Here is a 57671-nt window from a genome sequence, read left to right as displayed (position 1 = left end):
GCGCCCACCGTAGCGGTCCAGGCGTAAATCAGCGCCGAATGCAGGCCCGTGAAGATTTGCGGCAGCGCACCCGGGATGGCGATGATCCAGGCAAAGTCGAACCAGCCGAAGGTCAGGACGTCGGCAAGCTCGCGATAGCTCCGCGGAATGCCGGACACTCCCTGCCAGGTGTTGATCAGGGCCGGCTGAAACGCCGCGAGCGCGATGAAGACGACCTTGCCGGCCTCGCCGCCGCCGAACCACATCGAGATGAGGGGAACCCAAGCGAACAGGGCGATCTGACGGTGTACCAGCAGCACCGGCCCGAGCAGGCGTTCAATGATGCGGGAAAACCCGATCGCCAAACCAAGCGTGATCCCGGCCACACTGCCACAGGCAAAACCAATCAGGTCGCGCTCCAGGCTCGCCAGTAGATTGAAGCCAAGGCCGCCGTCGCCAAACTCTGCAATGCCACGGGCCACCACCGCTTCGAGCGGCGGCACAAAACGCGAGTCAGCAAGGCCGGCGTGCGCGAGCAACTCCCAAATCGCGAGCAGCGTAATCGGTAAGACAAGCGGTCGCAGATGTCGGCCGATAAAGCGGAAGGGCGGCGGGGCGATAGGAACGCCCTGCGACAGCCGCTCCAGACCCATAATCGTGATCAGGCTCATCGTGGGGTCTCCGGACGCCAGCGTTGCAGATGGTTTTCGGCAAGCGTGAGCAGGCCATGGATCACCAATCCTATGAGGCCGACGGCGATCATGGCCGAAAGAACGAGTTCCAATTGAAAGAGCTGACGGCCATAGGCCATCAGGTATCCGAGTCCTTCGAACGATGCGATGAGCTCTACCGCAACCAGGGTCTGCCAGCCGTTTGCAAGGCCTTCGCGCAGCCCGGTGAAGATTGACGGCACGGCGGAAGGCAGCACGATCATCGTAAGTTTCGACCAGCGGCTGAACGAAAGGACGCGGCCAAGCTCCACATAGGCTTCCGGAACGTCGCGCACGCCTTGGCAGGTGTTCAGTACGACTGGAATGAAGGCTGACCAGCCGATGACGATGATCTTCAGGCCTTCGTCGATCCCGACTATCAGGATGATGATCGGCATCCAGCCGAGGGTCGGGACCTGGCTGAGGGCCAGGAACAGCGGATCGACGAAGTCGCGAAGGGTCTTTGACACGCCAACCGCGGTGCCGAACACCAGGCCCGCCAGCGCACCCGCAGCAAATCCCTCCGCAACGCGCTCAAGGCTGGTGACCGTGCTGGAAAGCAGCGAGCCGTCCTGGATGCCATCCAACAAAGTGTCGAGCACGACCCAGGGCGGCGGCAGGATCTGCTCCGGCAATTGGCCCAGGAGAGCGGCGACGGTCCAAACCGTCAGAAGCCCTAGCGGCACCACGAGGCCGAGAACCAGGATGCCGGCGGCCGGGAGAATGCGCCGGCGAGTGGGGGCAGCACCGGCGGTGCTGTCCCCATGGCCGGTCTGGGCCGCGGCTTGGCCGCCGCTCATCTTAGTTGCTCGCCGCTTTGGTGTGTTCGACTTCGCCCTCGGTCGCTTTCTGGCCTTTCGCGTCGAAGGTGGACCAGTAGTTCTCGAGCTTCAGGTCTACCAGGGCCTGCTTGAGGTACTTGGTCTCGAACCAGCTGTCGATGTCGACGTCCTTCTTGATCAGGCCGTAGGCTTTGGCGCGCGCGGCCTGATCTTTGTAGCGCGCGATAATGAAGTCATCGACGACAGGCGACAGGCGGTGGGCCAGGCGCTCGTCTTTGAAATCGGCCTCGAAGCTTTCGACCGGCAGGCCAGCTTTCGACCAGAGCTCGAAGACTGCCTGGCGATTAGCCTCATCCGAGCCGAAGCGCGCGCCCTTGACAAAGGCGCGCACGACCTTGGCGGTGAACTCTGGGTGGGCCTTCTCGAACTCCGCGGTGACGAGGAGTCCCGCGTTGCGCCCGAGGGTCGGGTCGTCGTTCTTGGTCGAGTAGATGATCTTGACCGCGCCGCGTTTGGCGAGGTCCAGATATTCCGAGCCGCCGAAGGAAGCCTCGACATTGCCCGAGATGAGCGCGGCCGTGGCGGAATTCGAGTCGAGACTGACGAAGCGGATATCTTTTTCGGCGAGGCCGTGCTTTTCGAGAACGCGGTCGGTGGCGATCTGCAAATTGGTGCCGCGGAACTGCGCCACCTTATGGCCCTTCAGGTCCTCCACCGTCTTGAGCTGCGAATCCGGGGGTACGGCGAGATAAAGCGCATCATGGCTTCCGGCCGACGCCAGATATTTCGTCTGCAGGCCGCGCGAGCGGCCGACGATCGAAGGCAGATCGCCGAGGCCGGCAGCGAAATCAAGTTGGCCGGCGGCGAGCGACTCGTTGAGAGCCGGGCCGGCGCCGCGGAAGAACGTCCATGTGATCTTTGTGTCGGGCACGTCCTTGAACTCGGCCTCGACAAGCTTCTGCACATTGGCCACCGCGATATAGTCGCCATAGGCATAGGGCCGGTCGTCGATGCCAGTTCCGGGATAACCGATGCGGATGAGGGTCTCGGCCGACGCGGGACCGGTGGCGAGAAGGCCGCCGATCAGGGCTGCGATATGCGCGATTTTCATGAGTGAGGATCCTGGCTGGAGGGGAGGGTCAGGCGGCGCGGGTGAAGGCGTCGCGAACTAGCTTCTTACGGGTGACGCTGTGGCGGCCATCGACGCTCACCGGTACGTCGCCGTCGAGAGTGGTGCGGCGTACGACACGGGCCCTGTCGCCATAGTCATTGACGGCGTAATGCTGGGTGGCACGGTTGTCCCAAATGGCGACGTCGTTCGCTCGCCAGCGCCAGCGCACCGTGTTTTCGATGCGCAGGACATGAGACTGGAGGAGGGCGTAGAGCTGCTCGGAATCGCTCTTCGAATAGCCGACGAAACGCTGCACGAAGGAGCCGAGTATGAGTGAGCGCTCGCCGGTTTCCGGATGGACGCGCACCACGGGATGGTCGGTCTCGTAGACGGTGGAAGCAAAGACCTCTTCATAGTGGCGGCGATCGGCCTCGCTCGCATGCGGGCGCTGTGCGGCATAGTCATAGGCATTGCTGTGGGTTGCCCACAGCTGTTCGGCGGTCGCCTTGAGTGCCGGTGGCAGGCTGTCGTAGGCGGCCACTGTGTTGGACCAAACCGTATCACCGCCGACCTCGGGAATAGTCACACCGCGCAGGATCGAGATTTTGGGATAGGCATCGACGAAGGTAACGTCTGTGTGCCAGGCATCGGCGCGGCCACCGCGCGACGAGTCAAGTTCAAGGATCGAGGTCGTGCCATTGCGTACATGCTCGGTTGGATGTGGAACAAGATTGCCGAGGCGCTTGGAAAAACGCTCCTGCTCGGTATCGGTGAGCTGATCCTGGTCGCGAAAGAAGATCACCTTGTGCTGCAGCAGGGCTGCATTGATGGCTGCTATCGCCTCGACGGAAAGGTCGCCCGAGAGCTTGATGTCGGCGATCTCGGCGCCAATCCGCGCAGCGACCGGTTTGATCGTAAGCGCGGATAAGGTAGGGCGAGGTTGGGTTGATGTGGTCATGAGGGACTGCTCCTTGGTTGGGCCGCCGGCGTGGCTCGGCCCTTTGCCGGTTGGTTGATCGGGACTTCGGTTATTCGGCCGCCTGGCTGCCGGGCTCGCGGTGAGGGGCCCGATGAGCGGGGTGCTTCAGCCCGAGGTTCTCGCGAAGGGTGCAGCCCTCATATTCGGTGCGGAACAGGCCGCGCCGGCGCAGCTCCGGGATGACCAGCTCAATGAAATCGTCGAGCCCGCCGGGCACGGTCGGCGGCATGATGTTGAAGCCGTCGGCGCCGCCCTTGTTAAAGCGCTCTTCGAGTTCGTTCGCGATGGTCTCGGCCGTCCCGACGAGCTGCCAATGACCGCGCGCCCCGGCAATAGTCTCGTAGAGCTGACGGATGGTGAGATTTTCTCGCCGCGCGAGATCGATGATCAATTGCTGGCGGCTCTTGCCGCGCTCCGTCTCGCTCAGGTCCGGCAGCGGCCCGTCGAGCGGATAGGCGGAAAGATCGACACCACCGGAGAGATTCGACAGCAGCTCCAGCCCGACGTCGGGATGGATCAGCGACTGGATCTGCTCGAATTTTTCGCGGGCCTCGGCTTCGCTTCGCCCGACCACTGGAAAGACGCCCGGCATGATCTTTAAATCATCGGGATGGCGGCCATACTTCTCAAGCCGTCCCTTGAGGTCGGCATAGAAGCTCTGCGCCTCCGGGAGCGTCCGCTGGGCGGTGAAGACGACCTCCGCGGTGCGGGCCGCCAACTCCTTGCCCGCCTCGGAAGAGCCGGCCTGGACGACGACCGGATGACCCTGCGGCGAGCGCGAGACCGTCAGCGGTCCGCGCACCCGGAAATGCCGTCCGCGGTACCCCAGGATATGCAGTTTATCCCGGTCGAAGAAGAGGCCGCTATCCTTGTCGCGCAGGAAGGCGTCATCCTCCCAGCTGTTCCATAGGCCGAGCACGACATCAGCGAATTCTTCCGCCCGTGCGTAGCGGTCCTGATGCGCGAACTGGCTGATATTGCCAAAATTCTCCAATTCGAGCGGATTGGACGAGGTCACGAGGTTCCAGCCGGCCCTGCCGGCGCTGATCTGATCGAGCGAGGCGAATTTGCGGGCCAGGTTGAACGGCTCATTGAATGTGGTGGAGGCTGTTGCCACCAGACCGATGCGCTCCGTTACCACGGCAAGCGCCGACAGGAGCGTCAGAGGCTCGAAGCCGACGGCCCATTCGTCGGTCCGGGAGAGGGATTTGAGATCATCCGTATGGGCCGCGACCCCATCCGCCAGGAAGATCAGGTCGAACTTCGCGCGTTCTGCCGCCTTGGCAAATGCGATGCGCTGTCTGAGGTTCGTCGTCGCATCCGCAGCGGTGCCCGGGTGGCGCCATGCCGCCACATGGTGGCCAGCTGGATACATAAAGGCGCCAAGCCGCAGCTTCCCAACCTTGCTCACCTTCAGTCTCCTTTTCAGCAACGATGACAATTCACGAGGAGCACGGCGCTTTACCGGAGCGGACGATCGGCGCGGATTCGGCGGCGTGGCTGACAAGTTGCCGGCGCCGTCCTTTTCGGCCGAACAATGCCTAGGCGGCCAGGCTGACGTTGCCCGTCTCTGCGACCAGCCGACACGCTTCGAATATGGCTTGTTCCGTGCGGTTGCGGATGGCTTCGGATATGATGACGCCATCGGCGAAGTCCCGGTCGGAGGCGTAGATGCCTGTCGGGATGGTCAATGCCTCGAAGAAGCCGAAGAGCGGCCGAAGCTGATGTTCCACGACGAGGGAATGACGTTCTCCGCCGCCAGTCGCCGCAAGGATAATTGGCTTTCCTTTAAGCGAGGGTGGCTCCAGCAGATCGAAGAAATGCTTGAACAGTCCAGTGTAGCTGCCTTTGAACGTCGGCGAGCCGACCACCAGGACAGCGGCGCTCAACAATTGCTCGACGATGTTTCGGGCCGAAGGGTCAAGGTCGCCAAGCCGCTTGGAGTGCGCAAAGGAAGGGCCTAAATCCTGGATGTCGAAAGTAGCTGAGGACGCGCCAATCTTCTTCGCTACTTGTCCGACTATGTGGTCAACAAACCCCCTTGTCTTTGAAGGGCGAGTAAGATTACCCGATATTCCTAACACGAACTTGCTCGACATTTGCCGGCCCCTTCATAACGGTCTGTATCACCAAACTCTATCGACTTAGCCGAATTAAGAGAGGGAGCAGATTTCAAAAAGAAGCCGACAATCGGATGGAGTTTGCGGAACGTCGGCTATGATGGGGTCATTCGATGCTGACCGGAAGCATCGGGTTGGCCCCTGCCGCTCAACCAATTTGACACTTTACGCAGGCACATGTTCAGCGTGATTGGCATAAGCGTGCGAGCAGATCGGATCTGATCAGGAGGCCGTTACGCGGCCCGGCCTCTCTTTGTTGTTCTTCGGCGGGCAGACCACATGGTGGCGACGCGGCGGCACGCTCCCGGCGATCGTGCTGGGGAAAACGAGTAGCCGTGCGGCATGGAATGACGGCTGTGCTGCATCCGCCGCCAAGCCGGCCAACGTTTCCTGGAAATTCCATCCAGCAGGTTTTGGAGATCTGGTCGTTCAACCGCCTACTGGCCGTTCCTTCGGAACGGAGGCTGACGCGACTCAGAAAGAGGCGTACGAGGGTGCTTTTTGCGCTGCAGCCACGCCTGCACGCGCCCGAAGGCAGCGACGGTAGATCCGCATCCGAGCGATTGGTAGTGGATCAAAAGCTGGAAGTAGATCTCATTCCGATTGGATTGAACCAGTGCCCATCGGCGCGAAGAAGCACGTCCACCTGAATCTGTGATAGGCCTCGAACTGCATATGGGGAGTGATCGTTCGATAAAACGTCATCAGACGCTCGCAGATATGGTATCGATCATCAGGCGAGGTCTGGACACGTTCTCTGGGGATAAACCACTCTGCTTCCTGGGGCCCATTCAAGTAAGCGGGGCGCGGCAGCCTGACGAAATAGCCGTCTTTAGCCATCCTGACGTCGTTGGAATCGATCGGGTGGCAATCCTTGTTTCCGCAGCAGTTATAGTGAAGAACGGGATCAGTCTTGCCCGTATACCAATCATGGGCGTCTGCATCGCCAGGCAGCACAAGCCACGCCAATGCGATGTGTCTTAGCAACTGCTTCATGGAACTGGCCCCTCACCAATTGCCTATAGCATATGAGTAGTAGCTAATCCTACAAGGTCTCTCCGACGTGCGAAAAATGTGCCTGACCAGAACGGCGGCCTCCGTTGGCGCATGAATGCCTGGCGTGTGGATAATCAGCGCTGGCGTCTTGCCGATTGCGCCGGCCGGCGCGCACTCTCGCAGCCATGGTGGCGGAGCATGTTGAATTGGCGTTGTTTGAGCAGTCACTCGGCAACATCGAGGGCGGCCTCAATCGACCGTTCGGTGATCGTGTAGCTGACGCCGCGGAAAAAACCGCAGGGTCGGTTCTGTTCGATGTTCGCATCGACGGCGATACCTGCGTCGAGCGGATGGCTGCGATCGGATATGGCGTGACCAGCACAGCAATAATCGTGATGGGGAGGAACGGACAACTCAGATGCGCGTCGATAAACGGAGACACCACCCCTTTGGTGGCAGAATTGGCTGCCTGGAATGCGTCTCCGCTAAGTGAGCAAGCGAGGGTTGACTGCCGCGGAACGGCCAGCATCCTGCTGGCGAAGCTCCGGAGCTCAGGTCATTTCGGCCGGCTCTAGACGGTTCAGCTCTGCTCTTACCTGGCGGCCAAATTCCCCGCGGCTCAGATGCGACGTGATGGTGGTATTGAAACCCGCCTTTGGCAAGCAAATCACTGGTGATCCGATGCCCAGGTACCTCCGCCAACCCTATTTGGAAGGTTGCATGTCAAGCCATAATTCCAGCGTCAGAGGTGGGTTAGATCGCAGCTTTGTATCCGCGCGAGAATCGTCTTCTCTGTCTCGCTGTCGAGAGGCTTACTCGCCAAATGTTGGATGTCTTGTGTTTCGAATGTCTGACGAAATCCGTCGAATAGGCCATGACGCGGCCGCCATTCAAAGCTCTTCATCAGGAATTGGACATCGACGCAGCAGGGATAATCCCGGAATGGAAAATACTGACGCGGCATATAGTCATCAGCTTGATCTCTGGCGAGAATACCGGGATCAGCGAAGCCGGCAGCAGTTGCGACTAAATTGACCCACTCCCTCAAACTCACGCGTTCCTCACTTGCGACATTGAATACCTGCGCGCCGCGCGCTGCTGACGCCGAAGCGTGGACCATAATGTCAGCGAGATCCTCGGCATGCAGAAACTGGATCCGCGTTTCACCGTTTTTGGGGATTACGACCGGCCGCCGCTGTAGGCAGCGCGCCCATATGAACGATTCCCGGTCGTTGTCATTGCCTGGCCCATACAGATAAGGGGGACGAAAAATTGTAACCGGGAGCTGTTCTGCCTGGTCTGTGAGAAATGCGTCAGCGGCGGCCTTTTCGAAACCATAGTCCGCCCATATTGCTGCTCCACCAATAGGGTCGCCCTCGGCAGGGCATCTACCTGGTGTCTCTTTGTAGACAGCCGCGCTGCTAAGGTGAATCCAGCGCTGTGTCACGCCAGAAAAGGCATCCCAGGCGGTTTTTGTGCTTTGGAGATTATAAGAAGACGTATCGATGACGACGTCAAACCCGGGCACCTGTTGAGAGATCTGAAAGAGCTGATCACCGTCGGTACGGTCCGCCGTCAATTGTTCCGCGCCTACCGTGACTTTATTCCCACGGTTTAGCACGCTGACGTGAAATTGGTCGTGGAGCAGTGCGGGAACCAAATGGCCCCCGACAAAACCAGAGCCTCCAATCACCAAAGCGCGCTTTGTCATCAAAGGTCTCTCGATGGCGTTGATTGTGGACCCGCGGCTGCGTCGCTTCGATTGAGGATAGGCCGATCAGCGAGGCGGGCTAAGGAACTTCAAATTCAAAAATTAGCACGCGGCGATAGTTCCGTGCTGGTCTATTCCAGGCTCAGCGTTTTTCCTTCGTTTGTCATGCAACAGTTCGGCACGGCGGCTTCAATCGTGGCGCAGTCGACCTACCGCGGCAGAGGAACATCTTTTTAACACCGCTTCCTGCGGCGAGGCGGTGCGTGCGATGCATCCGGAACCGGAGCTTCCTCAACCGTTGCGGGCTCAGGAAGCGATATGTCGGGCATGATCATGTTGTTGGCGTCGGATACTACTCCAGCGGTGGTGAACACCGGCTGAGAAACATCTTTGCCAGGATCAATCGGCTGCGGCGCTGCCTCAGCGACCGCACCTTTCGTGTTGGCTTTGGCGACATCGTTCGCGATAGCGGCCAGGTCGATGCCCGCCCATATCGCCTCTGGTCGCTTCAGGAGGCCCCGCTTCTGTTTGATCTCGACGACAAAGGGTCGCTGCTGCTTCATGTGCTCTCGGCGGACCTGGGGGATTGCGAACGTCGTCTAAGCCCATCGCGTGCCTTCGTCCACCCGCCCTCACGTATTTTCCACATCCAGCACGCACGCTGATGGTGTCCGCTTTCGGCACCGCTGTAGAAACCAGATCCTGCCGGATGGAACTGGTCTTCGCTTTCTGTGGCGGACACAGGATATTGGGAACCACGCGTGCGAGACCGCCTGTTGTAGATCTGCGTCGCTGACCATCGAATCCCGGTGGTTCTTCCGCGCCGCCCCACACCATTTGAGCGCCAATATTAAAATCGCTGGTGCCCTGATGTGCCGGTCAGGCCTCAATGACGGGGAAGTGGGAGGATTGCGCGTTTGCGGGGAAAGCTTGTCGGCCGCTCAATCGAAAGCGTCATTTGAGGCGCTGCCTCTCCTGCGTGCAACTGGAGGACACGCTCGTCCAGTTCCTTGTCTACTTCCGTGAGACGATGGTTGAGGCGAAGGTAGTCCGTCCAGGTCGGCGTGCGGAATGTCTCCGTCCATTGCATAGGCTTCTGAAGGTTACGCTGGAGCGTCCAGTTGCGAGCACCGACGCGGCTGTGGACATGCCTGCGCTGCCGCATGAGGTCGAGGAAGGCCTCGACATTTTTCTCGGTTATCAGGTATTCGACCTTGACCACGATCGGGCCGCTTCTCGGCTTCAAATTGAGAGCGACAGCGGGAGCGTCGAATGCCTCCAAGGGATCGGGTTCGGAATCGTGGCGTTCGCGCAGCGGAAACAGAACGCCGGCTACAGCGACGAGCAAAAGCGCACCGGCAGAACCCTCAAGCGCCCAGGTCAATGAATGGTTCTCGGCGACAGTGCCCCACACCCAACTGCCGGCCGCGATGCCGCCGTCTATCAAGGCGTAGTAGATTGAAATCGTGCGCCCCACGACCCAGCGCGGGCTCGCCAGCTGCACGCTCACGCCAACTCCGGACCAGGCGGTGACCCAGCCCGCGCCGCCCAAGGCGAGCGCAATTGCGGCTACGGCAATCGAAGAGGTCAGGGCAAGGGAAAGAGAGCATGCCGCGCAGGCGATGCAGGAGAGCCTCATCAGCCGTTCTTGCGACAAGCTCCGTCTGAATGTGCTGTTGGAGATGCCGGCGAAGACGGCGCCTGTCCCGAAGCCGGCCATCAGCGTGCCATAGGCGAGTGGTCCTCCGCCCAGCTGGTCACGGACAACCAGCGGCAGCAGCGCGAGAATGGCGATGCTCGCCAGCCCAAACAGGGTCCCGCGAGCGATCGCCGCCTTGATTTCGGAAGACATCGCCGTGAAGCGCAGCCCGTCATAGATCGCCGTCCTCATCGACTCGCGTGGAAGCGGTGAGGAGCGAACCTTCCACTTGCAGCGCCATATGGTAGCAAGAGGGACCAGATAGGTGAGGGTGGTCACGGTAAAAGCTGCCAAAAGCCCAAAGGAGGCTACCACGATGCCGCCGAGCGCCGGGCCGACGGTTCGGACGGTGTTGAAACCGACGGAGAGCAGGGTCACGGCAGCCGGAATATCGCGTCGATCAACGATATCGCCAACCGAAGCCTGCCAGGCGGGATCGTTGAGAGCGCCACCGCATGCGATGAGAAAGCTGAAGCCGAGGATCATCCACGGACTGACAAAGCCCAGCGCCACAACCGCGGTCAGCATCGCAGACGCTATCACCATAAGGCATCTGCCGGCGAACATGACCCGGCGACGGCTGAAATTATCGGCGAGGGCTCCGGCGAAGACGGACAAAATGAAAGCGGGCAGGTTCGATGAAGCCTGCACCAGCGCAACCATCAGATCGGAAGTAGAGATCGTCGCCATCAGCCAGCTGATGGCGACAGTCTGCATCAACCAGCCGAGAGAAGAGACCTGCGTGGCGAGCCAGATCGAACGAAAGGTCGGCTGCGTGAGGGGCGCAAACGTCGTCGGCGCAGCCAAATCTTCAACTGATCCAGCCACTCTACTCATTTTTTGCGAGCCTTTGCTTTCCGTTATCGGCCGTCTCGCATGTAATCTCGACTGAACCGTGGCGGCTGGCAAAATTGAGAGAAACTCTTTTGCCTCCGACGAATGCGGCCACAGGTATTTTGCAGACGAGACCCAGACCCGAGCCGGCTCACCTTGCCTTCGAAGACATCACCTGGGTGGAGCCCAGATTCGTGCTTGTCGTTGACTCAGCATGCTTCATCCGAGCGTCACTACGCCACGCTGACCGCTTTCGTCATCGAAAGGCAAGCAGCGATCGCCGATCTTGCGGTCGACAATGTTTTGTAAGCTGATCGGCAGCAACCGTCGCAAGGCCGAAATCAGCCGAAAGGAGCGCCGCCTGAAAAGGCTGACGTTCTCGATGGGGTGGCACGCGATCATCTCAAGCTCGGCTGCGCGGCGCTTCTGTCTGCCCGTGAAAGCAACACCAGTTTCGCATCCGCGATCGCAACTTCCCTTGGCTGGGACGGGTTGATCGCCAGCATGGCGGGAGCCAATTCTGTCGTGCGCCCTGATCGCAGCGACGAGTTCGACGAGCTCGTTGAGCGGCAAAATCATTGCGCAAGCTGGGCAGGCTCATGTTCGGCGTGTTCTCTTTCCGGTCGTTTCGTCCCGATGATCCGGTTCTGCGGGCAGTTGACCATCTGCGTGCGCTCTACACGGCCGGAAACTGCCCGCGCAGGTGCCGCTCGCGTTCATGACCCGCAAATGGCGGCTGCGTGTACGCCCGGATGGTATCAACATCGATCTGCGCGCCTGGGAAGTTGCGGTGCTCGTTCACCTGCGGGAGCGCCCTGCCGGCCGCGACATATGGGTCGATGGCAGTCGGAGCGTGGCGTAGTTTGGAGGATTACCTATTTTGGAGGATTACCTATAAGGAGGCGATGAATCTTGGCTGTAACGTCACCTCCCTAGGCACGATCGGGTGATGACGTCTAGCTATTAGCCAGGCACAACCAGTCTGTGGTCCAAAAACTCCGTGCAGAAGGCTTGACGGTAGTCGATCCTGTTTTCCCAGAATTTGCCAAGGGCGGCAGCGGCATCCATTGCCTGACCATGCCGCCAAACGGGTATCCGTCGCGGCATGACTATCCTGCACGGCTATGGGGAACCCATCCTGCAAGGTGTTCGCTCACGACCGGGCTGGCGCTAGCCAGCGCTTCCCACTCTCCAGTTCCGTCAAACACCTTATCTCGGTGTCCACGAAACCGGCAGCAGGCCACCCTGCCAAAATTTGCAACGCAACCATCAGGCGGCCCTGCTTTCGTTCAAAGCCTTCTCAAAGGCATCCTTGATCGGCTTGGACATGTCCTCGCTAGCCCTCATCATCACAAGCTGGAAACCCTTGGCCTGCTCGGCAAACTTTTCCACCTGTTCGCGAAGGAAAGCGGTCTGTAATTCGATGAACTCAGACAGCGACTTCACGGCAACCAACGCTTCAAGGTGCGTGAACCCGGCTTCGGTATTGGCGCCCAGAGCGGCAATCATCTTCAGGGACACCTCGTTGCCGGTGGTCGTGGCTGTTTCAAAGGTCGACTCGAAAGCCCTTTGTGTCGTTTCGGCGTCCGAACTCAATTTGGAAAGTGCCTGCTTCGACTGCTCAAGGCCATGGTCGACAACAGCGCGAACTTGCTCGGTAGCCGCGGACGGGTCGAAGGCGGGGGATTCGAAGTTTTCGCTCGTTTCGGTCTTGCCAGGGAGCTTGGACATTTTTCCATTCCTTTTCCAGGGAGGGCCTCAGAACAAAGCCGTCTCCTGAAGGTACGAAACCGTCGCAACGGATTTATGAAGCCCACATGAAAATTGCGAGAGCGGGCTACGCCCGGCGTTGCCCAAATCGGGGTCGCCAATGAAGGGCTGCCAGCAGGCGCAGGGCCTTCTCGTTACGGCACGCGAAGATCGGGAGCTTCCAAAAGAAAGTCTTGGACTATTGGCGCTTCCTTCCGTTGACATCGCTAGGTGTTACGTTGTCTCGGGCGCGCGACCGATACAGCTGGCCTTCTTGGCGGAATGCACCGACGGCTGCAGTCACCGGAAGGCGCTGCGAGCACCTTCCGGTGCGCTTGCGGTGGCGCGAGATGCAGGAACCCGCGAGCCGTAAACGAGCGCCTATGGGGGTTTGTGTTTCGGAGCGTGCCAGCGCCTGTCGCGAACGGCCGCATCGAGTGCGCAGGACGAGTTGAACGATAGGCTTCCAGGCCAGGTATCCGAAACTTATCGCGTATTTCGGACATGACCACGGTCGAACCCGATAGCGACCTCCGCTCGCGCCTGACCTGAGCAACAATGCACCCATCCCCGAACGCGCGAGTACGAACGTGTGACCCGCTTCTGCACTAGGCCGCGCTGTTCTTGACCAGGCGCAGTTCTTGGTTGCCCAGCCGTCGGGAAACGGGCATCCCGCCTTTGCGGCTCGTATGCTGAGCGAAGTCGGAAATCGGGCAGGGTCGGCCAAGCAGGTAACCCTGGATCGCATCGCAGGCCTCTTGCCGCAGGAAGGTCAGCTCCGCGTCCGTTTCGACGCCTTCAGCCAGGACCGGGAGCTTGAGGCCTCGAGCGAGCCCAAAGACCGCACGCATGACGGCAGCCGCCTCATCGCTGCTATCCACTGCCCGCACTAGAGACTGGTCGACTTTGATCTTATCGAAAGGGAAGGCCCGCAGGTTCGACAGGGACGAGTATCCGGTGCCGAAATCATCCATTGCGATTTGGACCCCAAGGCTTTTGAGCTGGCGCAGCGCGGCGAGCGCGCGCCCGATATCCTTGATCAGGCAAGTTTCGGTAATTTCCAGCTCGAGGCGGGACGCATCGAGACCGGTCTCTTTCAGAATCGCCCCGACCAGTTTGGGCAAATTCCCGCCATGGAGTTGCATGGCCGAAACGTTGACGCTGATTGCTAGCGGTTGTTGCCAGCTTGCCGCTTCGGCGCAGGCGGTCCGCAGCACCCATTCACCGATCTTCAGAATGGCGCCACACTCCTCCGCGATCGGGATGAACGCTGCCGGCGGAACGGCCCCGCGTTCCGGATGATCCCACCGGAGCAGCGCTTCGAAACCGAATATCTCGTTGGACAGGAGTTCCGCCTGCGGTTGATAGACGAGGCGCAGTTGCTTGCGCGAGATCGCATGACGGACGTCGTGCTCGAACTGGCGACGATCGCGCAGATGCTCACCCATGGACGGCTCGAAAACGCAGTAGACGCCCCGCCCCTGCATTTTGGCCTCATAGAGCGCGGCATCGGCATGGCTCAGAAGCGTCTCCCGATCGGGTGCATCGTTCGGGAACACAGCAATGCCGATGCTGGTGCCGATGGTGACGCCGGCGGGCAGGTTGGCCCCCGTGTCATTGAATGCGTCCAGGATGGCTTCAGCGGTGCGCGTTGCATAGGCGGCGCTCGGCAGACCGGGAACGATCACAGCGAACTCGTCGCCGCCCAAGCGCGCAACCATCTGCCCTGGCTTAAGGACGCCACTGATCTTCTCGGCTACACACTGCAGCACGGCGTCTCCGACGAGATGGCCGAAGAGGTCGTTGATCTCCTTGAAGCGGTCGAGATCGAGGAAGAGGACGGCAAGGCACCGCTCAGCGCTGCGATGCGTGGTAAACTCAGCCTCGAGCTTTTCGTTGAAGCTCGTGCGGTTTGGAAGCTTGGTCAAGGGATCGTGGTGGGCAAGGAAATGGATCTCCTCCTCCGCCCGCTTGCGCCCGCGAATATCGCGCACTGCAAGAACATGGTGTTGCTTGCCGGCATAGACCATGCTGTGCCGGATCAGTTCAACCGGGACCGTACTGCCGTCCGTCGCGCATAGCCCCACCTCCAGCGGCGTTTGCGATGTGCTCGTGAGCTCGCCTTGGGAAACTGCGGGAAAGAAGGACGCGAGCGGGCGGCCGGCTGGCTGAGTGCCGTCCACGCAGGCAAGCGCGGCGAAACTGCGATTGGCTGCCACAATATCGGTTTCGTTGCACACGATCAGCCCCTCCACGGCCGCGTCGGCCAGCTCCTGCATACGCGCTGCCTCGCCAGCGCGACGCAGATCACGCACATCGAGGGCGAGGCCGATGATGGCCAAAAGGATGATGACGATTGAAACGAGGGCTACGCCAGTTGCCATCCAGTCCGCCGGCAACGCCGCCGCGGAAATGACAATGCGCGGGTCTGGCATGATTGCGGCGGCGGCCATCGCCGTGAAATGGTGGCTGCAAATCGCTACCGTCAGCACGACCGCGCCCAGCGCCTTCCACTTGACCGTGTTCGAGTGAAGGGCAACCGGCAATGCGGTCGCGCCGAACAGCCCACCAAGAATGATTGAGGCCGCGACGAGCGGCACATCCCAGACGACGCGGCCCTCGATCTCGAATGCGGCCATGCCAGTGTAGTGCATCACAGCGATGCCGCCCCCGACGACCGCACCGCCGATCCAGCGCCCATGTGGAATGCGCGGCGAGATGCCGATCGTGAGACCGGTGCCGGTCAACGCGATCGCGGCCAGCAACGACACGATCGTCAAGGCGATGTTATAGCCGCTCGACACAGCGGGCTGGAATGCCAACATGGCTATGAAATGCGTCGCCCAGATGCCGAAGCCGGTGGCGATCGCGGCGACGGCTAGCCAGACCCGTCGCATTTCGCTTTCACTGCGCCCGACATGGTGGAGGAGATTCACAGCTGTGAAAGAGGCCAGGGCGCAGATGAAGGCCGCCAGCGCAACCAGACGCAGATCATGCTGCGTCGCAATGCAAGTGTAGACTTTCAACATGCTTTTCCCCCAGGCAGGATGATCACCCGTCTGGGGAGAAATCTACGGCCAAAACTTGAATAAAGCGCTTAAGCGGAACATGCGCTTCGAGCTGGCGCTTGCGGTCGACGAGTCTCCGGCGGAGATCGAGATCCAGCGCAAGGGCTAATCGCCAATCTTTGCTTCAAGCGCGGCTGCAGCGAAAGCTTTTCGAGCGGCTGGTGGATGGGCCTCACCACGCAATACCTGCAGACAGGCGTCCATCGCTGCCTTCCGTTTCTCGGTCTGACGATGAAGATCACGCAGCAGGATAGCGACTGCATCACTAACATCGAACACGATGCGCTCTGAGCTATGGCGGCTAACCTGAACAACGACCCGCCTCCCAAATCTGCTCAAGCCGGTCATCTCTGCGCCGCCAAGGCGACTATGCGGCAATAGGCTCAGCTCGTCTTCTTCCCGAGCCGAGCGCTTTCCCGCTGCGATCGTGAAATCTCGACGCAATGCCGTCTCGACGTGCCCCGCGCCTGGCCACAGCCTCAAACGTCGCTGCGAACAGCCGCTTCTTCTCCTCCCGAAACCAGCGCCGGCGCCGCTCGACCGACGCGATCACCTCGAACTGATGCTTCGTCACAGGGCTACTCCCAGTGCCTGCACAAGGATTTGCGGCCTTCAGCCTCCCTGAGCGAGGCGGCGGTACTCGTCGAGATTCGAGACAACCAGACCATCGCCGCCAAGGTGCCGGTCTTGCTATTGAAGTACCTGCTTCTGACCAAACGGCTTCGCAGCAATGCCAGGAATGTCGTCAACCCGGACAGGTTTCCCGATTAAATAGCCCTGAACCTCATCACATCCGACGCGGCGCAGATAGTCGAGCTGGTCAGAAGTTTCGACGCCTTCGGCCGTTACCTCAATTCGAAGCTCATGCGCCAACTCAACCAATGATCTCACAATCGCGGCGCAGTCCGCATCGGTGAGCAAATCCTGGACAAAAGATCGGTCGATCTTGAGCCGCGAAAGAGGCAATTTACGAAGATAAGTGAGTGATGAATAGCCGGTACCAAAATCGTCAAGAGCAACTGTTACGGATAACGAACTTAATGATCGTAATAACGAAATTGTTTCTTCAAAATTCGAAATCAGAACATTTTCTGTAATCTCGACCTCCAATCTCCGCGGCTCCAAGCCGGCTTCAGCCAAGGTCTCTAAAATTCCATCTAGCAAGACCTTGTTCTTAAGCTGCACCGCCGACAAGTTGACGGAGACCCGCAAGTCGCGCGGCCAGCGCGCAGCCGCCAAACAAGCCGTTTTGACAGCCCAGTGTCCGATGGAATGAATCAAACCCGTTTCTTCAGCGATAGGTATGAACTCCGAGGGAGGGATCGCGCCAAGGGTCGGATGCTGCCACCGCAGAAGCGCTTCAAAACCTCGAATGCGATCGCTCCCGAGATCCAGAAAGGGTTGAAATGCAAGCCAAAGCTGGTCGCTGGCGAGCGCAGATGCCAGATCTCGTTCAAGGGCATGGCGCCTTGTGGCAACTTCATCGTCGTTTGCGCTGAAAAACTGGATGGAACCCGTGCCCAGTGTCTTGGCCCTGTGTAGCGCGGTGTCGACGCACCGCAGGAGTTGATTGGCATCCAAACCATCAGTGGGCGCTAAGGTGATTCCGATAGAGGCCCCGCAATATATTTCGCGTCCTTCAATAATGAAAGGGGTGCGCATGCCATCTGTGATCTGTTTGGCTAAGAATCTGATTTGATCTGGCCTAGTATCGCACGTGACGATTATAGCAAATTCGTCGCCATCCAATCTCGCGATGCCATCGCTCTCCCGCGTCGATTTGCGAAGTCTCGCAGCCACTTCGACCAAAAGGGCATCCGCTATTGCGCGGCCAAAGCGATCGTTCACCTCGTCGAAATTGTTAAGATCGAACAAAAGTAACGCAAAGTGCTGGTCAAACTGCTTTGCGTCCACCAACGCGTTTTCCAGCCGCTCGTTGAAGCTGAACCGGTTTGGCAAACTTGTTAGAACATCCCTGCGAATGGCGTTTTCGCTTTCCGCTTGCAGAATTAAGCGTTGGGTAAATTCGCTCGCGTGAGCAAGCACTGCGCGAAACAGCGTGATGGCGTAACTCACTATCAGGATTGCGACCGGCAGGTTGACGGCGTCTTCCACCCACACGATCGCGAGCGCTGAACCGACGAAGATCGGTAGCGTATACGCGATGGCCGCAATAGGAATCGTGTAAAAGGAAGCGGCGCCGCCCGCGATCATCCCCGCGCTCAGGCACGTAATGACGACCTGGGCGGCACTTGTTGCCCCACCGAAGAACAGAACGGGAAGTGCGCCCCACCAAGTGCCGAACAGGAAGGCGTTGCGCACCAGGTTTTGCGTAGTCCGGCGAGACACCGACCTCGGTTTGGCTGACCGAAAGGATGTTCTTGCTCTTAAGCCTACAAACCCAGCGGCGCCGATGATCACACTCGCCCAGACGATGGCTTTCGTTTGGTCGGGCGAGCCCCAAACAGCCATCACAACAGTGGCCGCGTTGAGTATATTCGCAAGCATGCCAAGAAGCGTATTGCGAAGCACGATATTGACCTGCTCCGCCCTGATGCGACCGGCAAGTGGTTCGATTGTCGAGGGCCCGCCAAAAACACGCAGGTCTCCCGCCAGAAGGTCGCCGAGCATTGCGGCAGACAGACGCTGCATCACTCTTCACTCCCCCGCGGTAGAGTAGTCAGCTGCGTATTGGTCGGTCCCCTAGCACCGAAACAATTCTGAAAAAGTAAATTTCAACCGCAAATTTGGACAGCCCAGTTGGAAAGCCAAGGGGCTTCGGAAATTCGAAGATAGTGAAAACGCGATCCTCCCTTGGGTCATCGCCGAGCTAACCTGATCCAGGTTTTCGCAATTATGCCCGTTCGCTCTCCGCCTTATATTCGGCTAACCAAAGGCTTTGCGTGCCAAAGCACGCTGGCACAGAAAATCTACACTATGCTGCATCGTCCATAATCGGCACGCCGGTTGCACGGTAAGGTTGCAAATCTCCCGTATTCTGGTAGGGCTCGCGTGGAGAGGTCGTTGAATGAAACGGATGAGAGAAAAGGACATCCCGGCGTTCGTGGAAGAGGTAGCCGCGACCGGCTGCAATATCTGTGCCGTCGGCCCTGGTCACTTCGTCATGGATGATGTCGATGTTCCGCGTGGCAAGCGGCGAGGGCTGTACAAAAAGCTCCAGGAAATCGACTCTCGCTACGGCAGTCGCGATCATCTACGAAGCAAGATTGCGTCGCACTTGAGGTCGATTGGCCGCTATGTTGACGCTCCTTCATTAGAGGCAGAATCCTGGGGGCAATTTCCAGCCTCCGAACGTAAGATCGATGATGAGGCGCCGGACCAGGCCGCCGTCACGGCCTACGATGTTGCGCAGATCCCGACCTACGCCGCGCTGCTGGTCGCGGAAACGGAGGGTGCCGATTGGAGCGACGTGTCGCGGGTCATCTTGAAAATAGACCCCGAGCGTGAGCCGGAACGGGCACATCGTGCCTGGGCATCGCACTTGGCGCGGGCGCGATGGCTTGCGACGAGTGTCTTCGCGGAGCTTCGGAGCGATTTGTTGCAATAGTCCATTGGCCCGCGATGGGAGTGTCTCGGTTAGCTGACTGCCCGAGGCGTGCCTGGATAAGATTCAGCTGTTCTGCATGAACGGCGGCGCCGTTCATATGGCGCCCATCGTCGGGGGCTGTCGGTCCGGATCCCGCCTGCGGCGGCGCTACGCTCCTACGCCGCCCTGATAAACCGGTCTCAGGGCCACGAACTTTCTCCAGCACCGATCAAGCCCAAACGTCTCTTCTACGCGCCGCCTGACCCCGGAGAAATTAACGGTCTCGCCCAATATGGGCTGCACGAGAACTCCGTTCGCTGCGAGAAAGGCTAAGCCGCGCGCCGGCGGTTTCGGACTCAACCGATAGCGTAAATGTATCCCATGACGCCAGGTTGCGCCTGAAATGTATCCCATACCGCAATTAATTCCGTGAAAAACCCCGTTTTGGTGATCTATTGGATACAACGTGTTGACGTGGCCATCGAGTTCGGTCATATTCCTCTCAAGAAACCTCATCAGAGGTCGTGTTCAAACAAGGGGAACCAACCATGACACGAAACCGAATATCGAGTGCTGCATCGCGTGAATTTGCTCTGGCCACATCAGTTATGTGCCTGATGATGGGTGCGGCAGCCCACGCGGAAGATATTGCCGCGTTCAATAAGCGCGTTGATGAGATCGTATCCAAAGCGTCGGCGCCGCAGTTGGTCACTCCGCCGAAGGACGGTCCGGCGGCCGCCAAGGACAAGAAGATTGTGATCGTGCCCTGTTCAATGGGCGGCGAGGGATGCGCAGGCCCGGCAAGGGCGTTGCAGGAGGCCGCTAAAAAGCTTGGTTGGCAGGCGCTACTGATCGATGGCGCCGGCGATCCTTCCAAGATGGCCGATGCCGTGCAGAAGGCGATCAGCATCAAGGCCGACGGTATTGCCCTTCAGGCCATCGACGCAGTCACGATTGCTGGGCCTCTGGCTCAAGCCAAGGCGGCGGGGATCAAAATTGTCGCCTATCAGTCGCTGAACAAGGACGGTACCATCGACGTGTCCTGCCCTATGGCGAAGGATGAAACGGCGGAAGCGTTCAACGCTGGCTATTTTATGACCGCCTATGCGTACAAGGAGGCTGGGTACAGCCTGAAGGCAGTGCAGATGCGGGGTGACGAATACGGGATCGCCGTCGCGCGTCAGAAGGGTGCCGATAAGTTCATCGGGGAGTGCAAAGCCGCCGGTGGCGACTGCGAGATCCTTGAATCGGAGAATTTCCTCATCACCGAACTGACCACGCGGGTGCCGCAGCAGGCAGTGAGCCTGGTTCGGCGCCATCCCGACTACAACGTCTTTTGGGCTGCCTATGACGCGGGACTCTACTTCATGATTCAGGGTCTGCAGGCGGCCGGGCTGACTGATCATGGTTTCGCGATCGGCTTCGACGCCAGCGCGCCGAACCTTGACATCATCCGTAAGGGCGGCTTCCAAAGGGCGACGGCTGCGGCCTCTCCGCCGTGGCTCGGCTACTGCCAGGCTTCGGCCCTTAACCGGCTCTTCACGGGAGCCCCGATCGTCGACGAGGGCGTTCACACCAAGTTGCTGACCAAAGATAATGCTCCTGCCAGCGGACCGTATGTCGGGGATATCGATTTTCGACCCTTCTACGAGAAGCAGTGGGCGGCAAAGTAGGGATCTGCCGGCAGCGGGCCTTCAGCTCTGCTGCCGGTTTCTGGGTTATGACAGGCTTCCATCGGGGCACTTCAGCCCAGCAGCGGAGCAATGATGTGACTATGGCTCTCCATGCCAGTCCGGCTGAGACGGCACCGCTTTTGACGGTACGGCGGCTCAGCAAAAGTTTTTCCGGACAGAAGATATTAGACGATCTTTCCTTCGAGGTGTTGCCGGGCGAGATCCACGCATTGGTCGGCGAGAACGGCTGCGGCAAGTCGACGTTCATCAAGTGCCTTGCGGGCTTCCATCAGCCGGACGATGGCGCGGAAATCGAGGTCATGGGCAGGGTGCTTTCTTTGCCCTATTCACCCTCCGACGCTGGCTCATTCGGCTTCAGCTTCATCCACCAGAATCTTGGTCTTGTTCCTACCCAGAGCGTTGCGGAAAATCTCGCCCTGTCGCGTGGTTTCCGGAAATCCTTTGGCTGGCGTATCCGCTGGCGTGACGAGAGGGAAAGGGCGCATCAGGCGCTCGCCGGCTTCGGGGAACACATCGATCCCGATACGCTGGTGGCCGACCTGCCGCAGGCTGATCGCACGCTGGTGGCGATCGCGCGAGGAATGCAGCGGTCCGAGGGTCATCCGGGTATACTTGTCCTCGATGAGCCCACGGCGGCTCTTCCAGCCGATCAGGTCGAGCATCTATTCGAGATGTTGCGGGAGATCGCGGCGAAGGGCGTGGGTATCGTCTATGTTTCGCATCGCCTCAACGAAATCCTCGAACTCTGTGATCGGGTGACCGCCTTGCGCGACGGTCGGCGCGTCGCGACCCGCCCAGTCGCCGGCCTAAGCGAACGCGAACTGGTGGAACTCATCATCGGCCGCTCGCTCGACAGCTATTATCCGCAGGTCGACCGTGTTCCCGAAAGCGAACGCCTGCTTGAGGTCAAGGGCCTCGTCGGCAATCGGGTCCGATCCGTGGACCTGGCAATTCGGCGTGGCGAGATCGTCGGCATTGCGGGCTTGCTGGGCTCCGGCCGAAGCGAGCTCGGCCGGCTTCTGTTCGGTGCCCAGCAGCGCCGCGCCGGCACCGTGAGCCTCGGCGGCAAGATGCTGGCCCTCGGATGCCCGTCGGACGGCCTCCGCAGCCGGATCGGCTATGTTCCCCAGGACAGGCTCGGTCAAGGCGGCGTCGGCCGAATGACGGTGGCGGAAAACCTTCTGCTGCCCGACATGGGTTCGGTCTGGAACGGCCTAGGCATCTCCGCTGGGAAGGAGCGGGAGATAGCTGACGACGTCATTCGACGCTTCAACATCCGCCCGCCCTACAGCGATGCGACGTTCTCGACGCTTTCGGGCGGCAATCAGCAGAAGGCAATCCTGGCACGTGCGCTTCGGCTCGCACCGAAGCTCCTGATTCTGGATGAGCCGACGCAAGGTATCGACATCGGCTCCAAAGCCGAGATCTATGAGATCATCGCCAACGCCACCAGGAGCGGCATGGCCCTGCTGCTCGTCGATTCCGATTTCGAGGACCTATGTCGGCTTTGCGACCGCGTCCTCGTTATGACGGAGGGTACGATTGTGGCGGAACTGGCAGGCGCTACAAAAACAGCCAACCGCATATCGGAAATTGTTTATCTTTCTAAGGAGACCCTGCAATGAGCTCTGCCGCGCTTACTTCCGGTAAGGCTCGATCCAGCGCATTTGCCGTTCGGCATGCCGGCTTGTTCCTTCCGCTTCTGATGGTAGTGTTCATCATAGCGTTCTCGATCCTCGCGCCTGGGACGTTCGCGTCGCCTCGTACCGCCATCACCCTGTTGAGGACCGAGTCCGTTTCAGCCATACTTGCGATTGCCCTGCTCTTCCCACTGATCGTCGGCGAGTTCGACCTGTCTGTCGGCGCCAACCTCGGTCTCAGCGCCATTCTCGTGACGGGCTTGCCGTCGCTTCAGGGCTTCAATCTCGGCATCGCCATTCCCGTGGCCATAATCGCCTGCGGTACAGTGGGACTGATCAACGGGCTGCTGGTCGCCAAGATCGGCATCAACGCGCTTGTAGCCACGCTTGGGACAAGCGTAATCGTCACCGGAAGTGTGTTCTGGTACACGGACGGCAACGTTATCTTCAGCGACATTCCGGAAGCGCTGCCGCTCTTGGCGCAGAGCAACATTCTCGGCATTCCCGTCCCTGCCTATTTCCTGCTCGGCGTAGGTCTGGCGGCCGGATATACGCTGCAGCACACGCCCCTCGGGCGCTACTTCTACGCTATCGGCGGATCGAAGGATGCTGCGCGTTTGTCCGGTCTCAACGTCGACAATCTGACGGTGCTTTCTTTTGTGATCGCCGGCGTGTTGGCCGGCATCGCAGGAGTTCTCCAATCGGCGCTGCTTGGGTCGGGCAATCCGAATGTCGGGCCGGCCTTTCTCCTGCCCGCCTTCGCGGCGGCCTTTCTGGGTGCAACGGCCATCCAGATCGGTCGCTTCAACGTACTTGGAACGATCATTGCCGTGTTTACAGTCGCCATTGGCATCAATGGCCTGCAATTGCTTGGCGTCCCATTCTATGTTGCGCCGATATTCCAGGGCCTTTCACTGATCGCAGCCGTCTCCGCCGCGCGAATGCTTCGCGGTAGCCGAATCTAAGTTGGCCGGACGTCCGTGAAAGGCGCAGGTAGAAAACACCAAGGAGCAGATACCATGACAAAAGCCAGAAAAGTTATCGGAGCCGTCGCGCAGGTCCGTCAGGAGTTTATGAACACTCCAGCCAATCTGGCCAAGGCGGTACGCGCCATTGAGGATGCCGCAAAGGATGGCGCCGAGATCATAGCCTTCAGCGAATGCTATCTCGGACAGTTTCCTTATTGGGCACTCTATTACGATGTGTCAGCCGTAAATTTCACCAAGGTCATCACGGCACTCTACGAAGGCGCGGTTTCTGTTGGCGGCGAAGAATGCCGGGTCCTTGCCGAGGCCGCACGCCGCAACCGGATACATGTCGTCATGGGCTGCAACGAACTCTCCGATGAGCCGGGCAGTTCGACGATCTACAACACGCAACTGTTCTTCAGCAAACAAGGCGAATTGATAGGTCGCCATCGCAAGCTCATGCCGACCTATGCCGAGCGCCTTGTCCATGGACGTGGCGATGGCCGTGACCTGCGCGTTCATCAGACGGATATCGGCAATGTCGGTAGCCTCATTTGCTGGGAACACCATATGACCTTGGCCAAATACACGATGGCAACACTGGGCGAAGAGATCCACGTCGCCTGCTGGCCAGGCTTGTGGCGTGTCGGAAGCGCTGCGAAGGGAGAGCGGCCTATCGAGGCCGACCTGACACCCCCCTTTAGTTGCGACGCCGAGGTGGCTATCCGCGAATACGCGATCGAGACATCGAACTTCGTGCTGAGCGCTTCCGCCTACTTGCCACCTGAGAATATTTCGGACGAATGGCGCGAAACGATTGGGCCGACTCTGAATGCCGATTATGCGATTGGGGGCAGCGCGATTGTTGCTCCCGGCGGTGGTTATATCATCCCGCCGGTGATCAACGAGGAAAGACTTCTGGTCGCCGAGTTGGATTTTGCGGTGCGCCGGCTCGCCAAGGCCCAGTTTGATCCGCTAGGTCACTATTCCCGACCGGACGTCTTCAGTCTTCAGCTGCACGACCCTCTCGGCCGCGAACTCAGGTATTCCGCGCCGCAATCTGCTTCCGCCGCACCTTCGCGGGCAACGCCTGAAAGGAACCAGCGCATTGTCGACGAAAGCGAAAAGAAGCACACGGTGATCGACGAAGTTTTGCTCGAGCGTGGGTGATTGCAGCTTCGAAATGCCGACGATTGGCCGGAGAACAGATATGACCTGCCAATTGTATCGTGGGTCCGATCGGCCAACCGTCTGGAGTATCTGTTGTGCCGTCGCGGGGTCCCGGGCCAGGAAGGCCATGGATGGCATAGGCTGCATCCGGAAAACGGGTGGCCTATTCTCTTGGCCCGATGAAGGGAGCGAAGTGTGCGAGAAGAAATGAATCGGGGGCAGAAACCTTCGGAGAAGCGTGTCATCGGCGTCGAAGTGACGGAGGCAATCCGTAACGCCATCGTATCGGGTGAGTTTCTACCAGGCAGCCGCATCCGACAGGAGACGCTCGCCTCGCGATATGGAAGCAGCCGCATCCCCATCCGGGAAGCCTTGAAGCGGCTGGAGAGCGAGGGGCTCGTCGTCGTCGTCCCCAACAGCGGGGCATGGGTGGCGAAGATCGATATCGCCGAGGTGGAGGAAACCTACAAAATACGTCAGCGTCTGGAACCTTTGGCGATCTTCGAGAGTGTCCAGCACATTTCGCCGGCGACTGTCGCGCGGCTCGGGACATACCTCGACCGGATGGAGGCGGAAAAGGATCCTGAGGAGTTTCTACGGCTGGACCGCGAGTTTCATCTCCTGACCTACGAGGGCGCGCGCATGCCTATGCTGATTGGGATGGTAGAGCGTTTCTGGAACACCACGCAGCATTACCGGCGCGTGTTCCTGGATGCAATCAACGCACGCGCAGAGTGGATAACCCACTATGAGCACCGGCTGTTGCTCGACGCCATCGAACAGAAGGACGCGGCCGGGGCGGAGAGAATCCTTGCAAGCCATTTGCGGAGGTCGCAAATCGAGCTGACGAAACGGCTGACGGAGGGGCCACCCGTCGAGATGGGCGGCGCGCTTTCAAATCGCAGCAGCATCCCTCGTTCTTGAGGTCCCGTCCGCGCTCGTCGGTCGGAGTTTATGGCGGTCGTAGGCGAAATCATGTGGCGCCTGTGCCCAATCGCGTCTCGGCTCGGGGTATGCCGGTTCGTTCAAAGGCGCCCGCCGAACTGACGTACAACCAAAAGCTCATGGAAGAGCTCGCCGTCTGAGGCAGGATCGGAGAACGACATGACAAAGATGACCGCACCGCTCGAGGTCGGGCTCGCGGTCCGGGACCTGCCGCGTATGCGCGCCTTCTATGAGGTGGCGATAGGCTTAAGCTTCGTTTCGGAAATCGAGGTGCCTGGCCCTAAGGCCGCGGAGGTGGCCCTTTCGGCGGGCGGATATGTTGTCGTCCGCCTCCAGACCGAGAAAGGCGAGCGCATCAAGCTTCTCTGCCCGGACCGCCTGCCAGACACCAGATCCGAAGGTGGGCTCATCCTGGAGCGGCCGGGTTCCAGCTATCTCACCTTCATTGTCGACGATCTCCAGGCGCTGCTGGACCGGATGATTGCATATGGCGCGGAATCGATGACCGGTCCGAAGGCCATCGAGGTCCGCCCTGGCACATGGCTGGCCTTCGTGACCGATCCCGAGGGCCATATCGTCGAGATCGTCCAGTATGACGATCTCGACGGCTATCGCAGAGATCTGTGAGACAGAAGCCATGACTTTCGATTTTGAAAACCGGACGCTTGTGGTCACGGGCGCGAATGGCGGCATTGGCCGCGCGACTGCGGAACTCTACCGTTCGTCCGGCGCCAATCTGGTGCTGACGGATCTGGACGAGGCAGCATTGGAAGGCTTTGCCGGATCGCTCGGAGACGGTAGCCGGATCGCGACCCTCAAGGCGGATGCATCGAGCGCCGAGGATGCCGAAAAGACAGTCGAACTCGCGACTCGCAAATTCGGAGGCATCGACTTCCTGGTTCCGTCGGCCGGCATATATCAGGCGAGACCTTTCGTAGACATGTCGGACGCGGACTGGCACCGCACCATATCGATCAATCTCGATGGCGTCTTCTATCTCTGCAAGCGTGCGTTGCCCGCGCTGAAAGACGGCGCCTGCATCGTCACGATTGCCTCGCTTGCCGCCTATCGGGGAGCCTATACCAACGTTCACTACAGCGCGACCAAGGGTGCGATGGTGTCGATGACGCGTGCCTTGTCTCGCGAACTGGCTCCGAAAATTCGCGTCAACGGCGTGGCCCCGGGCATCATCGAGACGCCGATGACCGGCGAACTCCTGAAAACGCGCACGGACGAGAGCATTTCCCAGACGCCGTTAAGCCGATTAGGAAGGCCGTCCGAAATCGCTTCGGTCATCGCTTTCCTCTGCTCCCCTGCCGCAAGCTTCATCACCGGTGAGACGATCCAGGTGAACGGCGGAATCTACATGGCCTGAGGACGCGCACAATGACAGGACTTCTTGAAGGCAAGCTTGCAATCGTGACCGGCGCTGCCCGTGGCCTTGGCGCTGCGATCGCCGCCGGGATGGCGGCGCAGGGCGCAATGGTCATCCTTGCCGATGTGGATGGTGTCGCAGCCAACACCCAGGCCGCGACGATCGCGGCCGGCGGGTTGAAGGCCGAGGGCCACACGCTCGACGTGACGGATCGCCATGCCGTGGGCAGTTTCGCACAGGGCATACTCTCTCGCTTCGGCGGTCTCGACGTCCTGGTCAACAATGCGGGCGTCGCCGGCCGTGCTTCGTTCGACCAGCCGGAAGCGGTCGATGTGTGGGACCGGGTGATCGGCGTCAATCTGGACGGCGTGTTCAACGTATCGCATGCACTTGTACCGGCGCTGGCAGCCCGGCAGGGCAATGTGGTGCATCTCTGCTCGGTCGCAGGCTTCGTGTCCGGTGGCTCCACAGCCGGCTATGTCGTCTCGAAAGGCGCCATCCGCTCGCTTACCCAGGTCATGGCCCGCGATCTCGCGCCGCACGGCGTCCGCGTCAACGCGGTAGCCCCCGGCATCATGATGAGCGAGATGGCGCTGGCCCAGCTCAGCCGCCAAGGTGGTGCCGACTGGTTCATGAACAGGGTGATGATGAACCGCATCGGCGAGACGGCCGAAGTCGTCGATCCTGTAATTTTCCTGGCATCATCCATGGCAAGCTACATCACCGGCACGATCCTGCCGGTCGACGGCGGCTTCCTTGCGGCCTGATCCTCCGGAGACAAACAATGCCCGACTATGACGACCTCCTTCCGAAAAGCTCCTGGCGAGAAGTTCGGCCAACCGCCGCCGAACGCGCAGCGTTCGACGCCGGGCTAGGCGGCACGATGCTGGCGCAGCTGCACCTCATCCGGGCGTTCGAGGAGAAGGTGCTGGAACTGGCAGGGCAGGGGCTCGTCCATGGTCCCGCCCATTCCGCGATCGGCCAGGAAGGCGGCGCTGTGGGTTCCGCGGTTTCCATGCGGCCTTCGGACCAGATCAACGGTTCACATCGCGCCCATCACCAATTCCTGGCCAAAGCCCTGAGCTACGTCGCAAAGGAAGGTATCGATCCGAAGAACGAGTTCGGCACAGAAATCCGCGCCCTGGCGCAGCGCACCCTTGCGGAAATCCTCGGCCTGGCGCAGGGCTTCTGCCGCGGCCGTGGCGGCTCCATGCACCTGCGCTGGGCCGAATCCGGCAATCTCGGCACCAACGCTATCGTCGGCGGCGGCGTTCCCATGGCGGCCGGTGCAGCCTGGGCGCATAAACGGGCCGGCAAGGGCGACGTCGTCTATACCTATTTCGGTGACGGAGCGACGAATATCGGCTCTGTCCTGGAGACCATGAACCTCGCGGCGGCCTGGAAGCTGCCGATCTGCTTCTTCATCGAAAACAATCGCTACGCGGTGTCTACCCACGTCGAGGAAGTGACTGCCGAGCCCCGCCTTTCCTCGCGCGGCTTAGCCTTCGGCATTCCGTCTTTCAAGGTCGACGGAATGGACGTGCTGGCCGTCCATCTCGCCTGTCAGGAGGCGAATGCCATCATGCGCGACGGCGGCGGGCCGACGATCATCGAGGCCGATGTCTACCGCTATTTCCACCAAAACGGTCCGCTGCCCGGAAGCGCCTTCGGCTACCGTTCAAAGGAGGAAGAGGCGGAATGGCGCGGGCGCGATCCGATCCACGCCATGGCGAAAGAACTGCAGGAGCGCCAGGCCATCGGCGAGGATGCAGTCAAGGGGCTGCGGGACCGCTGCGTCAGCCTGATGAACGACGTCGCCGGTGAATTGATCGAGATGCACGACGGTAAGCGCCGCATCGTTCCGTCCCTGTGGCCGGAGGAGGGTTTCCGGGACTTCGGCCTGCGCGGCGATCTTTCGGAATTCGACGGCGCGCGCTTTGAGGAACTGGAGAGCTTCTCCGGCAAGGTCGTGGACGACGGACGTTTCATCGATGCGGTCGCCGACGTCATGGCGCAGCGTATGAAGACGGACGACCGCATCGTAGTCCTCGGCGAGGATGTCCACCGGCTGAAGGGCGGTACGAACGGCGCAACGCGTGGCCTTTCGGCCGAGTTCCCGGATCGCATCCTCGGCACGCCGATCTCGGAAAATGCATTCACCGGTCTCGCCGGCGGCATGGCGGCCGACGGGCGCGTTTTGCCGGTCGTCGAATTCATGTATCCGGATTTCATGTGGGTGGCGGCCGACCAAGTGTTCAACCAGATCGGCAAGGCACGCCATATGTTCGGCGGCGACAGCGACATGCCGGTCGTGCTGCGAACCAAGGTGGCGATGGGCACAGGCTACGGCTCACAGCATTCCATGGATCCTGCCGGCATTTTCGCGACGGCTCCGGGCTGGCGCATCGTCGCGCCGTCCACACCGTTCGACTATGTCGGCCTCATGAACTCGGCGCTGCTTTGTCGCGATCCGGTCCTGGTGCTGGAACATGTCGATCTGTACGCATCGAAGGGACCAGCGCCCGCCGACGATCTCGACTACTTCATTCCGCTAGGCAAGGCGAAAGTCGTGCGGACGGGATCGAAGGTCTCGGTCCTGACCTATCTCGCCATGGTGGCCAAGACGATGGCGGTGGTCGAGGAACTCGGCATCGACGCTGAAGTCATAGACTTGCGCTCACTCGACCGTGCCGGCCTCGACTGGCAAACCGTGGAAGCGTCAGTCCGCAAGACCGGCAACGTGTTGATTGTCGAGCAGGGCGCCTCCGGCACCTCTTATGGCAGTTGGCTCGCCGATGAACTGCAGCGCCGCTGCTTCGACTGGCTCGACCAGCCGATCGCGCGCGTCCACGGCGCCGAGGCATCTCCTTCGATTTCCAAGGTGCTCGAGGCGGCCGCTGCCGCCCGTCCGCGCGACATCGAGTCGGGTTTGCGCGCCGCTATGGCAAACCAGGGCCTAGCAGTCGAAGCCTGAGACAAGGGAAGACAAAGATGCCAATCGAAATCGTGCTGCCTGCGCTTTCGGCAGGAATGACAGACGCGGTCATCGCTCGTTGGCTGAAAGCCGAAGGCGATATCGTCGCAAAAGGTGAGCTCATCGCGGAAATCGAGACCGACAAGGCGACGATGGAGATAGAAGCGGTGTGCGACGGCCGCATCGGCAAGCTGCTGGTCAAGAACGGCGCCAGGGCGGAAGTGAACCAGATCATCGCCGTCCTGCTTGGCGAGCGCGAGGATGCTGCGGCCATCGCATTGCCGAGAACGGGGCCTGCTACTTCACCAGCCACTGCAAAGCCGGCTGAAACAGAACCGGCTACAGCCGCCGCACCGGAATCCGTCGGCGATACGAGCACGACGACGCTGGATGCGGGTGCGCGACGCAAGGCTTCGCCGTTGGCACGAAGGCTGGCGACGGCGCAGGGAATATCGCTCGACCGGATCTCCGGCAGCGGACCAAGGGGCCGCATCGTTAGCATCGACATCGAACGCGCCGCTACGTCCGCTGCCACGCGTCTCCAGGCAGCGCCGGAGGCGAGAGAAATCCCACCCGCACCGCCGCAGCCCTCTAACGGCATACAAGTTGGCATCGGCGAGTACGAGTCGATTCCCCATAGTTCGATGCGCCGCACGATCGCCCGCCGGCTGGTGGAGGCGAAGACGACGGTGCCGCACTTCTATCTCAACCTGGATTGCGACATCGACGCGCTTCTCGCTCTGCGCTCACGCATCAACGAGACTCGGGAGGCTGTAGAGCGCATTTCGGTCAACGACTTCGCCATCAAGGCTGCTGCCGTCGCCCTTCGCAAAGTCCCGGATGCGAATGCGATATGGACAGACCAGGCCATGCTTAGGCTTTCGGATGTCGACATCTCCGTGGCTGTCGCGACGGATGGTGGCCTGATCACCCCGATCATCCGCAAGGCCGACGAGAAGAGCCTCGGCAGGATTTCCGCCGAAATGAAATCGCTCGCTGCCCGTGCTCGCGACAGCCGCCTGAAGCCCGAGGAATTTCAGGGTGGCGGCTTTTCCATCTCCAATCTGGGCATGTATGGGATCAAGTCTTTCTCAGCGATCGTCAACCCGCCGCAGGGCGCCATATTGGCCGTCGGCGCGGGTGAACGCCGGCCCGTGGAACGCAATGGCGAACTGGCCTTCGCAACGCTCATGACCTTGACGTTGTCGATAGACCACAGAGCCGTGGATGGCGCTCTGGGGGCTCGGCTTCTCGGCGCGATCAAGGCGGCGATCGAAGAGCCTATGAGCCTGCTTGTGTAGAGAACGAGCCACTGTGATCAGGGGGCATGACAAGGTCTTGTCCGATCCAAAAGACACTCGGCGCGTGCGTGCCCGGAGACTTTGCGACAGTTCGAACACCTTCCGGAATAGGGAGATCTGAATGCCCATCGTTGAAATCAATCCCGTCGAAATCGCGCGACGGCAGAGCCATTTTGGCCGGCGCGTCCTCGTGACGGGAGCCGGGAGAGGCATCGGGCGCGCGATCGCACTCGGCTTCGCAGAGCGCGGCGCCAACGTGGGTGTCGCCGACATGAATGATGATGACATCGCTGAAACAGTCGGGATCATCCAGGCTTCGAACCGGGGATCTGCTTTCGCGATTAAGGTTGACGTATCGGATTTCGATGCACTTGACCGTGAACTCAAGAAGGCTGTCGCGAATATCGGCGGCTCGTTCGACACAGTGATCAACAATGCAGGCATTTCGCCCAAACATAATGGCGTCGCCCACAAGGTGTGGGAGATGGATCCGGTCGAGTGGGCTCGTGTCCTGTCCGTCAACCTGACGGGATGCTTTAACACCATTCGGGCGCTATCCCCAGCGATGCGCGCCGCAGGTGCTGGGTGGATCGTCAACATGTCCTCCGTGGCGGGCAAGACACATATGCCGATCGTTGCCTGCCATTACGCAGCGACCAAATCCGCCATCCTGGGGTTCACCAAACACCTTGCCGCCGAGCTTGCTCCCTATGGAATCCGCGTAAACGCGATCGCGCCGGGCCGAATCGAGACGCCGATGGTGATGGCGGTCCAAAAAGAAGTGAACGATGCGCAGGTCACCATGACTCCGATGGGGCGCCTTGGCAAACCGGAGGAAGTCGCCGATCTCGCACTCTATCTTTCGTCTCCAGAATCCAGCTTCATAACAGGGCAGACGATTGATGTCGCGGGCGGACTACTGATGACCTGATCCGCCAACCCGCAATTGACAAAAATAACTTCAAGGAGCGTGTAATGACGATCAGCGGGCGCACGAAAGTCTTTTCCATTCTCGCCCAGCCTGTTCACCACGTCAGGACGCCGCAGGCGCTGAACGCTCTTTTCAAGGAACGGTGTTACGACGGGGTGGTCGTACCGATCGAGGTCGCTCCCGGCGACGGGATCGCCAAGGCGTTAGACGCCCTGCGCGCGTTCAACAACTGGGGGGGTACGCTTGTGACCATCCCTCACAAGACGGCGGTTCCCGCGCTCTGCGATACGCTCACGGAGAGGGCCCGCGTCGCCGGAGCGGTCAACGTTGTACGGCGGGAACGGGACGGGAGCCTGACCGGCGAACTCCTCGACGGCGTTGGCTTCGTGCGGGGCCTTCGCGATGGCGGCTTCGACCCAAACGGCAAGGCCGTGTTCCTGGCAGGCGCTGGGGGCGCCGCTTCCGCCATTGCTTTTGCATTGGTTGAGGCTGGCGTTTCACGATTGACTGTCGTCAACCGTTCGCAGCCGAAGTCCCAGGAACTCGTCAGCCGCCTGCAAGAGCGATTTCCTACAGCGTCGTTTGCCACCGTCGGAACGCCCAAGGCACACGATATCGTCATCAATGGTACGTCACTCGGCTTGCGCGACGACGATCCCTTGCCGATCGATCCCCGACTGCTTGAGCCCGAAATGCTGGTCGCGGAGGTGATCATGTCGCCCGCGGAGACGGCCCTGCTGTGCGAGGCCAGGCAGCGGGGCTGCCTCGTTCATCCCGGCGGGGCCATGCTCAAAGGACAGCTTACAGAGATTTTCAGCTTTCTCACTGCTTGAGACCACAAAGCTTCTTAAGAGGGCTCTGTCGCAAACTTGGAAATGGGACAGTGCCCCGCCATTTTCAGCCTGCCCGCCATGCGTGCTCCCGACACCCCAATCCCGTTAGGTGGACGGTAGTCGATCGATCCGTGCAGCGGAACGCGTATTGGCGTCGCGTCTATTCATGCTTGATGACAATCGGATCGAACAGGATCACGGGCGTATCAAGCGCCGCGTTCAATCCATGCTAGACTTAGACTAGGTGGGCCTGCCGAGGCCATGCCAGCCCGAACGTGCTCTTCAGCGCCGAAATCCAAGTCCACCATCTGTACTCGCGTCCGTCCAACGTTGAGCGGCGGCTACGGTCAGCGAGCCTCCTCCGGAACCCAAATCCAGAATCGAATTGGCATGCCGACGATCGAGGAGGCTCACGAAAACCTGACTGATGCCAGGTGTATAGTACCGCCCCAAGGGATCGCGTCCCCGGCATAAGCTGTTCGTCACGCCACGTGATCAAGAAGTCCGTACTTTCGGGAACGGAGGGTCAGACGGCGCATTAGCTGGAAAGAAGATAGTCATCCGCCCGCAACCCGCTTGCTGGTGGCGCGTCCGAAGCGCCTTCGCCCCCCTTTTTTTGATTGGCTGCCCCGCAATTGGCAGGGCCTGCGCCGGAATTCCAAAAACTCTGTGGATAACTCTGTTTGTGACAATTCCTTGTCATATCGCACAAATCGATTGCGAGTATCGGTAAGCAACTTGCTAGGGGGATTCGATGAATCGGCTGCTTTTTTGTTTAGTGGTGCTTGTCGCCAGCGCTTTCGGTTTTGAGGGCGCGGTCAATTACCTTACAGGAAAAGGCTCTAATATTGTCGCATTTGCGCAGAATGTGCAGTTTGTGCAATCTCAACCTGCTTCGGCGAACGAAAGCCTCGGAAATGGCGGCGCGTCCCTGAGCCCGGCGAGTGGGCAAGGCACCAGCACCGCTCCAACCCCAACGTCTTCCTCTGAGCAATCTCAAGCCGCGCCGACTACCGGCAGCCCGGATGCCGCGGCGCAGGTTGGCACGTCACCTGCCGCGACCGGCGATGCGGATGCCGCAACCACGACCGATCAGGCGACCGATGCTGCAACGTCGCAATCACAAACCAGTGCCGGAACCGCGGTCGCCACGACCACCACGACGACAACCACCAGCGGCGACCCGGAAGCGGTCGGCGCGACCAAGGTTGATTTGCCCAAGGCGGGAGGCAATGGCAATCTCGGCTATTCGGTTCCCATCGACGCGCCGGCCTTCCGTGGCATCGAGCCCAAGATCGCGCTCAACTACAACTCGTCGCGCAAGACCAGGCTCGGCGGCCTCTACCAGGGCTGGCTGGGCTATGCCTGGGGGCTCGATGGCTTCGGCGTCATCGAGCGGACAAGCCCGAGCTATGGCATGCCGGTCTATGATGCGAGCGACATCTTCCTGCTCGACGGCCAGGCGATGGTGGCCTGCGTGTCCGGCATGGTCTCGCCGTCGTGCTCGACCGGGGGCACACATGCGACGGAGAATGAGAGCTATCGCCGCATTGCGCTGAACAACACCACCAATGAGTGGAAGGTGACCGACAGGGACGGCACGGTTTCGACCTTCCGCTCGGTGGGAGCGGTCGCCAACCTCAATCCCGGGGCCGGAACGCCGGCCTACGACTTGGCCTTCAGCTATCGCTGGCTGCTGACCTCGGTGACCGACACCAACGGAAACACGGTCACCTACAGCTACACCTGCCCGGCAAGCCCGGTCTGCTATCCGGCGAGCGTCTCCTATAACGGCACCATCATCACGTTCTACTACGAGACGCGTCCCGACCTGATCCTGATGGGCAACGGCCGCGACATCTCCGAGACCAGCCAGCGCATCAAGACGGTCGGCATCACCGTGTCAGGTGCGGTGCGCGGCGCCTACAAGCTCACTTATGACCAGGCGACGTTCTCGAACACCTCGCGGCTAACCCAGGTCGCCCGCTACGGTACCGATGCCACTGTCGCCGCCGATGGCACCATCACCGGCGGCACCTCGAAGGTCATCGCGCAGATGACCTACCAGAACACAGATGGCGTGTACGCTACGGTGAACGCTTCGATCACCAAGGCTGGCTTCAACCCTCCGAGGTCAGTTGGTGATCTGAGCTTCGATGGGCGAGACGAAATATTCGGTGATCAAGTTGTAAAAGACTACGACCGTGACGGATCAGCTTATCTAACGCGAACGAAATACATTTATAAATTCAACTCGGATGGCACGATTGCCTCCACGATAGCACTCGTCGCGCCCGCTGGCTCGAACGGATACCCAAATGACCTCCAGCCGCAGTTTGTCTCGCTGCCGGGTCGATACGTGGCTAGCAAGAATACCATGGATTTTGCCGACTCGGCGGTTACTACTTCCTTCATAGGCGATAATGGCCATCCTTCCTACTTCGTAAATAACTTCATTCTGAAAACGGATGCCGCCCTAGGGCTGACCAAAGCGAATTGCTCGCCGACCGGCTACCAGGCGGTTTGCAGCGCCCTTCCGACGACCGGCCCGTTGCAACCCGATATTGTAATTGCCGCTGATTCTGACGGGGACGGAGTCGATACGCTGGTTCCAAACGGCTCCGGCTATGAGGTCCATGGAATTGGCGATTTCCTGGGTAATGGGAAGGAGCAGCCGCTCTTCTGGAGCCCTAACGGAACTTCAAGAAAGGGCGTGATTTCGAACGGCAAATGGCAGCCGGGCGGCACCTCGTTCAGCATCGCCTGTTCCAACGGGGACTACTCGGGCGGAGCGGGCAGTTGCGTACTAGGCGACGTCAATGGGGACGGCGCCACCGACGTCGCTCTGTTCAACGGCACGTATGGCAATACGACCGTCTGGCTGTCGACCGGCACCGGGTTCAAGAGCTACACGGGCTCGACGATCTCGGGCACGAGTGCGGTCGTGCGCGACTTCGACAATGACGGCAAGATGGACCTGATCACCATCGGTGGAACGATCACGTCGCAGCCGGACAGGATAGGCACCATCAGGGTCTTCTCCCTGCGCCCGTCATCGACCGCCATGACCCCAGTGCAGTTCAGCCTTCCCGCTTCAATCACCGCTGGGACCGCGGTTGGCGACTTCAACGGGGATGGCCTGCCGGATTTCACCGACTACAGCCATACGTTCGCCTCGAATGCCGGGACGGGCAATCCGAATCTGGTGAAGCAGATCACGACTGAGCTCGGCGGGACGGTGGCGATAGAGTACACGCCGTCCTCGAGGTGGACGAACAACTATTTGCCGCAGCTCGTGCATGCGGTTACGAAGCTGTCGGTGGGCGACGGCCGCGGCCAGACCGCGGTGAGCACCTATCAGTACTCGGGCGGCACCTACGATCCGGCGGCCCGCAAGTTCCTGGGCTTCGCTTCGATCATGGAAACAAAGCCGCTCGCCAATGGCGAGACGGCGGCACCCACCGTCACGACCACCTACCGCCAGGACCTGGCAAGCTATGGCCTCCCATCACTGACTGTGTGGAAGGACGGTGCGGGCGTTGTGCGCAAGCAGGTTGCCGATACCTATGCGGTCAACGCCACCACCAAGCCCTACACGGTGCAGAACACTGCGACCGACACGACCGTTACCGAGAACATCTCGCTGGCGACCCGGGTCGAGCGTGGCTTCGATGCCTACAACAACATCACAAGCCTCAAGGACTACGGCCGCACCGAAGCGAGCGGCGACGAGACCTGGGCGGAGCGCTTCTTCTCGCCCAACACCAGCGCTTACATTGTCTCCGCGCTGATCGCGGAGCGGGTGCACGCGGGGCTTACCAGCTCGGATCCCTATGTCAGCTACAGACACAACTACTATGACGGCAATACCGACGTCTGGGCGGTCCCCACCAAGGGCAACCTGACCCAGGCGTTGAGTTTCACCGACCCCGGATTGACCAAGTCGATCAGCCAGTATTTTGCCTATGACAGCTATGGCAACAAGCTCTCCGCGGTCGACGGAGCCGGCGACAGGACCGAATGGGACTATGACGCGACCTATCATCTCTATCCGGTGACGGAGCGGGCGCCACGCTACTACGCCATCGGCGGCCAGAGCGCCGACACCCGCTTCGTCTCGACAGCGGTCTTCAATGCGGTCTGTGGGCTGCCGGCGACGAGGACCGATCCCAACAGCCTGGTGAAGACCTTCACCTATGATGCCTTCTGCCGGCCCTATCAGGCATCGCAGAGCGTCACCGGCGCCTATGTGAAGACGCGCTTCGAGAACGAGGGCAACCCAGCGACGCAGGCCTTTGCGAAGTACACGCCACTGCCCAATGGCGTGGGCGAAGGGTTCACCCGCTCCTACTATGACGGACTTGGGCGGGTCTATCGTGTTGAGATCCCCGGAGAGACGGCGGCCGGTCCCAGGCGGATTGCCGATGCCGACTATGACCAGCGCGGCAATGTGCTCCGCACTGCCTTTCCGAGATTCAACGGGGATACCGCGCAGTGGACGACCAACTCCTATGACTGGTCGGACCGGAAGATCAAGACTGTCTTTGCTGATGCGAGCCAGACGACTTACGCACATAGCCTCGACAACAGTACGGGCACCAATCCACGGCTCTATGCAATCACCGAGACTGATCAGATCAGCGCAACCGCCACACGGCAATCGAAGACGGTCTCATCGACACACGGCGATGTGGTGCAGGTGGTCCGCGATCTCGGCGGTCTCAACGTTACCGAAACTCGCAGCTACGACGTGCTCGGCCGGCTGATCGGGGTGAGCGATCCCGGCGGCTCAAGCTGGTCCTACACCTATGACCTACTCGGCAACCGCCTGTCGGCCTCCGACCCCGATCTTGGCACTTGGTCTTATGTCTACGACGCCGCCAACCGGCTGGTGAGCCAGACCGATGCCAGGGGCACTGTGACCGCGCTCAGCTACGACCAGATGGACCGGCTGACGCTGAAGACGGCAACGGCCTCCGGCGGCAGCGCGGTGACGCTCACCCAGAACACCTACGACGAGGCGGCTGGAGGCTTCTACAATATCGGCCTACTCACCACCTCGGCCAATCCTGCCGCCACCCAGAGCATTAAATATGATGGCTTCGCCAAGGTGGCCCGGCAGGATGCCACCATTGGCACGCTGACCCACACCACGATAACTACTCGCGATGCCTCCGGCCAGGCGATCGCCACACAATATCTCCCTGTTGAACTCGACTTCGGCAGCACGGCTTCACCGCTGCAATATACCGCCGGCAACAAGCTCTATGCGGCCACCGGATTCATCACCTCCACCCTTTATGAGGCCGATGGGCAAACCAAGGAGATCGACTACGCCAACGGCTCGAAGACCGCCTTCACCTATTCGCCGACCCGCCGCTGGGTGACGCGGGTCACCACATCGAAAGGCGCCGCCGTCCTGTTCGATGATCAATATGCCCGCGACAACCTCGGCCGCATCACTGGCACGACGGGGCTGACGGCATCGGACAGTTGGACCTATGGCTATGACAATGCCGACCGGCTGACCTCGTCGAACAATCTTGGCGACAACACGCTCGATGAGACGTTCGTCTATACCGCCAATGACAACATGGTCTCACGCAGTCGTGTTGGCGGCACTTACGTCTATCCGGCAGCTTCAGCAGTAAGGCCGCATGCGCCGACTAGCGTCGGCGCAAACGCCATGGCCTATGATGCCAACGGCAATCTGACCTCCGACGGCAGCCGGACACTCACTTGGGACGAAGCCAATCGGCTAAAGACCGTCGCGCTGGCCTCCAATACCGTGAACCTCGCGTACGGGCCTGACGGCGCGCGGGTGAAGAAGGCTTCCTCCTTCGCCACAACGCTCTATCCCGACGCTTCCATCGAGATCAATCCTGCGACGCCTGGAGCCGAGGTCTACACCCGCTATCCGCATCCGGACGTGAAGGTCGTCGGCGCGACGATATTCTTCCTGCACCGCGATCACCTTGCCTCGGTGCGCATGGTCACCGACGGCTCAGGCAATATCGCCGAATCCACCAACTACGCCACCTATGGCGAGCGTCTCAATACAGGCTTCCAGACCCAAAAATCCTATATCGGCGAGCGCTTCGATCCCGAGACGGGACTGCTCAACCTCAATGCCAGATACATGGATCCGGTGCTCGGGCGCTTTATTTCGCCTGACGACTGGGATCCAACCGTACTTGGGGTCGGGACGAACCGGTACGCCTATGCCCAGAACGATCCGGTCAATAAGAGCGACCAAAATGGGCACACTTCTTTAGCCGAAGCGCTGGGGCTCGGAGGTATCTTCGGTGGGCCGACTGTTGGTGTCGCCGGGAGCGCTATCGCCAAAGAGGGCAAGAACGCTGGAGAAGCTGTAAAAGCCACTGCTCAGAAAATTGGGACTGAAGCCACCGATCCCGTATACGGTGTGAAATCTATCAAAAGGAGCATAAAGGACGGAGATTTTGCGGGCGCAATTCTGACCGCAGGCAATATGGTCCTTGGCATGGCCGTAATGGGAGGGCCTGAAGATGAAGCAGCCGTAGCAAGTGCGCGGGTAGCGGGTACTGCGGTATCGAAAGCCGGTCTAACAGCAGCGGAACGCGCAACTCAATTGGCCGAGCTCGGGCTTACCAAGATTCAGCGGGAAAGATTTGTTACCCTTGCCGTTACCGAGACGAAGGAAGGAGTGCGTGTGATAAGTTCTAGCTCACGGTCGCTGGAAGCGAGTGTTCGCGCGCTACTTGGGCCTGGTGAAGTGGCGGCGAAAGGGTTAGGACACGCTGAAGTTACTGGCGTCGAAACAGCTCGTTCGCTCGGCCTTACTCCCACCGGGGTCGCTGCTAGCCGCACGATTTGCGGTTCCTGCCGTGACTATCTCGGCAAAGATGGTATTTCGGCACTATCGCCGTAAATAGATGCTCAGATGATCCAATTGATGTCAAAGAAAACGACCAAGAGGCTTTTGTCGCTCTCGACAAAGAAAAAAATGGCATTTTTAGTTCTCCTATATGAGAGAATGTGCCCAGATCTACGTTTCTTTTGCCTAACGGAGGGCCGTGATTTCTCTGTTTTCGAAAAGGCACATCGTGCGTTTTGGATTGGACTAAAAGAGAAAGAAACGTCGATCTCTTGGAATTTGCTGTATGAGGAGATCCTAGCCGCGGCACCCGATAGCGAAGAATTTGGTAGCTGGGATGCTTCATACGCTCTAAATGCAGCTCTTGTTGCTGCCGAGATAGCTGCGTTTGCGCATGTTCCGCAGGACCAGAACGTCATAGACGCTATAGGCTACGCTCGCAATTCTTTAGATGCGAAAGCCTCCTCTGAGGTCCCGTCTGTTTCTTACACTTCCGCGGAAGAAGTGTATATCGATCAACATCCACTCGTCGAAATTGAGAGGAACAGGGAAAAAGATGACGTAGAATTTCTTAGTAGTATCGACGATTCTGAGTGGTATGGGAAAATACTACCAGAAATTGAAATGCGAGCATCGGCGCAATCGTCTTTGCTAAGACGATTCCAATAGCCCGTATGACGGTGATAGTGCGGAGCGTAGATTGAGCTATTTCAAAACCCGGAACCTACGTCTATCCAACGGCATCATCGCCCAGGCCGCATGCGCCAACCTCGGTCGGCGCCAATGCAATGCTTATGATGCCAACGGCAATCTGACCTCCGACGGCAGCCGGACACTCACCTGGGATGAGGCCAATCGGCTGAAGACCGTCATGCTCGCCTCCAACACCGTCAACTCACCTATGGCCCAGACGGTGCGCGGGTGAAGAAGGCCTCGACCTTCGCCACCACGCTCTATCCCGACGCTTCCGTAGAGATCGATCCGGCGATCGCCGGCTCAGAGATTTACACCCGCTATCCGCATCCAGACATCAAGGTGGTCGGCGGAGCCAAATACTTCCTGCACCGCGATCACCTGGCCTCGGTGCGCCATGGTCACCGACGGCTCCGGCGCCATCACCGAAGCCACCAACCACGCTACCTATGGCGAGCGCCTCAACACCGGCTTCCAGACCCAGAAGTCCTATATCGGCGAGCGCTTCGATCCAGAGACCGGGCTGCTCTATCTCAATGCAAGATACATGGATCCGGTACTGGGGCGGTTCATCTCGCCGGATGACTGGGAGAGCTGCCATTCTATCCCTCAATTCGACAATGTGATGCGCCTTCTGCCCTACGGTTTGTTTCCTGGCAGCGATTAGTGCCCCAGAGAACACCGATGTGCGGACACCAGGGTCTGTGGGTGTCGTTCCGAACAGCGACTGCGACATCACATTATCCCAGGCAACTCGCTGCGCGTCCTCCGGCGCCATCCCTTGAGCTACCGTGCCATACTGTCGAAGTTTGGAATTGGACTGAACTCTGTCGAAAATGGCATCGGACTGACCAACCATTTTGGGCCACATACGACGCAGCCGAATATCTCGGCAGTCAGGAGAAAGATGCGAGGCGCTGGGAAGCCGGGCAACCTGGCTGCCCCGCAATTGCCAGGGGCTACGCCGGACATTCAAAAAAACTCTGTGGATAAGTGTCGTATGAAAATTCATCGACATATCGCACAAATCGATTCCGAGTATCGGTAAGCAACTTGACGAGGGGGATTCGATGAATCGGCTGCTTTTTTGTTTCATGGTGCTTGTCGCCAGCGCTTTCGGTTTTGAGGGCTCGGTCAATTTCCTTACAGGAAGAGGCTCTAATATTGTCGCGTTTGCGCAGAATGTGCAGATTGTGCAATCTCAACCAGCTCCGGCGAACGAAAGCCTGGGAAATGGCGGCGCGTCCCTGAGCCCGGCGAGTGGGCAAGGCACCAGCACCGCTCCAACCCCAACGTCTTCCTCTGAGCAATCTCAAGCCGCGCCGACTACCGGCAGCCCGGATGCCGCGGCGCAGGTTGGTACGTCACCTGCCGCGACCGGCGATGCGGATGCCGCAACCACGACCGATCAGGCGACCGATGCTGCAACGTCGCAATCACAAACCAGTGCCGGAACCGCGGTCGCCACGACCACCACGACGACAACCACCAGCGGCGACCCGGAAGCGGTCAGCGCGACCAAGGTTGATTTGCCTAAGGCGGGAGGCAATGGCAATCTCGGCTATTCGGTTCCCATCGACGCGCCGGCCTTCCGTGGCATCCAGCCCAAGATAGCACTCAACTACGACTCATCGCGCAAGACCAAGCTCGGCGGCCTCTATCAGGGCTGGCTCGGCTATGCCTGGGGTCTGGACGGCTTTGACGTCATCGAGCGGGCGACGCCCGGCTATGGCATGCCGGCTTATGATGCCAACGACATTTTTCTCCTCGACGGCCAGGCCATGGTCGCCTGCGTTGCCGGCATGGTCTCGCCGTCCTGCTCGACCGGCGGCACGCATGCGACGGAGAATGAAAGCTACCGCCGCATTGCTTTCAACAGTTCCACCAATGAATGGAAGGTGACGGACAGGGACGGCACGGTTTCGACCTTCCGCTCGGTGGGAGCGGTCGCCAACCTCAATCCGGCCGCCGGCACGCCGGCCTACGACTTGGCCTTCAGCTATCGCTGGCTGCTGACCTCGGTGACCGACACCAACGGAAACACGGTCACCTACAGCTACACCTGCCCGGCAAGCCCGGTCTGCTATCCGGCGAGCGTCTCCTATAACGGCACCATCATCACGTTCTACTACGAGACGCGTCCCGACCTGATCCTGATGGGCAACGGCCGCGACATCTCCGAGACCAGCCAGCGCATCAAGACGGTCGGCATCACCGTGTCAGGTGCGGTGCGCGGCGCCTACAAGCTCACCTACGGCCAGGCGCCGTTCTCCAACACCTCGCGGCTGACCCAGGTGACCCGCTACGGCACCGATGCCGCCATCGCTGCCGACGGCACCATCACCGGCGGGGCGTCGAAGGTCATCGCCCAGATGACCTATCAGAACACCGATGGGGTGTATTCGACGCTGAGTGGTGCCCCCTCCACGTTCGAAGGAACGGAGATGAGATCTGGCGATCTCGATTTCGACGGCCGGGACGAGGTATACGGCGACAAAATAGTCGAAACTCAAACGGGCGGAGGCCACGACGGCAGCCCCACGAACGTATGGAATCGTACAAAGTACATTTATAAATTTAACTCTTCTGGTGCTCTATCCAGCACTGTTTCGTTGCAGGTAGATGCAATTTCCGACAACGGATGGGATACGCCACCAAGCTTACTTATGTCTGAGCCTGGGCGGTTTCTTGCAACAAAAAACACGTCAGATTTTGCCGACTCCGTAGAAACTAATCTCTATAACGGGAATACCGGCCGAACTGTCTATTACGTGACGAATTCAATCGTCACCACCGGCGCCTCTCTGGGCATGACCAAGTTTAGCTGCAGCCCAACCCCTCCTGCTGGGTACCAGACAGTCTGCTCCGGACTTCCCAGTGTAACAGCAAGGTCAGTCGTCGCCGACGCCAATGGCAGCGGCATCGACACGGCCAATCGGTCAAATGGAGGTACGCTCATCGGCGTTGGTGACTTTCTTGGCAATGGCCGGCAGCAGCCGTTCCTTCTGATGCCTGGACCTACCACCCAAAAGGGCGTGCTCTCGAACGGCACCTGGCAGGCGACCGGTGCGTCGTTCGCTATTACCTGTCCTTGGCAGGCCGGCCAAGGGTCAGGCACCTGCGCTATGGGGGACGTTAACGGCGATGGCGCCACGGACCTCGTTCAATACAATAGCATCAGCGGCAGCACGACCGTTTGGCTTTCAACCGGTGTTGGATTCAGGAGCTACACGGTTTCATCGCTGCCAAGCGGCAACGCTGTCCTTCGCGACTTCGATAACAGCGGCAAGGCTTCTGTCATCACAATCGGCGGCCCGGTCATCCCGGGGCAGCCCAGAACCGGTCCCGTACGGGTATTCTCGCTGCGGCCGTCATCGACGGCAATGACACCGGTGGAGTTCGTTCTTCCGGTGGCGCTGACGGCGGGGACGGTGGTAGGCGACTTCAATGGTGATGGCCTGCCGGATTTCACGAACTATAGTCAGACGTTCGCCTCGAACGCCGCCACAGGCAATCCGAACCTGGTAAAGCAGATCACGACGGAGTTGGGCGGGACAGTGGCGGTGGAGTACACGCCGTCGTCGACGTGGGCGAACAACTACCTGCCACAGGTGGTGCATGCCGTCACAAAACTATCGGTGGGCGACGGCCGCGGCCAGACCTCGGTGAGCACCTATCAGTACTCGGGCGGCACCTACGACCCGGCGAGGCGTAAGTTTTTGGGCTTTGCCAACATCGTCGAGACGAAGCCGTTGGCCAATGGCGAGACGGCGCTCTCGACGGTGACGACCACCTACCGGCAGGATCTGGCGAGCTATGGCCTCCCGTCACTGACTGTGTGGAAGGACGGCGCGGGCGTGGTGCGCAAGCAGGTGGCCGAGACCTATGCGGTCAACGCCAACACCAAGCCTTACACTGTGCAGAATACGGCGACCGACGTCACGCTGACCGAGAACATCTCGCTCGCGACCCGGGTTGAGCGTGGCTTCGATGCCTATAACAACGTCACAAGCCTGAAGGACTACGGCCGCACCGATGCCGGCGGCGACGAGAGCTGGAAGGTCATAAGCTACACGCCCAACACCAGCGCCTACATCGTGTCGCTGCCGGCGAGCCAGACGGTGCGATCGGGGATGGACAGCACCTTCCCCTATGTCAGCTACGAAGAGACCTACTACGACGGCAACACTGGCGCCAATGCCACGGCCCCAGTCGCGGGCAACCTCACCCGCAAGCGCAGCTTCTCGGATTATTACGGCACCCCGCAGAAGGAGGTGGATCGGTATTTTACCTACGACAGTTTTGGCAACATGCTCTCGGCGGTCGATGGCGCCGGCGACAGGACCGAATGGGACTATGACGCGGCCTATCACCTCTATCCGGTGACCGAGCGAGCGCCACGCTATTTTGCCACCGGTGGCCAGAGCGCCGACATCCGCTTTGTCTCGACGGCCACCTTCAACACGGTGTGCGGACTGCCGGCGACCACGACCGACGTCAACGGCCTGGTCAAGACCTTCACCTATGATCCCTTCTGTCGGCCCTACCAGGTCTCGCAGAGTGTCACCGGCGCCTATGCCAAGACGCGCTTCGAGAACGAGGGCAATCCGGCGACGCAGGCGATAGCGAAGTACGCGCCGCTGCCCAACGGCGCCGGCGAGGATTTTACCCGCTCCTATTATGACGGACTCGGGCGGGTCTACCGGGTCGAGACCCCCGGAGAGACGGCGGCCGGTCCGACGCGCATTGCCGACACCACCTATGACATGCGTGGCAATGTGCTGAGCACGGCCTTCCCGAGATTCACCGGCGACACGCCGCAATGGACCACCAACTCCTATGACTGGTCGGACCGAAAGACCAAAACGGTCTTTGCCGACGCCAGCCAGAGCACTTTCGCCTACAGCCTCGACAGCGGCACGGGCAGCAATCCACGACTCTTCGCAGTGACCGAGACCGACCAGATCAGCGCAACTGCCACGCGGCAGTCGAAGACGGTCTCATCGACACATGGCGATGTGGTGCAGCTGGTCCGCGACCTCGGCGGCCTCAACCTCACCGAAGCCCGCAGCTACGACGTGCTCGGCCGGCTGATCGGGGTGAGCGATCCCGGCGGTTCGACTTGGTCCTACACCTACGATCTGCTCGGCAACCGGTTGTCGGCCTCGGATCCCGATCTCGGCACCTGGACTTATGTCTACGATGCCGCCAACCGGCTCACCAGCCAGACCGATGCCGGGAGCACGGTGACGACGCTCAGCTATGACCAGATGGACCGGCTGACGCTGAAGACTGCGACCCCTTCTGGCGGCAGCGCGGTCACGCTGACCCAGAACACCTATGACCAGGCATCTGGCGGATCCTACAACATCGGCCACCTCACCACTTCGACCAATCCGGCCGCAACGCAGAGCTACAAATATGATGGCTTTGGCCAGGTCGCGCGGCAGGACGCCACCATTGGCACGCTGACCCCCACCACGACCACCACCCGTGATGCCTCGGGTCAGGCGATCGCCACACAATATTTGCCGGTCGAGCTCGACTTCGGCACTTCCGCAGTGCCGCTGCAATACACCGCCGGCAACAGGCTTCTCTCCGCTGCCGGCTTCATCACCTCGACGCTCTATGAGGCCGATGGGCAAACCAAGGAGATCGACTACGCCAACGGGGTGAAGACGGCCTTCACCTATTCGCCGACCCGGCGCTGGGTGACGCGCGTCACCACCTCGAGAGGCGCAACCGTTCTGCTCGATGACCAGTATGCCCGTGATAATCTCGGCCGCATCACCGGCACGACGGGGCTGACGGCATCGGACAGCTGGACCTATGGCTTTGACAATGCCGACCGGCTGACCTCGTCGAACAATCTCGGCGACAACACGCTTGACGAGACGTTTGTCTATGCCGCCAACGACAACATGGTCTCGCGCAGTCGTGTCGCCGGCGCCTACTCATATCCGGCGGCGACAGCACCAAGGCCGCATGCGCCAACGTCGGTCGGCGCGAATGCCATGGCCTATGACGCCAACGGCAATCTGACCTCCGACGGCAGCCGCACACTCACCTGGGACGAGGCTAACCGGCTGAAGACCGTCAGCCTCGCCTCCAACACCGTCAACCTGACCTATGGTCCTGACGGTTCCCGGGTGAAGAAGGCCTCGACCTTCGCCACCACGCTCTATCCCGACGCTTCCGTCGAGATCGATCCGGCGATCCCCGGCTCAGAGATTTACACCCGCTATCCGCATCCGGACGTGAAGGTGGTGGGCGGAGCAAAATACTTCCTGCACCGCGATCATCTCGCCTCGGTGCGCATGGTCACCGACAGCTCAGGCGCCATCACGGAAGCCACCAACTACGCCACCTATGGCGAGCGTCTTAACACCGGCTTCCAGACCCAGAAGAGCTATATCGGCGAGCGCTTCGATCCCGAAACCGGGCTGCTCTACCTCAATGCCAGATATATGGATCCAGTCCTCGGGCGGTTCATATCGCCGGATGATTGGGATCCGACGCTCGCCGATGTCGGGACTAACCGGTACGCGTATGCCCTTAATGATCCGGTCAATAAAAGTGATCCGAACGGCCATGCGTATACGGCAATGGGCGACTTCGCACCAGGTCCCGATGATCCGGTCTCGTACGAAGACGGCGGCTGGCTAAGTCAAGGCAATAACGCCGCTATGCTCATGGGGGGGTGGTATTGGGGGGAGCCGCGGTAGTCGCAGGACCCGAAGCCGCCGCTGCGGCTTTCACTAAGTTCCCCGGGCTAACACTATTTACGACCGAGACTGCCGCGGCGGAAGTGGGTATCATTGCTCCTGCTACGGTTGGTGCCGGCGTGCTCTCCAAAGTTGCACCAAGCGCGGTTTCGCAGCTTTCCAACGCGGGCACTCGCACAGGACTGTTTTCGAAAGCCCTGATCGCAGCAGGAAAACAAACAATAGGGCAGAAGGCACACCACATCGTTGAATTGACGGATAGAATGGCTGCCGCGGCACGCGCCCAACTTGCCAAGTTTGGAATTGGTCTAAATTCGGTTGAAAATGGTATAGGGTTGACCAACCATGCCGGGAGACATACAAATTTGTATTCCAGAATGGTGGCACAGGAGTTGGGTCTTGCTAAGACAAAGAAGCAAGTAGAGGCCGTTTTAGATAGGGTATCAAAAGAAATGTCTAAGGTTGATAGTGAGATATCAAGCGGAGCGCGGAGTGAAAAAAGTGCAGCGGACGGATGGGCTCACGACGTCGATTCTGGTAGAACAAAATTCTGAGGTAAAAGGATAGATGTATTGGAGAGCGGAACAGGATTCTAGGAACTGCGCCATTCTGGTTGATGACGGAAACGACTATGGGTCGCAAGATTTTCTGGAGATGGAAGGCGCACGGAAGATTGATCCGGGAAAGTTGCGCTTTCGTTTTGACGACGAGCGGCCACTCCCTATTGGAGACTTTGTACCAACCTCCCAGCTCGGTGTCTTGTTTGCAAAACGCGAAATATTCGACCTGTTTGGTCCGGTTGTTGCACGGCCCCGACATGTCTCGTATATGGCACGAACGGATAAGTACAACTTAGAGATATATGTTCCAATGGAAGAAGTCAGTGGCTTCGATTTTGCGAGGTCATCCTATGATACGTTTGATGACGGGGATATATATCGAATATATGAGTTGAAAATAAAGGAGGGCTTCCACACGGACTTCGACGTGTTTCGGCTAAACGATAATTCTGGCACAAGATTTCATATAATTGTTTCTGATAATTTTAAAAACATTTACGATTCAGAAGGATTGACAGGGTTGCGATTTACTGGGACTTGATTATTATTTGAATTACGGTGACAGTGCACCATGATGAACTATTGGCGAATTGATCCCGATTCTCGAAATTACTGCATCCTTGTTGACGACGGTAATGACTACGGCCCACAAGATTTCCTACAGATGGAAGATGCACGGAAGATTGACCAAAGCAGGTTGCGCTTTCAGTTTGACGACGAGCGGCCCCTCCCTATCGGGGATTTCGTGCCCACCGCCAAGCTTGGGGTCTTGTTTGCCAGGCGACAAATATTAGACTTGTTTAGTTCGGTTATTTTGTGGGGCCGACATACTTTTTACACTGCAAAAACTGACAGGCATGATCTAGATATATATGTTCCATTGGAAGAAGTGTGTGGCTTCGATTTCCTAAGGTCCTCTTATGAAAAGTTTGATGATGGAGATATATATCAGATTGATGATCTAAGGTTGGTCGATAACTTTAGCACAGAGTTTGACGTTTTTCGACTAAAAGATAATTTTGGCACACGATTTCATATAATTGTTTCTGATAATTTTAAGAATATTTACGTTTCCGAAGGATTGACTGGGCTGCGATTCACTGAGGCTTGATTATTTGAATTACGGTGACAGTGAACTTTTCCGATTTGTCTGGCCCAATGCGGTGGTGGATTGATCGCAACACTCCGCTCCGGTTGCGAAGCGACGCGACGATAAGCGGGTGGTGGTACGCTCGTGAGAGGGGCCTCTCGGCCGGACATCAGCGATCTCCCGTACTGGTCCGTTGCTGCCTTGCCCCAGCAATGCGCGCCGAAGGAGACCATTTTTTCAAAAGATCTGCAAAAACTGATTGATGACCGAAAAATTGATCACGTGACTATTAGTGGCAAGGCTAGTGATATCGAGGGATCAAATGACACGAGGAAATAAGAAGCATAGACTGGTCAGTGCCGGAGAATTGGAGGCGCAACACATGCGCGACCCTGAATGGGTGGCAGCAAAGCTAGCAGAAGACGCCGAATGGGAAAGGAAGCTGGCTTTGATAAAACAATTGGAAGCTCCGCTTGAGAGGGAGCTGGCCGACGCTGGAGTTGTAGTCAAATCTTATCAGTATGTGATTGATCGCCCAACTAACTTTAGATCGGCCATTCCGATACTTATTAGACACATGCAAATGGATAAGTATCCCGAACCGACAAAAAACTCCATGGCACAGGCTATAGCGTTTAAGGAATCAAATTCGCACTGGGACACATTGCAGCAACTTTTTGAGTGGACAGCCTCTCAAAATCCCAAATCGATCTTCGCGCAGGGGTTGGCCGTAGCGCTGTCAAAATCTTGGAAGGAACCTCAATTGGAACGGCTAGTTGCGCTGTGCTTGGACCAGAAATACGGTGACGCTCGAGTTTTGCTTGCTGACGGCTTGAGAAGATCAAAGGACGGCAGGGCGGAAGCGGCGCTGCTGAAACTTGCGGATGATCCCCGAATTGGTCCGCAGGTGGCCAAATGGCTGAAAAAGCGCGGCTTACGATAAACAGCTGGCGCCAGATGGCTGATACTAACAACGACTAACGCTTGCCTGGAGCGGAAATCTACACCCGCTATCCGCATCCAGACATCAAGGTCGTCGGCGGGGCAAAATGTTCCTCTGGAGGAGCGCGACGGATTTGATTTTTTACGGTCTTCCTATGAAAATTTGAAGACGACATGCTCATGGGGGTGGTATTGGGGGGTAGTCGCAGGACCCGAAGTCGCCGCTGCAGGTTTCACTAAGTTCCCCGGGACGGCGATTCTGGTCGAACTAAATTCTAAGAGACCATGATGAACTATTGGCGAATTGATCCCGATTCTCGGAATTACTGCATCCTAGCTGACGATCGTAATGACTACGGGTCACAAGATTTCCTCGAGATGGAGGGCGCGCGGAAGATTGACCAGAACAAGTTGCGCTTTCGCTTCGACGACGAGCGGCCGCTTCCTATCAGTGATTTTGTTCCAACTTTTCAGGCTGGAATTTTGTTTGCTGCGCCATCAGTATTCGAGCGTCTGAATCGATTCTTCTCTCAAGGCCGACATACCTTCTACACTGCAAAGACTGATAAGCACGACTTAAAAATATACGTTCCTCTGGAGGAGCGCGCCGGATTTGATTTTTTGCGGTCTTCCTATGAAAAATTTGAAGACGGCGACATCGACCAGGTTTTCGAGCTAAAATTAAAAGCAAAGTTTTCTACTGACGTAGACATTTTCCGATTGAAAGACAATTTTGGAGTTAGATTTTATATCATTGTCTCGGATAATTTCAAAAAAATGTATGAAGCATTTGGATTTACAGGTTTACGCTTCACTGAAACGTGAGAGTTCGAACGAATCACGGAGAGATAACGCAAATGGAATGCAGCGACCGAAGAAGTCGCGCCTAGTCAAACACGATAACAGCTGACCATTATCGGGCTTGACCCCGCGCCGTTCGTTGGGCCTGTTGATCGGTAGGCGAATTCATAAGGATGACGGCCACTAACTCTGTGGATAGGCAAAGAAATCCATCTGTCCCTCCCGACATCAGCTTGCCGCAAGCAGTAAGATGAAGCTCCAGTGGGAATCGGGTGGATGTTAGTCAAGCTAGCCAATCGCGTCGTATTTTGCATGCTGCTGGCGATCGGCGGCTGCCAGTCGCCGTCGGGTGGGGACTTCTTCACCGAGACCGTCGAGAGTCTGCACGCGAAGAACTCGCCTTTGCGGTCGGGCTATGCCGGCCCGCAGCAGGTGACGTCGGCGTCGGACCGTGCGAAGCGTTTCAATGGCGCGCAATATCAAGGGTCGGGCGACTTCGTCGGCTCGTCGGCGCCGGTCGCACAGGTGACGGGCGACGGCAGCGGACAGTATGAGCTCAACCTCGTCAATGCGCCGGTGGCGCAGGCGGCCAAAGCGGTGCTCGGAGATGCCTTGCAGGTCAACTACGTCGTCGATCCGCGCGTTCAGGGCACGGTGACGCTGCAGACCTCGAAGCCGGTTTCCAAGGAGGCGCTGTCGGATATCCTGGAATCGGCGCTGGCCGTCAATGGGGCCGGCATCGTCAAGCGTGCCGGCACCTATCAGATCATGCCGCTGTCGGAGACCTTGTCGAGCACCCCGGCGGTCAGCGTGCCCTCCGTCTCGCCCTCCGGCCCCGGCGTCAAAGTCCAGGTCATCCAGCTGCAGTTCATCGCCGCCGACGAGATGAAGACCATCCTCGAGCCCATCACCCGGCAGGGTTCGGTGCTGCGGGTCGATTCGACGCGCAACCTCATCACCGTCGCCGGCAACAACACCGATCTCGCGGCGATCCGCGAGGCGGTCTCGGTGTTCGACGTCGACTGGATGCGGGGCATGTCGGTGGCGCTGCATCCGTTGAAAGCCTCGAAGCCGGAGGCCGTGGCAACGGAGCTCGATTCCATCTTCGGCACCAAGGACGGTCCCGGCGCCAAAGTGATCAAGTTCATCCCCAACGACCGTTTGAACTCGGTGCTGGTGATCACCTCGCGTCCAGCCTATCTGGCGCGGGCAGCGACCTGGATCGGCAAGCTGGACAGGCTGGCCGAGACCAACGAGCAGCAGCTTTTCGTCTACCAGATCCAGAACCGGCCGGCCAAGGAACTGGCGTCCGTGCTGAGCTCGGTGCTCGGCACCACGGTCAAGACCGAAGGGGGCTCGGCCGGCTCGAATGTCTCGCCCGACATGACACCGATCGCCATGCAGTCGGACGGCGTCACGCCGGCTCCGCTGACCGGGCCGTCGCCTTCGCTGCCGGCGCAGCAGGACAGCCAGGGACCGGCCCATGCCACGGTCGTCGCCGATGTCGAGAACAATGCGCTGCTGATCCAGACCACGGCGCGCGACTATGAGCGCATCCAGCAGATCCTGGCCAAGGTGGACGTTTTGCCGACACAGGTCATGCTGGAAGCGGTGATCGCCGAGGTGACGCTCGACGACGACCTGAAATACGGCCTGCGCTGGTTCTTCGAGAATGGCGGCACCAAGGTTTCGGTGTCCGACATGGCCAAGGGGGCGGCCGCGGCCTTCGCCGGAGGCTTCAGCTGGAGCTACGCGACCGACAACATCCAGGTGACGCTCAATGCACTCTCCTCGATAACCGACGTCAATGTCATTTCGGCGCCGACGATCATGGCGCTCAACAACCAGAAAGCCATCCTGCAGGTCGGCGACCAGGTGCCGATCCTGACCCAGCAATCGCAGGACACCGGCAACGGCACCGCGCCGATCATCAACTCGGTGCAGATGAAGGACACCGGCGTCATCCTGACGGTGACGCCGCGCATCAACAATGCGGGCCGCGTCATGCTCGACATCCAGCAGGAGGTCAGCGACGCCACCCCGACGAAGAGCTCCGGCATCGATTCGCCGACCATCCAGCAGCGCAAGGTCCAGACGCGCGTGATGGTCAATGATGGCGAGACCCTGGCGCTGGGCGGCCTCATTCAGGAAAAAAACAGCGTCGGCCGCACCCAGGTGCCGATCCTTGGCGACATCCCGGTTATCGGCAACGCGTTCAAGCAGAAGGATGACGGCATCAAGCGGACCGAGTTGATCATTTTCATCCAGCCGCATGTCGTTCGCGATATCAATGAGGCCCGCGAGGTGACAGAAGAATTCCGTGGCAAGATCAATCTGCAAACGCCGATCCAGCAGCGGCGCGGCGGCACCAAGCTGCAGCAGGATGTGAAGAGGCTGGCCTACTGACCATGGAAACGGATGGTGCCATCCTGATCGTTGCCGGCCTGGTCCTGGCTGGCATCCTGGCCGCCATTGCCGTCGTCGACTTCAGGCGGCAGGTCATTCCCGACCCGCTCAACATGGCGCTGGCCGTGAGCGGGTTGGGTTTCCAGCTGGTCGCCCAGCGCGACGCGGCCATGCAGCTGCTCATCGCCGCCCTGGCGCTGGCGGTCTTCTGGGCGCTGCGGCGCGGCCATTTCCTGCTCACCGGCAGAATCGGCCTCGGCCTCGGCGACGTGAAGATGCTGGGCGCGGCGGCGCTGTGGATCAACCCGGTGCTGTTGCCGGTGCTGTTGTTCATCGCCAGCACTGCTGCGCTGCTGTTTGTCGGCGGGCAGGTCGTTGCCGCCGGTCCGGCGGCGGCGCGAATGCGTGTTCCGTTCGGGCCGTTCATCGCGCTCGGACTGGGCTTGAGCTGGATGCTCGAACAATTCATCGGATCGAATCTAGGGATTTCGTGATGCAGATCTTCCATCTCATCGGCTTGACCGAATACAAACAGGGCAGGACCGAAAACAAGCGGACCGGCAATAGCGAGGCCGGCTTCACCCTGGTCGAGCTCCTGGTCGTGCTGGCCATCATCGCGCTGATCGCCACGCTGGTGGCGCCGCAGGTGCTGCGCTATCTGGGCTCCGCCCGCACCAGCGCCGCCAAGGCGCAGATCAAGAACATCGAGAGCGCGCTGGAGCTTTACTATGTCGACAACGCCAAATACCCGTCCAACGACGAAGGTCTCAAGGCGCTGGTGACGGCACCGCCCGGCGAAACGCACTGGAACGGCCCCTATCTCAAGACGACCAGCGGCCTCAACGACCCTTGGGGCAAGCCGTATATCTACGAGTTGAAGGCGGACGCCAGCAGCGTGGTGATCCGGACCTTCGGACGCGACGGCAAACCGGATGGTACAGGCGAAGACCAGGACGTCACCAACTGATGCCGGTTTTCTGATCCGGAGCCAGGCAAAGCCGGAGCGGCCGGTCACCTCATTTGTCGCGCTCGCCCTGCAGGCTTGCCAGGTTCAGCCGCGCAAAGCCGTCGGACACATAGATCGCGCCGTCCTTGGCGACCGACAGCTTGAAGCGGATGGCGGCCGGAAGGCGCCGGTTGAGCTTCCAGTCGGCCGACCAGGATCCCTTCGAGCCATCGAGATATTCGAACCGCACGCCGGTCACGCCGGCGATCAGCGGCACGGTCAGGTTGCCGGCCTTGTCATCGGCCCCGGCGGCGCCGCCCCGCCGCGGAATCTGGATGATTGTCAGGCTGTCGCCCGTGGGCTGGATCGCGATCTGCCTGAGCGCCGACGAGCCGAAACCGATCGCCATGACGCCGTTGAATTGCAGCCGGTCGGGTCCGCCGCTGAAATAGATCACGTCGTCCGGCGTCGACTGCGTCAAAGGCAGGGTCTCCGCAATCCCGAGCGCGGTTTCGAGAAACCGCGTCGCCGCATCCACTTCCATCTGCATCTGGGTAGCGTTCTGGATGCGCAGCATCGTTCGCGCCTGCCCCAGAAAAACGACCATCAGCGCGGAAACCACGCCGAGAAGCGCAAGGCCCACCAAAACGTCGATCAGCGCAAAGCCCTCGATCGGCGATTGCTTCGCGATCGGGCGCGATCCGCCGGCAGTCGCGTTTCTGTCCACACGCCAGTTTTCCCGGCGCCATGAAACCGGGAGGAGCATCGCGGCGCGAGGAAAAAGACCTCTCATGGCTGCCGCCTGGCGGGCATGAAGGTGAGGAATGTTCCGGCCGCCGCGCCGCTGTTTTCGATGACGATGGCATCGAGCTTTGCCTTGGCGCCGCCCATCGGCTGGATCTTGACCGTCCAGCCGGATTGGGCGATGGCGTCGAGCCCGGCCGTCGCGCCGCTTTCGGCGGCGTAGTACTGAGCCATGATGGCGCGGACCTTGCGCGCCGCCTCCATTTCTTCCCGCGCTTTCACGATGCTGCGGCCGGCAAGCACGATCGTCTGGCTGGCGATGCCGAGAACCAGCGCCAGAATGGTCATGGCGACGATCATTTCGAGGATCGAGAAGCCATCCTCGCTGTTTTCCGACGTCATGGCTTCATCTTCCGGCTGGCTAGTCCGGTCAGCCAGTTCACCTCGATATGCGCCGCCTGGCCGCCGCGCTGCAGGTCGATTTCCACGCCCGAAGAGCTACCGTCGGGAAGAAACGTCAAAGCAGCCCGGCGGCCATCCGCAACCGTTTCGCGGCCGGTGGTCACAGTCATTTTCACGTCCTCGGGCAAATCGAGCGCGGGCCGGTCGCCGAAGCGGATGGTGCGGCCGTCGAGATCGATGACGATCTGCTGCGGTCTCGCCGTTGCGATCGCCACCGTGCGCGATATGCGAATCCGGGCGATGATCTCGCCCGACAGGCTTTCCAGGCTCTGCGAGCGGTATCGCTGGACGATGCCGGGCGCCGCTATTGCGGCGACGACGGCGATGATGGCCAGCACGACCATCATCTCGATCAAGGTGAAACCGGCGGTGGCCCCTTCGCGTTGCGGCGCGGCGGCGAATGTCCTCATTGCAGCGCCAGATCGTTGATGCTGAGGATCGTCGTCATCACCGAGACGACCAGGCTGCCGACAAGGAAGCCGAGCGAGATCGTCATGGCCGGTGTCAGGAGTTTGAGCAGTGTGTCGATGCGCCGCGTCACCGCCGATTGCAGCATCTTGCCGGCTCGGTCGAGCACGACGGGAAGCGCGTTGGCGTCGTCGCCAAGCGAAATCAGCGACAGCGTGGCGTTGTCGAACAGGCCGGCATTTATCGCCGCATTGTGCAGCCGCGCGCCGTTCGCCACCTCCTCCTCGATGGCTGCGAAGCTCGCCTTCAGCGCCGCCTGTTGCGAGACGTTGGTCGCCAGCCGCAGCGCCTCGCTCATCGTCACGCCGTTGCCCAGCAACAGCGACAAGGTTTCGAGGTAGCGGGCGAGCACCGCGTTGACGACCAGCGGGCCGATCAGCGGTATTTTGAGGAGCCAGCGCGAGAAGGCGCTTTTCGCCACGGGAGACTTCGACAGGGCGAGATAGAAGAGCAGCGCCAGCAAGCCAGCGAGCGGGAAGACGAACGGATAGTCGTTGAAGACGTGGCCGAAGGCGGAGAGCATGCGCATGGTGAAGGGTTTTGGGGCGGACGACCCCTCGAAGATTGGCTCCAGCGCCGGCACCAGCACCGTCGCCAGTATGACCATGGCGCCGCACATCACCAGGAGCAGGAAGGCTGGATAGGTCAGCGCCTCGATGATCGAGGTCCTGCGTTTGCCCCTGGCCTCGAACGCATCGGCCAGGCGCTGGCAGATATAGGCCATCTTGCCGCTGCGCTCGCCGCTGGCGAGCAAGGCGGCGACATCGGGGGTGATGCCGGGCAAGGTCAGGAAGGCGTCGGCGATGGAGCGACCGCCTGTGGTGAGGTCCAGCACCGTCTGCAGTTGCTGGCGCCTGGCGGCGTTGCCCTCGCCGGAAATCACCGCGTTCAAGGCGCGGTCGATGGTGAAGCCGGCATTGAGCAGCACGGAGAGCTCGGCGAAAAGCCGGCTGAGATCGACGCGCCGCGTCAGCGTGAAGCTGGCTTTGCCCGGCAGCCTGATCCGCGCCTTCTCCTCGCTTGCCGGCACCAGATGGTAGGAGCGGCGGCCTTGCTGTGCCAGCTTGCGGGCGGCATCCTGCTTGGTCGGTGCCTCGACGACGCCGTTTTCCCTGGCGCCGTCGGCGAGATAGGCGCGATAGGAAAATGCCGGCATCAACCGCCTCCACCGAGATCGATGACGCGCCGCACTTCTTCGAGTGTGGTGACCCCGCGCCGCGCCAAAGCGGCGGCATGCACGGCCATTGGCGTTAGATCGGCTTCCGACGCCGCCTTGGTGATCTCGAGCTCGCTCGCGCCTTCGTCGATGAGCGCCGCGATGCGCGGCGACACCTGCAGCATTTCGTAGGTCACGGTGCGCCCGCTATAGCCGGATCCGTTGCAGCTCTTGCAGGACGCGACGGCGCCGGCGCCTTGGCAGGCCGGACAGACGCGCCGCAGTAGGCGCTGCGCAATGACGCCGCGGATGGTGGCGCCCAGCAGATAGCCGTCCACGCCCATGTCGCGCAGGCGCGTCAGCGCCCCGGCCGCGCTGTTGGTGTGCAAGGTCGAAAACACCAGATGGCCGGTCAGCGCCGCCTGGATGGCAATGTGCGCCGTCTCGCGGTCGCGGATTTCGCCGAGCAGGATGATGTCGGGATCCTGGCGCAGGATCGAGCGCAGCGCCGTGGCGAAATCGAGGTCGATCGCCGGGTTGACCTGCAACTGCGTGATGCCGGCCATCCTGTACTCGACCGGATCCTCGACGGTGAACACCTTGACATCGGGCCGGGAGCACTCGGCGAGGACCGAGTAAAGCGTCGTCGTCTTGCCGCTGCCGGTCGGGCCGGTCACCAGCACGATGCCGTTGGCGGCACGCGACA

General features: G+C 59.9%; 47 protein-coding genes (2 of these 47 only partly in view). 27 read left to right on the top strand and 20 right to left on the bottom strand.

What is annotated here, in order from left to right:
• The 7 genes from EJ071_RS38225 to EJ071_RS38195 all read right to left on the bottom strand — a co-directional run.
• Positions 1 to 650, bottom strand: the 5' portion of a protein-coding gene (locus EJ071_RS38225) for an ABC transporter permease (RefSeq protein ID WP_126102421.1). It extends 175 nt beyond the left edge of the window; 650 of the gene's 825 nt are visible here — the first part of the coding sequence; the start codon lies at positions 648 to 650; its stop codon lies off the left edge, out of view.
• Entirely contained in the window at positions 647 to 1489 is an 843-nt protein-coding gene (locus EJ071_RS38220) for an ABC transporter permease (RefSeq protein ID WP_126102420.1), read from the bottom strand. Before EJ071_RS38220 ends, EJ071_RS38225 begins: the two co-directional genes overlap by 4 nt.
• A gap of 1 nt (position 1490) precedes the next feature.
• Complete coding sequence (locus tag EJ071_RS38215) at positions 1491 to 2582, bottom strand: ABC transporter substrate-binding protein (protein WP_126102419.1); 1092 nt, start codon at positions 2580 to 2582, stop codon at positions 1491 to 1493.
• Positions 2583 to 2610: 28 nt separating this feature from the next.
• Complete coding sequence (locus tag EJ071_RS38210) at positions 2611 to 3540, bottom strand: TauD/TfdA family dioxygenase (protein ID WP_126102418.1); 930 nt, start codon at positions 3538 to 3540, stop codon at positions 2611 to 2613.
• Between the two features lie 70 nt (positions 3541 to 3610).
• A complete protein-coding gene (locus EJ071_RS38205) occupies positions 3611 to 4936 on the bottom strand; it encodes an LLM class flavin-dependent oxidoreductase (protein WP_126102902.1) in 1326 nt (441 codons plus the stop codon).
• A gap of 166 nt (positions 4937 to 5102) precedes the next feature.
• Positions 5103 to 5660: an FMN reductase gene (gene msuE / locus EJ071_RS38200; protein ID WP_126102417.1), complete on the bottom strand. Its 558-nt coding sequence runs from the start codon at positions 5658 to 5660 to the stop codon at positions 5103 to 5105.
• A 615-nt stretch (positions 5661 to 6275) separates the two neighbouring features.
• Complete coding sequence (locus tag EJ071_RS38195; RefSeq protein ID WP_126102416.1) at positions 6276 to 6677, bottom strand: hypothetical protein; 402 nt, start codon at positions 6675 to 6677, stop codon at positions 6276 to 6278.
• A 206-nt stretch (positions 6678 to 6883) separates the two neighbouring features.
• On the opposite strand from EJ071_RS38195, the gene EJ071_RS38190 reads away from it, so the two are divergent.
• The gene (locus EJ071_RS38190; protein ID WP_245460141.1) at positions 6884 to 7252 is read left to right on the top strand and encodes a hypothetical protein; all 369 of its coding nucleotides are present in this window, start codon (positions 6884 to 6886) and stop codon (positions 7250 to 7252) included.
• A 167-nt stretch (positions 7253 to 7419) separates the two neighbouring features.
• Here EJ071_RS38190 and EJ071_RS38185 read toward each other — a convergent pair whose 3' ends face one another.
• The 8 genes from EJ071_RS38185 to EJ071_RS38145 all read right to left on the bottom strand — a co-directional run bounded on the left by EJ071_RS38185 (position 7420) and on the right by EJ071_RS38145 (position 18390).
• Positions 7420 to 8388, bottom strand: a complete 969-nt coding sequence (locus tag EJ071_RS38185) for an NAD-dependent epimerase/dehydratase family protein (RefSeq protein ID WP_126102414.1) — start codon at positions 8386 to 8388, stop codon at positions 7420 to 7422.
• Positions 8389 to 8621: 233 nt separating this feature from the next.
• Positions 8622 to 8951, bottom strand: coding sequence for a hypothetical protein (locus tag EJ071_RS38180; RefSeq protein WP_126102413.1), 330 nt, complete (start codon positions 8949 to 8951; stop codon positions 8622 to 8624).
• 323 nt (positions 8952 to 9274) lie between these two features.
• The gene (locus EJ071_RS38175; protein ID WP_126102412.1) at positions 9275 to 10924 is read right to left on the bottom strand and encodes an MFS transporter; all 1650 of its coding nucleotides are present in this window, start codon (positions 10922 to 10924) and stop codon (positions 9275 to 9277) included.
• Between the two features lie 216 nt (positions 10925 to 11140).
• Entirely contained in the window at positions 11141 to 11500 is a 360-nt protein-coding gene (locus EJ071_RS39005; RefSeq protein WP_189521386.1) for a hypothetical protein, read from the bottom strand.
• 690 nt (positions 11501 to 12190) lie between these two features.
• A complete protein-coding gene (locus EJ071_RS38160) occupies positions 12191 to 12652 on the bottom strand; it encodes a phasin (protein ID WP_126102411.1) in 462 nt (153 codons plus the stop codon).
• Positions 12653 to 13278: 626 nt separating this feature from the next.
• Positions 13279 to 15699, bottom strand: coding sequence for an EAL domain-containing protein (locus tag EJ071_RS38155; RefSeq protein WP_126102410.1), 2421 nt, complete (start codon positions 15697 to 15699; stop codon positions 13279 to 13281).
• A gap of 144 nt (positions 15700 to 15843) precedes the next feature.
• A complete protein-coding gene (locus tag EJ071_RS38150; RefSeq protein ID WP_126102409.1) occupies positions 15844 to 16086 on the bottom strand; it encodes a DUF982 domain-containing protein in 243 nt (80 codons plus the stop codon).
• A 342-nt stretch (positions 16087 to 16428) separates the two neighbouring features.
• Positions 16429 to 18390 carry an EAL domain-containing protein gene (locus tag EJ071_RS38145; RefSeq protein WP_126102901.1) on the bottom strand — a complete coding sequence of 654 codons (1962 nt, stop codon included), beginning with the start codon at positions 18388 to 18390 and terminating at the stop codon, positions 16429 to 16431.
• A gap of 376 nt (positions 18391 to 18766) precedes the next feature.
• Between EJ071_RS38145 and EJ071_RS40335 the strand changes: the two genes are divergently transcribed.
• From EJ071_RS40335 to gspG, 26 genes are all read left to right on the top strand, one after another.
• Positions 18767 to 19306: a hypothetical protein gene (locus EJ071_RS40335; RefSeq protein ID WP_348628127.1), complete on the top strand. Its 540-nt coding sequence runs from the start codon at positions 18767 to 18769 to the stop codon at positions 19304 to 19306.
• Between the two features lie 527 nt (positions 19307 to 19833).
• On the top strand, positions 19834 to 20958 hold the full coding sequence (locus EJ071_RS38130; protein WP_126102408.1) for a substrate-binding domain-containing protein: 1125 nt from the start codon (positions 19834 to 19836) through the stop codon (positions 20956 to 20958).
• 47 nt (positions 20959 to 21005) lie between these two features.
• A complete protein-coding gene (locus tag EJ071_RS38125) occupies positions 21006 to 22604 on the top strand; it encodes a sugar ABC transporter ATP-binding protein (RefSeq protein WP_126102407.1) in 1599 nt (532 codons plus the stop codon).
• Complete coding sequence (locus tag EJ071_RS38120) at positions 22601 to 23584, top strand: ABC transporter permease (protein WP_126102406.1); 984 nt, start codon at positions 22601 to 22603, stop codon at positions 23582 to 23584. Before EJ071_RS38125 ends, EJ071_RS38120 begins: the two co-directional genes overlap by 4 nt.
• A gap of 54 nt (positions 23585 to 23638) precedes the next feature.
• On the top strand, positions 23639 to 24757 hold the full coding sequence (locus EJ071_RS38115; RefSeq protein ID WP_126102405.1) for a carbon-nitrogen hydrolase family protein: 1119 nt from the start codon (positions 23639 to 23641) through the stop codon (positions 24755 to 24757).
• Between the two features lie 207 nt (positions 24758 to 24964).
• A complete protein-coding gene (locus tag EJ071_RS38110; protein ID WP_126102404.1) occupies positions 24965 to 25681 on the top strand; it encodes a GntR family transcriptional regulator in 717 nt (238 codons plus the stop codon).
• A gap of 180 nt (positions 25682 to 25861) precedes the next feature.
• The gene (locus tag EJ071_RS38105) at positions 25862 to 26329 is read left to right on the top strand and encodes a VOC family protein (protein ID WP_126102403.1); all 468 of its coding nucleotides are present in this window, start codon (positions 25862 to 25864) and stop codon (positions 26327 to 26329) included.
• 10 nt (positions 26330 to 26339) lie between these two features.
• A complete protein-coding gene (locus EJ071_RS38100) occupies positions 26340 to 27077 on the top strand; it encodes an SDR family NAD(P)-dependent oxidoreductase (RefSeq protein WP_126102899.1) in 738 nt (245 codons plus the stop codon).
• Between the two features lie 11 nt (positions 27078 to 27088).
• Positions 27089 to 27844: an SDR family oxidoreductase gene (locus EJ071_RS38095; protein ID WP_126102402.1), complete on the top strand. Its 756-nt coding sequence runs from the start codon at positions 27089 to 27091 to the stop codon at positions 27842 to 27844.
• Between the two features lie 17 nt (positions 27845 to 27861).
• The gene (locus EJ071_RS38090; protein ID WP_126102401.1) at positions 27862 to 30051 is read left to right on the top strand and encodes a thiamine pyrophosphate-dependent enzyme; all 2190 of its coding nucleotides are present in this window, start codon (positions 27862 to 27864) and stop codon (positions 30049 to 30051) included.
• Between the two features lie 17 nt (positions 30052 to 30068).
• Positions 30069 to 31352 (top strand): pyruvate dehydrogenase complex dihydrolipoamide acetyltransferase, encoded by a 1284-nt coding sequence (locus tag EJ071_RS38085; protein ID WP_126102400.1) that lies wholly within the window; start codon positions 30069 to 30071, stop codon positions 31350 to 31352.
• Positions 31353 to 31473: 121 nt separating this feature from the next.
• Positions 31474 to 32283 carry a 3-oxoacyl-ACP reductase FabG gene (gene fabG / locus EJ071_RS38080; protein ID WP_126102399.1) on the top strand — a complete coding sequence of 270 codons (810 nt, stop codon included), beginning with the start codon at positions 31474 to 31476 and terminating at the stop codon, positions 32281 to 32283.
• A gap of 44 nt (positions 32284 to 32327) precedes the next feature.
• A complete protein-coding gene (locus tag EJ071_RS38075) occupies positions 32328 to 33116 on the top strand; it encodes a shikimate dehydrogenase (RefSeq protein WP_126102398.1) in 789 nt (262 codons plus the stop codon).
• A 754-nt stretch (positions 33117 to 33870) separates the two neighbouring features.
• Complete coding sequence (locus EJ071_RS38995) at positions 33871 to 40026, top strand: RHS repeat-associated core domain-containing protein (protein ID WP_189521383.1); 6156 nt, start codon at positions 33871 to 33873, stop codon at positions 40024 to 40026.
• 24 nt (positions 40027 to 40050) lie between these two features.
• Positions 40051 to 40641 carry a DUF416 family protein gene (locus tag EJ071_RS38055; RefSeq protein ID WP_189521382.1) on the top strand — a complete coding sequence of 197 codons (591 nt, stop codon included), beginning with the start codon at positions 40051 to 40053 and terminating at the stop codon, positions 40639 to 40641.
• Positions 40642 to 40672: 31 nt separating this feature from the next.
• A complete protein-coding gene (locus EJ071_RS38990) occupies positions 40673 to 40897 on the top strand; it encodes a hypothetical protein (RefSeq protein ID WP_189521381.1) in 225 nt (74 codons plus the stop codon).
• A gap of 165 nt (positions 40898 to 41062) precedes the next feature.
• Positions 41063 to 41332: an RHS repeat-associated core domain-containing protein gene (locus tag EJ071_RS38985; RefSeq protein ID WP_189521380.1), complete on the top strand. Its 270-nt coding sequence runs from the start codon at positions 41063 to 41065 to the stop codon at positions 41330 to 41332.
• 526 nt (positions 41333 to 41858) lie between these two features.
• A complete protein-coding gene (locus EJ071_RS38980; protein WP_189521379.1) occupies positions 41859 to 47390 on the top strand; it encodes an RHS repeat-associated core domain-containing protein in 5532 nt (1843 codons plus the stop codon).
• A gap of 83 nt (positions 47391 to 47473) precedes the next feature.
• Positions 47474 to 47944, top strand: coding sequence for an AHH domain-containing protein (locus EJ071_RS38975; protein ID WP_189521378.1), 471 nt, complete (start codon positions 47474 to 47476; stop codon positions 47942 to 47944).
• Positions 47945 to 47957: 13 nt separating this feature from the next.
• Entirely contained in the window at positions 47958 to 48491 is a 534-nt protein-coding gene (locus EJ071_RS38970) for a hypothetical protein (protein ID WP_126102395.1), read from the top strand.
• A 30-nt stretch (positions 48492 to 48521) separates the two neighbouring features.
• Positions 48522 to 49061: a hypothetical protein gene (locus EJ071_RS38020; protein WP_126102394.1), complete on the top strand. Its 540-nt coding sequence runs from the start codon at positions 48522 to 48524 to the stop codon at positions 49059 to 49061.
• A gap of 361 nt (positions 49062 to 49422) precedes the next feature.
• Complete coding sequence (locus EJ071_RS38015) at positions 49423 to 49983, top strand: hypothetical protein (protein ID WP_126102393.1); 561 nt, start codon at positions 49423 to 49425, stop codon at positions 49981 to 49983.
• 284 nt (positions 49984 to 50267) lie between these two features.
• Positions 50268 to 50807 carry a hypothetical protein gene (locus EJ071_RS38010; RefSeq protein WP_126102392.1) on the top strand — a complete coding sequence of 180 codons (540 nt, stop codon included), beginning with the start codon at positions 50268 to 50270 and terminating at the stop codon, positions 50805 to 50807.
• 252 nt (positions 50808 to 51059) lie between these two features.
• Positions 51060 to 53189, top strand: a complete 2130-nt coding sequence (gene gspD / locus EJ071_RS38005) for a type II secretion system secretin GspD (RefSeq protein WP_126102391.1) — start codon at positions 51060 to 51062, stop codon at positions 53187 to 53189.
• 2 nt (positions 53190 to 53191) lie between these two features.
• Complete coding sequence (locus tag EJ071_RS38000; RefSeq protein ID WP_126102390.1) at positions 53192 to 53683, top strand: A24 family peptidase; 492 nt, start codon at positions 53192 to 53194, stop codon at positions 53681 to 53683.
• Positions 53683 to 54156, top strand: a complete 474-nt coding sequence (gspG, locus tag EJ071_RS37995) for a type II secretion system major pseudopilin GspG (protein ID WP_126102389.1) — start codon at positions 53683 to 53685, stop codon at positions 54154 to 54156. Before EJ071_RS38000 ends, gspG begins: the two co-directional genes overlap by 1 nt.
• A gap of 49 nt (positions 54157 to 54205) precedes the next feature.
• On the opposite strand, the gene EJ071_RS37990 is transcribed toward gspG, so the two are convergent.
• From EJ071_RS37990 to EJ071_RS37970, 5 genes are all read right to left on the bottom strand, one after another.
• The gene (locus tag EJ071_RS37990; protein WP_245460140.1) at positions 54206 to 54862 is read right to left on the bottom strand and encodes a general secretion pathway protein GspJ; all 657 of its coding nucleotides are present in this window, start codon (positions 54860 to 54862) and stop codon (positions 54206 to 54208) included.
• Positions 54863 to 54924: 62 nt separating this feature from the next.
• The gene (locus EJ071_RS37985) at positions 54925 to 55281 is read right to left on the bottom strand and encodes a type II secretion system protein (RefSeq protein ID WP_126102388.1); all 357 of its coding nucleotides are present in this window, start codon (positions 55279 to 55281) and stop codon (positions 54925 to 54927) included.
• Positions 55278 to 55751 carry a GspH/FimT family pseudopilin gene (locus EJ071_RS37980; protein WP_126102387.1) on the bottom strand — a complete coding sequence of 158 codons (474 nt, stop codon included), beginning with the start codon at positions 55749 to 55751 and terminating at the stop codon, positions 55278 to 55280. Before EJ071_RS37980 ends, EJ071_RS37985 begins: the two co-directional genes overlap by 4 nt.
• The gene (locus EJ071_RS37975; protein ID WP_126102386.1) at positions 55748 to 56965 is read right to left on the bottom strand and encodes a type II secretion system F family protein; all 1218 of its coding nucleotides are present in this window, start codon (positions 56963 to 56965) and stop codon (positions 55748 to 55750) included. Before EJ071_RS37975 ends, EJ071_RS37980 begins: the two co-directional genes overlap by 4 nt.
• Positions 56965 to 57671: the final stretch of a GspE/PulE family protein gene (locus EJ071_RS37970; protein ID WP_126102385.1), read on the bottom strand. 934 nt of this gene lie beyond the right edge of the window; the window shows 707 of its 1641 coding nt (coding positions 935-1641); its start codon lies off the right edge, out of view; it ends in the stop codon at positions 56965 to 56967. Before EJ071_RS37970 ends, EJ071_RS37975 begins: the two co-directional genes overlap by 1 nt.

It is taken from the genome of Mesorhizobium sp. M1B.F.Ca.ET.045.04.1.1 (genome assembly GCF_003952465.1).
In the GTDB taxonomy this organism is placed as follows: Bacteria; Pseudomonadota; Alphaproteobacteria; order Rhizobiales; family Rhizobiaceae; genus Mesorhizobium; species Mesorhizobium shonense.
Note: the sequence above shows the minus strand (reverse complement) of the source record. Positions and strands in the feature narration are given on the sequence as shown.

Excerpts from the sequence above, each read along its gene's own strand:
- EJ071_RS38220 (WP_126102420.1), bottom strand. The coding sequence starts at position 1,489 with ATGAGCGGCGGCCAAGCCGCGGCCCAGACCGGCCATGGGGACAGCACC.
- EJ071_RS38215 (WP_126102419.1), bottom strand. The coding sequence starts at position 2,582 with ATGAAAATCGCGCATATCGCAGCCCTGATCGGCGGCCTTCTCGCCACC.
- EJ071_RS38210 (WP_126102418.1), bottom strand. The coding sequence starts at position 3,540 with ATGACCACATCAACCCAACCTCGCCCTACCTTATCCGCGCTTACGATC.
- EJ071_RS38205 (WP_126102902.1), bottom strand. The coding sequence starts at position 4,936 with ATGTATCCAGCTGGCCACCATGTGGCGGCATGGCGCCACCCGGGCACC.
- msuE (WP_126102417.1), bottom strand. The coding sequence starts at position 5,660 with ATGTCGAGCAAGTTCGTGTTAGGAATATCGGGTAATCTTACTCGCCCT.
- EJ071_RS38195 (WP_126102416.1), bottom strand. The coding sequence starts at position 6,677 with ATGAAGCAGTTGCTAAGACACATCGCATTGGCGTGGCTTGTGCTGCCT.
- EJ071_RS38185 (WP_126102414.1), bottom strand. The coding sequence starts at position 8,388 with ATGACAAAGCGCGCTTTGGTGATTGGAGGCTCTGGTTTTGTCGGGGGC.
- EJ071_RS38180 (WP_126102413.1), bottom strand. The coding sequence starts at position 8,951 with ATGAAGCAGCAGCGACCCTTTGTCGTCGAGATCAAACAGAAGCGGGGC.
- EJ071_RS38175 (WP_126102412.1), bottom strand. The coding sequence starts at position 10,924 with ATGAGTAGAGTGGCTGGATCAGTTGAAGATTTGGCTGCGCCGACGACG.
- EJ071_RS39005 (WP_189521386.1), bottom strand. The coding sequence starts at position 11,500 with ATGATTTTGCCGCTCAACGAGCTCGTCGAACTCGTCGCTGCGATCAGG.
- EJ071_RS38160 (WP_126102411.1), bottom strand. The coding sequence starts at position 12,652 with ATGTCCAAGCTCCCTGGCAAGACCGAAACGAGCGAAAACTTCGAATCC.
- EJ071_RS38155 (WP_126102410.1), bottom strand. The coding sequence starts at position 15,699 with ATGTTGAAAGTCTACACTTGCATTGCGACGCAGCATGATCTGCGTCTG.
- EJ071_RS38150 (WP_126102409.1), bottom strand. The coding sequence starts at position 16,086 with ATGACCGGCTTGAGCAGATTTGGGAGGCGGGTCGTTGTTCAGGTTAGC.
- EJ071_RS38145 (WP_126102901.1), bottom strand. The coding sequence starts at position 18,390 with ATGCAGCGTCTGTCTGCCGCAATGCTCGGCGACCTTCTGGCGGGAGAC.
- EJ071_RS40335 (WP_348628127.1), top strand. The coding sequence starts at position 18,767 with ATGAAACGGATGAGAGAAAAGGACATCCCGGCGTTCGTGGAAGAGGTA.
- EJ071_RS38130 (WP_126102408.1), top strand. The coding sequence starts at position 19,834 with ATGACACGAAACCGAATATCGAGTGCTGCATCGCGTGAATTTGCTCTG.
- EJ071_RS38125 (WP_126102407.1), top strand. The coding sequence starts at position 21,006 with ATGACAGGCTTCCATCGGGGCACTTCAGCCCAGCAGCGGAGCAATGAT.
- EJ071_RS38120 (WP_126102406.1), top strand. The coding sequence starts at position 22,601 with ATGAGCTCTGCCGCGCTTACTTCCGGTAAGGCTCGATCCAGCGCATTT.
- EJ071_RS38115 (WP_126102405.1), top strand. The coding sequence starts at position 23,639 with ATGACAAAAGCCAGAAAAGTTATCGGAGCCGTCGCGCAGGTCCGTCAG.
- EJ071_RS38110 (WP_126102404.1), top strand. The coding sequence starts at position 24,965 with ATGAATCGGGGGCAGAAACCTTCGGAGAAGCGTGTCATCGGCGTCGAA.
- EJ071_RS38105 (WP_126102403.1), top strand. The coding sequence starts at position 25,862 with ATGACAAAGATGACCGCACCGCTCGAGGTCGGGCTCGCGGTCCGGGAC.
- EJ071_RS38100 (WP_126102899.1), top strand. The coding sequence starts at position 26,340 with ATGACTTTCGATTTTGAAAACCGGACGCTTGTGGTCACGGGCGCGAAT.
- EJ071_RS38095 (WP_126102402.1), top strand. The coding sequence starts at position 27,089 with ATGACAGGACTTCTTGAAGGCAAGCTTGCAATCGTGACCGGCGCTGCC.
- EJ071_RS38090 (WP_126102401.1), top strand. The coding sequence starts at position 27,862 with ATGCCCGACTATGACGACCTCCTTCCGAAAAGCTCCTGGCGAGAAGTT.
- EJ071_RS38085 (WP_126102400.1), top strand. The coding sequence starts at position 30,069 with ATGCCAATCGAAATCGTGCTGCCTGCGCTTTCGGCAGGAATGACAGAC.
- fabG (WP_126102399.1), top strand. The coding sequence starts at position 31,474 with ATGCCCATCGTTGAAATCAATCCCGTCGAAATCGCGCGACGGCAGAGC.
- EJ071_RS38075 (WP_126102398.1), top strand. The coding sequence starts at position 32,328 with ATGACGATCAGCGGGCGCACGAAAGTCTTTTCCATTCTCGCCCAGCCT.
- EJ071_RS38995 (WP_189521383.1), top strand. The coding sequence starts at position 33,871 with ATGAATCGGCTGCTTTTTTGTTTAGTGGTGCTTGTCGCCAGCGCTTTC.
- EJ071_RS38055 (WP_189521382.1), top strand. The coding sequence starts at position 40,051 with ATGTCAAAGAAAACGACCAAGAGGCTTTTGTCGCTCTCGACAAAGAAA.
- EJ071_RS38985 (WP_189521380.1), top strand. The coding sequence starts at position 41,063 with ATGGTCACCGACGGCTCCGGCGCCATCACCGAAGCCACCAACCACGCT.
- EJ071_RS38970 (WP_126102395.1), top strand. The coding sequence starts at position 47,958 with ATGTATTGGAGAGCGGAACAGGATTCTAGGAACTGCGCCATTCTGGTT.
- EJ071_RS38020 (WP_126102394.1), top strand. The coding sequence starts at position 48,522 with ATGATGAACTATTGGCGAATTGATCCCGATTCTCGAAATTACTGCATC.
- EJ071_RS38015 (WP_126102393.1), top strand. The coding sequence starts at position 49,423 with ATGCGCGACCCTGAATGGGTGGCAGCAAAGCTAGCAGAAGACGCCGAA.
- EJ071_RS38010 (WP_126102392.1), top strand. The coding sequence starts at position 50,268 with ATGATGAACTATTGGCGAATTGATCCCGATTCTCGGAATTACTGCATC.
- gspD (WP_126102391.1), top strand. The coding sequence starts at position 51,060 with ATGTTAGTCAAGCTAGCCAATCGCGTCGTATTTTGCATGCTGCTGGCG.
- EJ071_RS38000 (WP_126102390.1), top strand. The coding sequence starts at position 53,192 with ATGGAAACGGATGGTGCCATCCTGATCGTTGCCGGCCTGGTCCTGGCT.
- gspG (WP_126102389.1), top strand. The coding sequence starts at position 53,683 with ATGCAGATCTTCCATCTCATCGGCTTGACCGAATACAAACAGGGCAGG.
- EJ071_RS37985 (WP_126102388.1), bottom strand. The coding sequence starts at position 55,281 with ATGACGTCGGAAAACAGCGAGGATGGCTTCTCGATCCTCGAAATGATC.
- EJ071_RS37980 (WP_126102387.1), bottom strand. The coding sequence starts at position 55,751 with ATGAGGACATTCGCCGCCGCGCCGCAACGCGAAGGGGCCACCGCCGGT.
- EJ071_RS37975 (WP_126102386.1), bottom strand. The coding sequence starts at position 56,965 with ATGCCGGCATTTTCCTATCGCGCCTATCTCGCCGACGGCGCCAGGGAA.